Annotated in this window: 48 protein-coding genes (2 of these 48 only partly in view); 22 read left to right on the top strand and 26 right to left on the bottom strand. The window is 63.9% G+C overall.

What is annotated here, in order from left to right:
* Position 1, bottom strand: partial view of an alpha/beta fold hydrolase gene (locus CSQ91_RS25095; RefSeq protein ID WP_099389980.1) — a 1-nt sliver only. The gene continues 845 nt to the left of window position 1, outside the view; just 1 of its 846 coding nucleotides falls inside the window; the start codon is cut by the window's left edge — 1 of its three bases falls inside, at position 1; its stop codon lies beyond the left edge, outside the window.
* 135 nt (positions 2-136) lie between these two features.
* Here CSQ91_RS25095 and CSQ91_RS25090 point away from each other — a divergent pair, with 135 nt between their 5' ends.
* The gene (locus CSQ91_RS25090; RefSeq protein WP_099389926.1) at positions 137-1,753 is read left to right on the top strand and encodes a M28 family peptidase; all 1,617 of its coding nucleotides are present in this window, start codon (positions 137-139) and stop codon (positions 1,751-1,753) included.
* Between the two features lie 91 nt (positions 1,754-1,844).
* On the opposite strand, the gene CSQ91_RS25085 is transcribed toward CSQ91_RS25090, so the two are convergent.
* The 3 genes from CSQ91_RS25085 to CSQ91_RS25075 all read right to left on the bottom strand — a co-directional run bounded on the left by CSQ91_RS25085 (position 1,845) and on the right by CSQ91_RS25075 (position 6,308).
* Positions 1,845-2,261, bottom strand: a complete 417-nt coding sequence (locus CSQ91_RS25085) for an SRPBCC family protein (protein WP_092608892.1) — start codon at positions 2,259-2,261, stop codon at positions 1,845-1,847.
* A gap of 140 nt (positions 2,262-2,401) precedes the next feature.
* Positions 2,402-3,100, bottom strand: coding sequence for a dienelactone hydrolase family protein (locus tag CSQ91_RS25080; RefSeq protein WP_099389925.1), 699 nt, complete (start codon positions 3,098-3,100; stop codon positions 2,402-2,404).
* 88 nt (positions 3,101-3,188) lie between these two features.
* Positions 3,189-6,308 (bottom strand): polymer-forming cytoskeletal protein, encoded by a 3,120-nt coding sequence (locus tag CSQ91_RS25075; RefSeq protein ID WP_143451095.1) that lies wholly within the window; start codon positions 6,306-6,308, stop codon positions 3,189-3,191.
* 154 nt (positions 6,309-6,462) lie between these two features.
* Between CSQ91_RS25075 and CSQ91_RS25070 the strand changes: the two genes are divergently transcribed.
* Positions 6,463-7,467 carry a GlxA family transcriptional regulator gene (locus CSQ91_RS25070; protein WP_099389923.1) on the top strand — a complete coding sequence of 335 codons (1,005 nt, stop codon included), beginning with the start codon at positions 6,463-6,465 and terminating at the stop codon, positions 7,465-7,467.
* Positions 7,468-7,471: 4 nt separating this feature from the next.
* Here the strand turns inward: CSQ91_RS25070 and CSQ91_RS25065 are convergent, their stop codons facing one another.
* Positions 7,472-7,705 carry a hypothetical protein gene (locus tag CSQ91_RS25065; protein WP_034784311.1) on the bottom strand — a complete coding sequence of 78 codons (234 nt, stop codon included), beginning with the start codon at positions 7,703-7,705 and terminating at the stop codon, positions 7,472-7,474.
* A gap of 125 nt (positions 7,706-7,830) precedes the next feature.
* Entirely contained in the window at positions 7,831-8,937 is a 1,107-nt protein-coding gene (locus tag CSQ91_RS25060) for an S-(hydroxymethyl)glutathione dehydrogenase/class III alcohol dehydrogenase (RefSeq protein WP_034784313.1), read from the bottom strand.
* A gap of 257 nt (positions 8,938-9,194) precedes the next feature.
* On the opposite strand from CSQ91_RS25060, the gene CSQ91_RS25055 reads away from it, so the two are divergent.
* The 3 genes from CSQ91_RS25055 to CSQ91_RS25045 all read left to right on the top strand — a co-directional run bounded on the left by CSQ91_RS25055 (position 9,195) and on the right by CSQ91_RS25045 (position 12,057).
* Positions 9,195-10,643 (top strand): PQQ-dependent sugar dehydrogenase, encoded by a 1,449-nt coding sequence (locus tag CSQ91_RS25055; RefSeq protein WP_099389922.1) that lies wholly within the window; start codon positions 9,195-9,197, stop codon positions 10,641-10,643.
* Positions 10,644-10,774: 131 nt separating this feature from the next.
* A complete protein-coding gene (locus tag CSQ91_RS25050; RefSeq protein ID WP_034784316.1) occupies positions 10,775-11,218 on the top strand; it encodes a thioesterase family protein in 444 nt (147 codons plus the stop codon).
* 41 nt (positions 11,219-11,259) lie between these two features.
* Positions 11,260-12,057 (top strand): substrate-binding periplasmic protein, encoded by a 798-nt coding sequence (locus tag CSQ91_RS25045; protein WP_180278512.1) that lies wholly within the window; start codon positions 11,260-11,262, stop codon positions 12,055-12,057.
* Positions 12,058-12,070: 13 nt separating this feature from the next.
* Here CSQ91_RS25045 and CSQ91_RS25040 read toward each other — a convergent pair whose 3' ends face one another.
* Together CSQ91_RS25040 and CSQ91_RS25035 are read right to left on the bottom strand one after the other, a co-directional pair.
* Positions 12,071-12,613: a DUF3016 domain-containing protein gene (locus tag CSQ91_RS25040; protein WP_257217470.1), complete on the bottom strand. Its 543-nt coding sequence runs from the start codon at positions 12,611-12,613 to the stop codon at positions 12,071-12,073.
* A 162-nt stretch (positions 12,614-12,775) separates the two neighbouring features.
* The gene (locus CSQ91_RS25035) at positions 12,776-13,279 is read right to left on the bottom strand and encodes a DUF3016 domain-containing protein (protein ID WP_099389979.1); all 504 of its coding nucleotides are present in this window, start codon (positions 13,277-13,279) and stop codon (positions 12,776-12,778) included.
* Between the two features lie 435 nt (positions 13,280-13,714).
* On the opposite strand from CSQ91_RS25035, the gene CSQ91_RS25030 reads away from it, so the two are divergent.
* The gene (locus CSQ91_RS25030) at positions 13,715-15,220 is read left to right on the top strand and encodes a DUF3369 domain-containing protein (RefSeq protein ID WP_070259910.1); all 1,506 of its coding nucleotides are present in this window, start codon (positions 13,715-13,717) and stop codon (positions 15,218-15,220) included.
* A gap of 207 nt (positions 15,221-15,427) precedes the next feature.
* Here the strand turns inward: CSQ91_RS25030 and CSQ91_RS25025 are convergent, their stop codons facing one another.
* Positions 15,428-17,371, bottom strand: coding sequence for a GAF domain-containing sensor histidine kinase (locus CSQ91_RS25025; RefSeq protein ID WP_034784320.1), 1,944 nt, complete (start codon positions 17,369-17,371; stop codon positions 15,428-15,430).
* 185 nt (positions 17,372-17,556) lie between these two features.
* Here CSQ91_RS25025 and CSQ91_RS25020 point away from each other — a divergent pair, with 185 nt between their 5' ends.
* From CSQ91_RS25020 to CSQ91_RS25000, 5 genes are all read left to right on the top strand, one after another.
* A complete protein-coding gene (locus tag CSQ91_RS25020; protein ID WP_180278511.1) occupies positions 17,557-19,104 on the top strand; it encodes a C13 family peptidase in 1,548 nt (515 codons plus the stop codon).
* Positions 19,105-19,146: 42 nt separating this feature from the next.
* Positions 19,147-19,521 carry a cation efflux protein, CzcI family gene (gene czcI / locus CSQ91_RS25015; protein ID WP_099389918.1) on the top strand — a complete coding sequence of 125 codons (375 nt, stop codon included), beginning with the start codon at positions 19,147-19,149 and terminating at the stop codon, positions 19,519-19,521.
* Positions 19,522-19,612: 91 nt separating this feature from the next.
* Positions 19,613-20,851, top strand: a complete 1,239-nt coding sequence (locus CSQ91_RS25010; protein WP_143451094.1) for a TolC family protein — start codon at positions 19,613-19,615, stop codon at positions 20,849-20,851.
* A 13-nt stretch (positions 20,852-20,864) separates the two neighbouring features.
* Entirely contained in the window at positions 20,865-22,088 is a 1,224-nt protein-coding gene (locus tag CSQ91_RS25005; RefSeq protein ID WP_099389917.1) for an efflux RND transporter periplasmic adaptor subunit, read from the top strand.
* Positions 22,089-22,113: 25 nt separating this feature from the next.
* Positions 22,114-25,284: an efflux RND transporter permease subunit gene (locus CSQ91_RS25000; protein ID WP_099389916.1), complete on the top strand. Its 3,171-nt coding sequence runs from the start codon at positions 22,114-22,116 to the stop codon at positions 25,282-25,284.
* 120 nt (positions 25,285-25,404) lie between these two features.
* Here the strand turns inward: CSQ91_RS25000 and CSQ91_RS24995 are convergent, their stop codons facing one another.
* Positions 25,405-25,917: a hypothetical protein gene (locus CSQ91_RS24995; protein WP_099389915.1), complete on the bottom strand. Its 513-nt coding sequence runs from the start codon at positions 25,915-25,917 to the stop codon at positions 25,405-25,407.
* A gap of 359 nt (positions 25,918-26,276) precedes the next feature.
* Between CSQ91_RS24995 and CSQ91_RS24990 the strand changes: the two genes are divergently transcribed.
* Complete coding sequence (locus CSQ91_RS24990; RefSeq protein WP_052140293.1) at positions 26,277-26,915, top strand: Npun_F0296 family exosortase-dependent surface protein; 639 nt, start codon at positions 26,277-26,279, stop codon at positions 26,913-26,915.
* A gap of 84 nt (positions 26,916-26,999) precedes the next feature.
* Here the strand turns inward: CSQ91_RS24990 and CSQ91_RS28795 are convergent, their stop codons facing one another.
* Positions 27,000-27,236, bottom strand: a complete 237-nt coding sequence (locus tag CSQ91_RS28795; RefSeq protein ID WP_143451093.1) for a hypothetical protein — start codon at positions 27,234-27,236, stop codon at positions 27,000-27,002.
* 212 nt (positions 27,237-27,448) lie between these two features.
* On the opposite strand from CSQ91_RS28795, the gene CSQ91_RS24985 reads away from it, so the two are divergent.
* A complete protein-coding gene (locus CSQ91_RS24985) occupies positions 27,449-27,823 on the top strand; it encodes a hypothetical protein (RefSeq protein ID WP_052140298.1) in 375 nt (124 codons plus the stop codon).
* Here the strand turns inward: CSQ91_RS24985 and CSQ91_RS24980 are convergent, their stop codons facing one another.
* Complete coding sequence (locus tag CSQ91_RS24980; RefSeq protein ID WP_257217469.1) at positions 27,824-30,823, bottom strand: sensor domain-containing diguanylate cyclase; 3,000 nt, start codon at positions 30,821-30,823, stop codon at positions 27,824-27,826.
* A 349-nt stretch (positions 30,824-31,172) separates the two neighbouring features.
* On the opposite strand from CSQ91_RS24980, the gene CSQ91_RS24975 reads away from it, so the two are divergent.
* The 5 genes from CSQ91_RS24975 to CSQ91_RS24955 all read left to right on the top strand — a co-directional run bounded on the left by CSQ91_RS24975 (position 31,173) and on the right by CSQ91_RS24955 (position 36,590).
* Entirely contained in the window at positions 31,173-32,003 is an 831-nt protein-coding gene (locus CSQ91_RS24975) for a helix-turn-helix transcriptional regulator (protein WP_175445129.1), read from the top strand.
* A 107-nt stretch (positions 32,004-32,110) separates the two neighbouring features.
* A complete protein-coding gene (locus tag CSQ91_RS24970) occupies positions 32,111-34,231 on the top strand; it encodes a TonB-dependent siderophore receptor (RefSeq protein WP_218963776.1) in 2,121 nt (706 codons plus the stop codon).
* 7 nt (positions 34,232-34,238) lie between these two features.
* Positions 34,239-34,637, top strand: coding sequence for a cupin domain-containing protein (locus CSQ91_RS24965; protein ID WP_099389914.1), 399 nt, complete (start codon positions 34,239-34,241; stop codon positions 34,635-34,637).
* Positions 34,634-35,860 carry a RhtX/FptX family siderophore transporter gene (locus tag CSQ91_RS24960; RefSeq protein WP_099389913.1) on the top strand — a complete coding sequence of 409 codons (1,227 nt, stop codon included), beginning with the start codon at positions 34,634-34,636 and terminating at the stop codon, positions 35,858-35,860. The genes CSQ91_RS24965 and CSQ91_RS24960 overlap by 4 nt, the downstream gene beginning before the upstream one ends.
* A 46-nt stretch (positions 35,861-35,906) precedes the next feature.
* A complete protein-coding gene (locus CSQ91_RS24955; RefSeq protein WP_099389912.1) occupies positions 35,907-36,590 on the top strand; it encodes a helix-turn-helix domain-containing protein in 684 nt (227 codons plus the stop codon).
* Here CSQ91_RS24955 and CSQ91_RS24950 read toward each other — a convergent pair.
* On the bottom strand, positions 36,574-37,491 hold the full coding sequence (locus tag CSQ91_RS24950) for a sterol desaturase family protein (RefSeq protein WP_070283064.1): 918 nt from the start codon (positions 37,489-37,491) through the stop codon (positions 36,574-36,576). The two genes, CSQ91_RS24955 and CSQ91_RS24950, sit on opposite strands and share 17 nt — an antisense overlap.
* Before the next feature lie 78 nt (positions 37,492-37,569).
* Positions 37,570-38,292, bottom strand: a complete 723-nt coding sequence (queC, locus tag CSQ91_RS24945) for a 7-cyano-7-deazaguanine synthase QueC (protein ID WP_034784336.1) — start codon at positions 38,290-38,292, stop codon at positions 37,570-37,572.
* Between the two features lie 221 nt (positions 38,293-38,513).
* Here queC and CSQ91_RS24940 point away from each other — a divergent pair, with 221 nt between their 5' ends.
* Together CSQ91_RS24940 and CSQ91_RS24935 are read left to right on the top strand one after the other, a co-directional pair.
* Positions 38,514-40,427, top strand: coding sequence for an autotransporter assembly complex protein TamA (locus tag CSQ91_RS24940; RefSeq protein ID WP_099389911.1), 1,914 nt, complete (start codon positions 38,514-38,516; stop codon positions 40,425-40,427).
* Entirely contained in the window at positions 40,427-44,851 is a 4,425-nt protein-coding gene (locus CSQ91_RS24935; protein ID WP_099389910.1) for a translocation/assembly module TamB domain-containing protein, read from the top strand. Before CSQ91_RS24940 ends, CSQ91_RS24935 begins: the two co-directional genes overlap by 1 nt.
* 102 nt (positions 44,852-44,953) lie before the next feature.
* Here the strand turns inward: CSQ91_RS24935 and CSQ91_RS24930 are convergent, their stop codons facing one another.
* Entirely contained in the window at positions 44,954-45,193 is a 240-nt protein-coding gene (locus CSQ91_RS24930) for a hypothetical protein (protein ID WP_034753464.1), read from the bottom strand.
* Between the two features lie 24 nt (positions 45,194-45,217).
* Positions 45,218-45,370: a hypothetical protein gene (locus tag CSQ91_RS29035; protein WP_168208500.1), complete on the bottom strand. Its 153-nt coding sequence runs from the start codon at positions 45,368-45,370 to the stop codon at positions 45,218-45,220.
* A 221-nt stretch (positions 45,371-45,591) separates the two neighbouring features.
* Here CSQ91_RS29035 and CSQ91_RS24925 point away from each other — a divergent pair, with 221 nt between their 5' ends.
* The gene (locus CSQ91_RS24925) at positions 45,592-46,110 is read left to right on the top strand and encodes a hypothetical protein (RefSeq protein WP_099389909.1); all 519 of its coding nucleotides are present in this window, start codon (positions 45,592-45,594) and stop codon (positions 46,108-46,110) included.
* A 9-nt stretch (positions 46,111-46,119) separates the two neighbouring features.
* Here the strand turns inward: CSQ91_RS24925 and CSQ91_RS24920 are convergent, their stop codons facing one another.
* The 8 genes from CSQ91_RS24920 to CSQ91_RS24885 all read right to left on the bottom strand — a co-directional run bounded on the left by CSQ91_RS24920 (position 46,120) and on the right by CSQ91_RS24885 (position 55,816).
* Complete coding sequence (locus tag CSQ91_RS24920; protein ID WP_099389908.1) at positions 46,120-46,929, bottom strand: hypothetical protein; 810 nt, start codon at positions 46,927-46,929, stop codon at positions 46,120-46,122.
* Between the two features lie 61 nt (positions 46,930-46,990).
* Positions 46,991-47,596 carry a nucleotidyltransferase family protein gene (locus tag CSQ91_RS24915; RefSeq protein ID WP_306508873.1) on the bottom strand — a complete coding sequence of 202 codons (606 nt, stop codon included), beginning with the start codon at positions 47,594-47,596 and terminating at the stop codon, positions 46,991-46,993.
* Positions 47,597-47,745: 149 nt separating this feature from the next.
* Positions 47,746-48,771, bottom strand: a complete 1,026-nt coding sequence (locus tag CSQ91_RS24910; protein WP_180278510.1) for a DUF4424 family protein — start codon at positions 48,769-48,771, stop codon at positions 47,746-47,748.
* A complete protein-coding gene (locus tag CSQ91_RS24905; RefSeq protein ID WP_099389906.1) occupies positions 48,771-51,602 on the bottom strand; it encodes an ATP-binding protein in 2,832 nt (943 codons plus the stop codon). Before CSQ91_RS24905 ends, CSQ91_RS24910 begins: the two co-directional genes overlap by 1 nt.
* 8 nt (positions 51,603-51,610) lie before the next feature.
* Positions 51,611-52,339: a hypothetical protein gene (locus CSQ91_RS24900; RefSeq protein ID WP_070282962.1), complete on the bottom strand. Its 729-nt coding sequence runs from the start codon at positions 52,337-52,339 to the stop codon at positions 51,611-51,613.
* Positions 52,332-53,702, bottom strand: coding sequence for a hypothetical protein (locus CSQ91_RS24895; protein WP_092608970.1), 1,371 nt, complete (start codon positions 53,700-53,702; stop codon positions 52,332-52,334). Before CSQ91_RS24895 ends, CSQ91_RS24900 begins: the two co-directional genes overlap by 8 nt.
* Before the next feature lie 224 nt (positions 53,703-53,926).
* Complete coding sequence (locus CSQ91_RS24890; RefSeq protein ID WP_099389905.1) at positions 53,927-54,691, bottom strand: DUF3108 domain-containing protein; 765 nt, start codon at positions 54,689-54,691, stop codon at positions 53,927-53,929.
* The gene (locus tag CSQ91_RS24885) at positions 54,692-55,816 is read right to left on the bottom strand and encodes a DUF3108 domain-containing protein (RefSeq protein ID WP_257217468.1); all 1,125 of its coding nucleotides are present in this window, start codon (positions 55,814-55,816) and stop codon (positions 54,692-54,694) included. It abuts the gene before it with no gap.
* A 149-nt stretch (positions 55,817-55,965) separates the two neighbouring features.
* On the opposite strand from CSQ91_RS24885, the gene CSQ91_RS24880 reads away from it, so the two are divergent.
* On the top strand, positions 55,966-56,670 hold the full coding sequence (locus CSQ91_RS24880) for a PhaM family polyhydroxyalkanoate granule multifunctional regulatory protein (protein ID WP_070279004.1): 705 nt from the start codon (positions 55,966-55,968) through the stop codon (positions 56,668-56,670).
* A 21-nt stretch (positions 56,671-56,691) separates the two neighbouring features.
* Here the strand turns inward: CSQ91_RS24880 and CSQ91_RS24875 are convergent, their stop codons facing one another.
* Together CSQ91_RS24875 and CSQ91_RS24870 are read right to left on the bottom strand one after the other, a co-directional pair.
* The gene (locus CSQ91_RS24875; RefSeq protein ID WP_010394693.1) at positions 56,692-56,907 is read right to left on the bottom strand and encodes a hypothetical protein; all 216 of its coding nucleotides are present in this window, start codon (positions 56,905-56,907) and stop codon (positions 56,692-56,694) included.
* Positions 56,908-56,971: 64 nt separating this feature from the next.
* A protein-coding gene (locus CSQ91_RS24870) for a response regulator (RefSeq protein ID WP_099389904.1) crosses the window boundary here: on the bottom strand, positions 56,972-57,328 show its 3' end. It continues 1,374 nt past the right edge of the window; only the last 357 of its 1,731 coding nucleotides appear in the window; its start codon lies off the right edge, out of view; its stop codon occupies positions 56,972-56,974.

The raw sequence follows: 57,328 nt of genomic DNA, 5'->3' as shown, positions 1-57,328 counted from the left end.
TGGAACGCTCCTTGTCGGTGGACCAGCAGCCATTGTGGCCGCAATCGCCTTGCGCGCGCCGCGCGCTACGCCAGAGCATTGCGGTAGAGTAAGATTGCCGCTGCTTTGTTTTCCCGTATTCACTTTTGGAGTTGCCATGCGTTTTCCCTTCGTCCTCGCCGCCAGCCTGCTCAGCACGGCTACCCTCGCCCAACCGCTCGTTACCGAAGCGCCCCTGCGCGCCCATCTGTCCTTCCTGGCCGACGATTTGCTCGAAGGACGCGGCACGGGCCAGCGCGGCGGCGACCTGGCCGTGCGCTACCTGGAAACGCAGGCGGCCGTGGCCGGCTTGCAACCCTTGCCGGATGGCACGTATCGCCAGGCGCTGACCATCGTCGGCAGCAAGGCTTTGCCATCGAGCAAGGTGACCTTCAGCGCGGGTGGCAAGACCTTGTCTCCCGCCTTCGGCCAGGACATCGTCTTTGGCGCGGCGAATGGCCAGGAAAAAGTGGCGTTCGACGCGCCCGTCGTGTTCGCCGGCTACGGCATCCGCGCGCCAGAGGAACGCTGGGACGACTTCAAGGGTGCTGATTTAAAAGGCAAACTGGTCATCATGATGGTCAACGATCCGCAACCGACCGCCGCCGAACCCAAGCGTTTTGCCGGCAAGTCGCTGACCTGGTACGGCCGCTGGGTCTACAAGTACGAGGAAGCGCTGCGCCAGGGCGCCGCCGGCGTGCTGCTGATCCACACGACGGCATCGGCCTCGTACCCGTGGTCGGTGCCCGCCAACGGCTTCGGCCACGAGCGCTTCAACCTGGCCGGCGCGGGCAATGCGATGGAAGGCTGGCTGCAGGAAGACATGGCGCGCACGCTGTTCCAGGCCGGCGGACAGGACCTGGACGCCTTGCGCGCGCAGGCGGAAACGCGCGCATTCCGCCCCGTGGCCCTGAACGCCACGGTCAAGGTGGCACTGGACAGCCAGATCCGCAGCATCGAGCAATTCAACGTGGCCGGCATCGTGCCGGGCACGGACCCGAAACTCAAGGACGAAGCCGTGATTTACTCGGCCCACTGGGACCACCTGGGCAAGGACGACGAAGGCAGCGCCCGCTCAGGGCAAAGCGACCATATCTACAACGGCGCCATCGACAACGCCTCGGGCGCGGCCGCCCTGCTGGCCATGGCGCAAGTGGCCGTGAAACAACCGGCGCGCCGCACGCAAATCTTCCTGTGGCCGGCCGGCGAAGAAACGGGCATGCTGGGCAGCACGGCCTATACGCGCAAGCCCCTGTGGCCACTGGCCAAGACGGCCGCCGACCTGAACCTCGACAGCATGAACTTCGTCGGCAAGACGCGCGACATCGGCGTGGCCGGCGCCGAGCGCAGCAGCCTGTACGCGAGTGCCGCCAAGGTCGCCAAGCGCATGGGCCTACGCCTGGCGCCCACCATTCCCGATCTGTCCGGCGCCTTTTACCGGGCCGACCATTTTGCGTTTGCCAAGGCCGGCGTACCCGCCTTCAACGTGGGCTCGGCCGTGTTCTCCGGCGACGGCTCGTTCGATTTCGTCAAGGCCCCGAAAGCATCGAGCGAGCGCCTGGTCGCCTTTAAAAAGGATTACCACCAGGTGACGGACGAGTACAACCCGTCATGGGACCTGTCGGGCATGGTGCAGCAGGCGCAGTTCACCCTGAACCTCGGCTATGAAGTGGCGAATGACAAGAATTTGCCTACATGGAACAAGGGCGAGGCGTTTGGAAAAGTAAAACGGTAAGCAGATAGCGGTGAACTAACCCGCAAAGCAAAAAAGGCCGGGGTCAGACCCTCAGGGTCTGCCCCCAGTATTTGCCGTTAGCCCCGGCAAATCAAATTGCCATGATGCGTTTCAGGTCCACGAACGCGGTTTCGTACAAATGTTGAAACGCGCCTGTCATGACTTCTTCCACGCCTTCGGCCGCGTCGAACTCGCTCGACCATTGCGCCACGCAGGAAGCGCCGCCTGGTTCGCCTGTGACGCGCAAAGTAGAACGGTAGTTCTTGACGGGGATCGGACCCGAAACGATGGTGTAGCTGTAGCTCTTGTCCGCTTCGCTGTAGCTTTGCAGGCGTTCGGCGATGATGGCGCCGTCCGTGGTTTTCAGGCGGCGCACGCGGCCGCCGTGCTCGGACAGGCTGGTCTTGATCGAGCTAGACCATTCAGCCAGCGACTGGAAGCCGCCGATAAAATCCCACACGCGTTCGGCGCTTGCCGCCAATGTTACAGAAACAATTACTTGGGCCATCTTTAATTCGGTTCCTCATCCAGGTTTGCCGGGCGCCGTGCCCGGCCGGCCGGAGTTGCCCGGCACAGCCGCTATTTTAACGCCCATGCGGCGTTGCTGCTGGGCGGAAAATAGCAACAGGCCAGCCTGGCGAGGCAGTCTTACAGATTTTCTGCCAGGAAAATCAAGGAATTGCCATGTGCCTGGGCAGCGGCGCGCTGCTGGTAGCTGTCGCGGTGGGTGCAATTGAAACCGTGCTCGGCGCCCGGGTAGATATGGATTTCCACGTCTTGCCGGTCTTCGAAGCGCTCGGCGATCTTTTGCACGGCTTCCGGCGGGATATGGCTGTCCTGGCCGCCGAAATGCATGAGCAGCGGCACCTGGATCCGGTCAGCCAGGTCCAGCTTGTTCTGGATGCCGCCGCCGTAATAGGCGATGGCGACATCGACCAGGCCGGCCGCGGCCGTCTGGAACGACAGGCGGCCGCCGAAGCAGTAGCCGACGGAAGCCAGCTTGCCCGTCACTTCCGGACGCGCGCGCAGGACGGCGATGGTCGCCTTGATATCGCTCAAGGCATGTTCGTTATCGGTAGCCTGCATCAGTTCGACGGCGCGCTTCCAGCCGTCCGCGTCATAGCCCAGCTCGATGTGCGCGCCGGCGCGCCAGAACAGGTCGGGCACCAGCACCACGTAGCCATCGGCCGCATACTGGTCGGCCACGGCGCGGATGTGCTCGTTGACGCCAAAAATTTCCTGCAACAGGATGATGGCGGGGCCCTTGCCCACGTGCGGCACGGCCAGGTAGGCCTGGAAGTTGCCGTCCGGGCCGGCGATATCGATCCACTGCGATGTTGTGCTCATAGAAAACTCCAGTCTGAGGTTGGGGGAATGCCACAGCCAGGCATGTTACTGGTTTTCCCCACTTTCTGCGCCCGCCCTTTGTCCAGGCTTAATACATCTCGCGCAGGTAAATCACGGGACCTGATTTGAAGACGCCAAAGACGATGGTGCCCACGGTGCTGGGCAGGTATGCAATGCCGGGCACGGAAACATCGACGCTGCCGCTCTTGCCGACGCCGGGCGCCGCCAGGGTCAGGCGTCTATTCGGCGGCAAGATACCCTTGTCGAACGTATAAGTAATAGTGGTGCCAACGGGGAATGCAAAATCCTTGCACACCAGGGTTTTCTTGCAATTGGCAAACACCACCAGCGTGTTGTCGAACGCACTGATGCTGTCCAGCAGGCTGGTAACCCACGTCTTGCCATCCCAGTACTGCGCCTGCACCGCCAGGCGTACGGGATAGCGCTCGGAACCGTAATCATGCGGCACCATCAGGCGGCCCGTGAGCACGGTCAGTTGCGCTTCCATGCCATCGGCCGGCGCCGAGCTCACATTGCCGGCCGCCGGATAGGTATACGTCGCGCGCAGCAGCAGCCCCGTCGGCGATGCCAGTGCTGTCGGCTCCTTGGGCACGGCATAGGCGGCGGGGAAGCTGTAGGCGATGGTACGCGTGGCAAGGCCATTGGTAAAACTGGTGACAGGCACGCCCGTCACGGCCGCAGCTGCTTTTGCCCCATCCGTCAGCGTGCTGCCCGATGGCGCCGTGGGCGGATAGCTGTTCTTCCCCGTGGCAGCGTCATAGGGGACCAGCGATACCTGCGTCGTGTTGATGCCGTCATTCCTGGCGTCGAAGTTCTTCGTCTCATTGCCAGCGGCCGTCTGGGCGCGGATGGTCAGATCAAAAGGCTGGCGCGAATACACGGCACGGTCGCCGGCGCACACGAGCGGCGCGCTGCACGGGAAAGGAAACGGCATTTTCACGCCCCCCCCGATGTCCACTTGCTTGATGACCAGTTCCGTCACAAAGTGGTGCGGGTAGAAGAGCACGGTGTCGCTCGGTCCCGGCGACGTCAAGCTGCTGCCCAGATATCCGTTTTGCAGCGCGGCCGTGAAATTGATCTTGCCCACTTCGGGCCAGACCAGCGGCGGCGCCGCGATGACGCCCCCTTTCTTCACGAAATCGAGATCGCCGCTGACCTGCGGATTGACTACGCTTGCGTAGAGCGGCGCCTGCAGATTACGATCGAGCACGACTTTTTGCACAGCGACACCGCTTTCGTTGCCAAAGTTCTTCGTCACGGCATCGAGCGCATTGACGGCCGATAACGTGATGGTCGTCCCCGCCACGAGGGGCGCTGCCGCCAGGCCCGCGCGCTGCGTCGGCGCCAGCTTCGTGAACAGAAATTTCTTCGGCGCCACGACGACCGTACCGCTGCCGTTCATGTCCAAACCTTTGTCGCTGCCGCTGTCCGGCTTGTAGGAAGCTGTCAGGAGCAGCGCTCCCGCATCGGCATACAGCATGTTCGGCTTGGCTACGCCGTCGGCGCCGAACGTCACCGTCACCTTGGTACTCGACCCGCTGCAACTGCTCTGGTCGCTGGCCGCCAGGGCAACATAACTATTTTTGGTACTGTCAAAGATACGCGCAGGCAATGTTCCCTTGTCCGGATTGCTGTACCCGCAACTGAGGTTCAAGTCCTTGGTCTGGCTGGCGAACATGGGCACGCACACGTCGCTGTTGCCGGACGAGGTCTGCAAGGCGCTGATTTCCAGTACGGCCACGTCCTCGGCGTAGCGCGGAACGCCGCTTACCTGGAAGCCGCTGGAAAGAAAGCTGATCTGGCAATTGCTCGTGTTGCCGCCGCTCTTGCACACCAGCGCGCCCGTCGTGGCGGGCGTGCTGACCAGGCTCAGGGTGGCGATGCCCACCGTGGTCTGGCGCACCGTGACATTGGCGTTGACGCCGCTGGTATCGATCTGCGTCGGCACGCCGCCCGGGCTGACGGTAACGCTCACGCCATTCTTGTAGACCGCGCTGCAGCTGGCATCCGCGCAGGCCGTCACCTTCACCGTGGGCACCTGGCAAGTAAGCGCCGTCAGCGGGTGCTCGATCTGGAAATGGTGCAGTCCGCTCAGCGTGCCGGGCCCGCACTTCGGCCCCATCGGTTCATTGAAGGCCCAGCCGCTGTTGTTCGTCACGCAACTGCACGGGTTCGATGGCGTATACGCCTTGCAAGTGATGGTTTGCTGCACCCGGCCCTGCCAGCCCAGGGTGATGTGGTCGACCAGCGCATTGCCCGTGATATACGCGTTGGACGAGTCCAGCGTGACGTTGCCGCCCTCGACGTTGCCCTTCACGCCGTTGCCGGAGGCGATGCTCAGGGAGCTGGACGCTTTCACGTCGCCCGTGACCAGCAGGCCGGACGCCTTCAGGTCGATGGTCGGCGACGTCAGGTTGCCCTTCACCTGGCTGCCCGAACCGACTGTCAGCGAGGTACTGGCCGTGATATCGCCCTGCACCTGGCTGTTCGCTGCCTCGATGCTGACGACGGGCGCCTTGGTGGTGCCATTCAGGTTGCTGCCCGAACCGAGGCTGAACGCATTGACAGCCGTCACGTCGCCCGTGATCGACACGCTGGAACTGGTGGTGATGCTGCTGCCATTGACGGGTCCCGTTATGGTCGAGCTGGAGCCGATGCTGACGTTGCCGCTGGCCTTCACGCTGCCCGTGATCGTGACCTTGGAGTTGCCGCTGATCGAGCCGCCGCTGATGGCGCCATTCAGCGTCGAGCCGGAGGAAATGTCGATATTGCCCGTGGCCGTGATATTGCCCGTCACCTTCACGGGCGTGCCGCCCAGGGAGACGGACGCCGCCGAGATATCGGCCACGAGCACGGTGCCGCCCTGCGACCCCACCTTGAAATTGCCGCCCTTGGCCGTCAGGCTGCCGCCCGTGATCTTCAGGTTGGGCGGATTGACGTTGCCGATGTCGATATTCTTGTTGGCGGTCAGGGCCGCCGTGCCGCTCATGCTCAAGCCCTGGTTGTAGTCGATGCTCACATCGCTGTTGACCGTCACGCCATAGCCGCTGGCGATGACGACGTTGTCTGTGCTGCCCATGATCAGGCTGGCGCAAGTATATTGGTTGCTGGACGCCGGCAGAGTGCAGCCGTTGACGGCGCCGCCATTGAAGTTGAGCGTCACCGCGTGGGCAAGGGATGAGCCCAACAGCAATGTCAGGGCGGCAAAAAGATGGAGTAAGCGCACGATATCCAGGAATCCGATGGGTGGGGAGCCAGCGGGCGCGCGGATTATTTCATGCTAACCTACGCCATCGCCGTTGTTGCATTATGGCAGTATTTATCCCCCTCGCGCATATCGCATGATCAAGCAAAACCCCAAAGAATTCCCCCTGCGCACCGTCGACATCATCGTCTATCCCGGTTTCAAGGCACTCGAAGCCATCGGCGCCATGAAGGTTTTTGACTACGCCAACACCCATTTGCGCCTGCGTAACCTGCCCGGCGGCTACGACGTGCGCATCGCCTCGACGGCCATCGGCCCGGTCGAATCGGACACCCTGATGTCGCTGCACGCCAGCAAGGCGCTCGATGCCAGCCGCTTGCCCGACCTGGCCGTCATCGTCGGCTGCCACCACGTCGAGCAAGTCTTGCAGGACATTCCCGCCCTCGCCGCCTGGGTGGCCGAAGCGGCACCCCGCATCGATACCCTGGCGGCGCTGTGCACGGGCTGCTTCTTCCTGGCCGAGGCGGGCGTGCTGAACGGCAAGAGCGCGGCCACGCACTGGAGCGCCGTGGACAGTTTGCGCCAGCGCTATCCATTGATACAGGTCAATGCCGATGCGATTTTCGTGCGGGAAGGGAAATTCTGGACGTCGGCCGGCGTGACGGCCGGCATCGACCTGGCGCTGGCCCTGGTGGAAGACGATTTCAGCCGCGATATCGCGCTGGAAGTGGCGCGCGACCTGGTGGTGTATTTGAAGCGGCCCGGCGGCCAGTCGCAGTTTTCCGTGCACCTGTCGAGCCAGATGACGACGCATCCGACCATCCGCCAGTTGCAGGGCTGGATCATGGAACATCTTGCCGAAGAGCTCACCGTGCCGCTGCTGGCGGCGAGGCTGGCCATGAGCGAGCGCAATTTTACGCGCGTGTTCCAGCGCGAAACGGGCACCAGTCCCACGGAATTCATCGACACGGCCCGCTTCGAAGTGGCGCGCCGTTTGCTGGAGGACAATGTGTCCTCCTTAAAACAGGTGGCCGTGCAGGCGGGCTTGCATAGCGAGGAGAGGCTGCGCCGCCTGTTTCAAAAGAAACTTGCCATCACGCCGCGCGACTACCGCGAGCGCTTTTCCAGCACGGCGCGCTAGGCCTTCAGCGCGGCTTGCCGTGGCGCACGTGGCGCGTGGCCAGCTGGCGGCTCTGACGGGCCAGCGGCGTAAACAATAGTGCGCACAGCAGATACGTGGCCAGCAGCGCCAGCCAGATGGCGGGCGTGGCGAGGCTGGCGGCATTGCTCCACCATAGGGCCAGCAGGGAAGACAGGGCCGCGCCGAGGAAGACGGGCAACATGCGGCGCAAGGTCGCGAGGTAGGCAGTGGCAAACATGGACGGCTCCCAAAGCAAGGCGGATGTCTTCACACTAGCAGGGGCAGGCAGCGAAGTACAGCCTGCCGCCCTGCCCCGTCCGTCAAGTGTTGCGCAATGAGTACATTCAGCTCAATCCAGCGCGCTTAATACAGCACCACGGAACGGATCGATTCGCCGCTTTTCATCAGGTCGAAGCCCTGGTTGATATCCTCGAGCTTCAGGCGGTGCGTGATCAGGTCGTCAATATTGAGCTTGCCTTCCATATACCAGTCGACGATCTTCGGCACGTCCGTGCGCCCCCGCGCACCGCCGAAGGCCGAACCGCGCCATTCGCGCCCCGTCACCAGTTGGAATGGCCGCGTGGAAATTTCCTGGCCGGCCGCCGCCACGCCGATGATGAAAGACTTGCCCCAGCCCTTGTGCGTGCACTCGAGCGCCTGGCGCATCAGGGTCGTGTTGCCCACGCATTCAAACGAGTAATCGGCGCCGCCATCCGTCAGTTGCACGATGGCGTCGACGACGTTTTCCACCTCATTCGGATTGATGAAATGCGTCATGCCGAACTTGCGCGCGATGGCCTGGCGCGCCGGGTTGATGTCGATACCGATGATCTTGTCGGCGCCGACCATCTTCGCCGCCTGGATCACGTTCAGGCCGATGCCGCCCAGGCCGAACACGGCCACGTTGGCGCCCGCCTCGACCTTCGCCGAGAACAGCACGGCGCCCACGCCCGTCGTCACGCCGCAGCCGATGTAGCACACCTTGTCGAACGGCGCGTCGGAGCGGATTTTTGCGAGAGCGATTTCCGGCACGACGATGTAGTTCGAGAAGGTCGATGTGCCCATATAGTGGAACAGCGGCTGGCCATTCAGCGAGAAGCGGCTGGTGGCGTCCGGCATCAGGCCGCGGCCCTGCGTGGAACGGATGGCCTGGCACAGGTTCGTCTTTTGCGACAGGCAGAACTTGCACTGGCGGCATTCCGGCGTGTACAGGGGAATGACGTGGTCATCCTTTTTCAGGGTGGTCACGCCCGGGCCCACGTCGACGACGACGCCGGCGCCTTCATGGCCGAGGATGGCGGGGAAGATGCCTTCCGGGTCGGCGCCGGACAGGGTGTAGTAATCGGTGTGGCAAATGCCCGTGGCTTTCAGCTCGACCAGCACTTCGCCGGCGCGCGGGCCGGCCAGGTCGACTTCTTCGATGGTCAGCGGGGCGCCCGCCTTCCAGGCAATCGCGGCTTTGGTTTTCATGTGTGTCATTCCTGCTCGGTTTCAGATGCGCCATTATCGGGCGGCTGCGGGCGCGGCGGTGCCGCTGGACCCGCGCTTGTCTGAAAACGCGGCGCATTTGTCCGATGCCGCCGCACGGTGCAGCAGCGCACGGAAGTGCGGCCGCCACGCGGGGTATGCTTGCGCAAGCTCAATCATGCCGACGCCAAAACGCGCATTCTTGCAGCAAACCTAGCGCCATACCGTGCAGCCGTTCATCGTTCCCGCAGGAGACTGACATGCGCCACTTCCTATCCCGGTTTTCCCCTGCCTGGCCAGCCTTGCTGCTGGCCTGCTGCCTGAGCCTGCTGACATCGTGTGGCGGGGGCAGCGGCCACCATCCGCCTGCCGCCGGCACCGGCAGCCTGAATGTCAGCATCGGCGGCTTGCCTGCCGGCGTGGCGGGCGCCGTCACGGTGGGCGGTCCCGCGTCATACAGCAAGGCGCTGACGGCGAGCACCACGCTCACCGGCCTGGCGCCCGGCGCCTACACGCTCAGCGCCGCCAGCGTGGCGCAAGGCACGGGGACGCTGGCGCCCACGCCCGTCACGCAGCAGGTGCAAGTCAATGCGGGGGAGACGGCCAGCGCCAGCGTCCTGTATGCGGCCGCCACGCCGCTGGCCCTGGGGCTGCAGGAAGTGGCCAGCGGCTTGAGCGCGCCCATCTTCCTCACGGCGCCGCCCGGCGACAGCCGTTTGTTCATCATCGAACGGGCCGGCCGCATCCGTGTGATGCAAAATGGCAACCTTCTGGCCACGCCCTTCCTCGACATCAGTACGCTCACCACCACGAACGGCGAACGGGGCTTGCTGTCGCTGGCCTTCCATCCACAATACGCCAGCAATGGCTATTTCTTCCTGTATTACACCAACCTGGCCGGCGATATCGTCATCGAGCGGCGGCAAGTGTCGGCTGGCAACGCCAACGTGGCCGATCCCCTGTCCGCGCTGACCATCCTGACGATTGCCCATCCCACGTTCAGCAACCACTATGGCGGCTTGCTCAGCTTTGGGCCGGACGGCTATCTGTATGCGGGCACGGGCGATGGCGGCAGCGCGGGCGACCCGCCCGGCAATGCGCAAAACACCAACGTGCTCTTGGGAAAACTGCTGCGCCTGGACGTCAACGCCAGCAGCGTCGCCCAACCGTATGCCATTCCGCCGGGCAACCCATTTGCGGCGGCAGGCGGGCGCCCTGAAATCTGGGCCTACGGCTTGCGCAACCCGTGGCGCTACGCTTTCGATGTGCCGGCCCAGTTGCTGTACCTCGCCGACGTGGGCCAAGGCAACTGGGAAGAGGTCGATGTCCGTCCCGTGGGCCAGGCGGGCAACAACTATGGCTGGAACATCATGGAAGGCGCGCACTGCTACAACAGTGCCAGCTGCAACCAGGCGGGACTGGTCCTGCCCGCCATCGAATACGGCCACGATGCGGCCGGCGGCTGCTCGATCACGGGCGGCTATGTGTACCGGGGGGCGGCTCTGCCGGAACTGGCGGGGCAGTACCTGTATTCGGACTACTGCAGCGGCTGGCTGAAGAGTTTCAGCTACAGCAATGGCACGGCATCGGCCGTGACAGACTGGGGCATTGCGAACGTGGGTAACATCCTGTCGTTTGGCCAGGATGGTCAAAACGAGCTGTACATGCTGAGCGGCACGGGCAAGGTGTACAAGATCGTCCGTAAATAGGCGTACGCAAACCTGCGTGCCAGTGAAGCGGACGGCACGCACGCGGCTGAGGGCATTTTTCGACGGGACGCGGGGAACCGGCTAGAATTGACATTTCCGCCGCGCCCTGCGCATCAGACCAAGAGAACACCATGGCCCGTTTGAAACTTGAATTTCCTGAAGACCAGTACTGCTATTCCTCGCAACTGACGGTACGCACGACGGACATCAATGCCGGCAACCATCTCGGCAACGATTCCATGATTTCCATGATTTCCGAGGCGCGCGCCCGCTTCCTGTTCGAATATGGCGTGCGCGACATCGAAGCGGACGGCACCGGCATCATCGTCACCGACCTGGCCACCACCTACCGCGCCGAAGCCCATGCGCGCGACCAGCTGCTGTTCGAAGTGGGCGTCATGGATTTCAACAAGTATGGCGGCGACATCACCTTCCGCATCACGCGCCCGCGCGACAACACCCTGATCGCCATGGCCAAGTCCGGTTTTGTGTTCTTCAACTATAAGCTCAGCCAGGTCGTGCCCATGGCGGAAGATTTCGGCAGCAAGTTCCCGCAGGTAAACTGGATCGACTGAGGCGCGGTACATTCTGGCCATCATCCTGTATGCTTATCAGGATGACATGCAAAATCAACCTGCGCCACGCCGGCGCCTGCCTGCTGGCCGCCTGCGCGATGGCGGCACCCGGCATCGGCCATGCCGCGCCGCAAACCGTCATCCTGTATGGCGACGACGATTATGCACCGTACAGCTATGTGGAAAACGGCGTTTTCAAGGGCATGTATATCGACATCCTGCGCCTGGCAGCCAGTGCGATGCCCGATTACCGGCTGGAACTGCAGCCACGCCCCTGGAAACGGGGGCTAGCCGCGCTGGAAAAGGGCCAGGTTTTCGGCCTGTTTCCACCCGGACGCAAAACGGAACGGCCGTACGTGCAACCGTATTCGGCCATGCTGTACCGCGAATCAGTGGTCCTGTTTTGCCATGATGCCGTCATGCGCACGCCGCGCACGCGGTTTCCCGCCGACTTTGCCGGCCTCACCATCGGCGTCAATACAGGTTTTTTGCTCTCGGAAAAACTGATGGCGCCGGCCCGCGAGGGGCTGCTGCGCCTGGAAGCGGCCAAGGGTAATGAAGCCAACCTGAAAAAACTGGCCTTGCGGCGCATCGATTGCTACGCCAGCGACCGTGGCGCTGCACGCCATACGGCGCGCCAGCTGCAAGGCGAACTGGGCAGCTACGGCTTTCAATTGCACGAAGTACTGGAACTGTCGTCCGAAGCCACCTATATCGCCTACAGCGCGCGCAACACCCCGGCCTACAAGGCCAACTTCGTTGCGCAGATGAATGCCGCCCTGCTGGCCCTGCGGCAGAACGGCCAGCTGGCGCGCATCGAACAGGCTTATTTGCGTTGATTAGCCGCGTTGATTACTTGCCCTGCACTTCGAGCGCTGGCAAGATCACGACGGGCTTGCTGCGCCCCCGGGGCTTGATATCAAAGGTATTCCTGAACCAGTCGTCGATCATCTGTTTCTCGTAGCGCAGTGCATCGGTACTGGAATAACGGCCCAGACGCTGCAAATAAGACATATCGGACAAATAGGCGTTGCCGCTGGCGATGACCTTGCCGTTTTGCGCGAGCGTATAGCGCAGGCGCAGGCGCGGCCAGTCGGTGCGGCCATCCATCACGCGGATGGTGGAGGCGCCGCGGCGTGTGAGATCTTCACGGCCTGCCAGGTCGACGTCGGTCACCTCAATCTTGAGTTCCTGTCCCGGCCGCAAACTCTTGCCGAGAAACTGGAAGTGATCGGCCAATCCATCCAGGGCCACCTGGCGGTCGCTCGGGCTGAACGGCACGTCGGTATATTTGTCAGGCTGCTCAAAGCTCACCTGCACTCCTGCCCAGGCGCCGCTGCTGGCAAGCAAAGCCATTGCAGCGACCCACGTTTTCATGCCCTTGGAAATACGCATATCCATCCCTTTCAGAAAGTCCGACTGCCAGGTAGCACCATGCTGCCGCGCATCGCGGCAGCTGGAGCGACTATAGCCTGAAGTGAAAATTTCTGTAGCGCAATGTCTGTGCGTGCCCGGGAGGGCAGCCGGAATCGCCGGCCGCCCTCCCGACTGGCATGCTTACTTGCGTGCCGGACGCTTCACTTGCGTGCCGAACGTGCTCGAGAACCAGTCATCGATCATCTGTTTCTCGTAACGCAGCTTGTCGCCGCTGGAATAGCGGTTGATGCGCGTCAGATAGGACATATCGGACAGGGCTGCATCGGCATTGGCGATGACCTTGCCATCTTGCTCCAGCACATAGTGCAGGCGCATGCGCGGCCAATCGGCCCCGCCGGTCATCACGCGGAAATCCTGGGTGGAGCGCATGGCGGGATTTTCACGGCCAGCCATGTCCATATCCGTCACATCGATCTTCAGGGTTTGCCCAGGCTTGAGCGACTCTCCCAGTTTCTCGAAATGCGCCGTCAAGTCCTTGAGCACTTTCTCACGCTCCGTCTGATCGAAAGACAGGTCCGTGAATTGTTCCGGCTTGGTGAAATGCACTTCCGTGCCCGCCCAGGCGGCGGTGCTCGCCAGCAAGGCAAGACCAGCAATGAAGGTACGCGTCGTTTTCGTTTTCATGATGAATCCTTTCAGGAATGTGGATGGCGCTCCGGCCATTCTTTACGTTTTAATATAGCGCGATGTGTTTCATTCTAAAGAGAAACTAATACATTGTTACTTTTCTTGCGCCGTGTAACGAACATGGCGCAGACACAGACTTTTTTTCCAGATTCATTGGCAATATTAATTAAAACAAAGTATTGTCTTGAAAATATAGTTGCCTAAGCGATAAAGTATACATAGTGTCGCCAGCGTGGATTTAAAGTGCTTTTTTGATATGCATGTTGCATGAATTTAGTCAATTATTCTTGCTTGTTGTTAATACTTGGCTGTCAGTCTACAATCGATAAAATGCGCCCGAAAAACGCGCAACGCCAGTAGTGGCGCACAGGCAAGCCTGGCGCGGGCGTCTCAGCATTGCGTCAGTTATGCCTTTTAGCGGAACTCGCCCTTATGTCATTTTTGTCTTCAGCCTCACCCAAGTTACCTCCCTGGAAAGTCCTGCTCGTCGATGATGAACCCGACATCCACGACATCACCAAACTGACGCTGAGCCGTTTTCGCCTGGAAGGCCGCGCCCTGAGTTTCGTGCATGCATACAGCGGCGCCGAGGCCAAGCAGGTGCTGGCGCGCGAAGAAGACATCGCGCTGGTGTTTCTCGACGTGGTAATGGAACGCGAAGACAGCGGCCTGGAAGTGGCGCGCTGGATGCGCGAAGACCTCGGCAACCAGTTTACGCGCATCGTGCTGCGCACGGGACAGCCGGGACAGGCGCCGGAAGAACGGGTGATCGTCAACTACGACATCAACGACTACAAGGAAAAGACGGAACTGGACCGCACCAAGCTGTTCACCACCACCTTTGCCGCCCTGCGCGCCTACCGCGACATCATGAAGGTGGAAGAAGCGCGCCAGGCCCAGCTCCATTACCGCGAGGGGCTTGAGCGCGTCATCGCCGCCTCGGCGCACATTTTCAAGCAGCGCAACCTGCGCGACTTCGCCAGCGGCCTGCTGCAGCAAGTCGTCGCCCTGCTGCGCCTGGAAACGAGCATGCTGCTGCGCCTGCGCGGCGCCAGCGCCATCTCGGGCGAACAGGATTATGAAATCCTCGCGCAGATCGGCGACACGGACGACGGCATCCTCAGCCCGTCCCTGCTGTCACAGCTGGACGATGCCAAGAGCAACAAGATCTCGCGCCTGCACGGCGACACCTATGTGGGCTACTTTCCCAACAGCAGCGGCAAGGCCTCGCTGCTGGTGTTGAAAGGCGTGGAAGAAATTTCCGACCTCGACGCGCAATTGCTGGAAGTCTTCTGTTCCGGCGTGGCGATCGCCTTCGACAACATCCTGCTGACGCAGGAAATCACCGATACCCAGGCCGAGCTGATCCTGCGCCTGGGCGACGTGGTCGAATCGCGCTCGCACGAAGGCGGCAACCACGTGCGCCGCATGGCTGAAGTGTGCCAGCTGCTGGCGCAGGCCTCCGGCATGTCGGAAGAGGAAACCATGGTGCTGCGCCACGCGGCGCCCATGCACGACATCGGCAAGATTTCCACGCCCGACGCCGTGCTGCTCAAACCGGGCAAGCTCGACGCGGCCGAATGGGAAATCATGAAGCAGCATCCGACGGTGGGCATGTCCATCCTCGACGGCTCGCAGCGCCCGCTGTTGAAGGCGGCCGCCGTGATCGCCCACCAGCACCATGAAAAATACGACGGCAGCGGCTACCCGCAGGGCCTGGTCGGCGAGCACATCCACAAATACGCGCGCATCGCCGCCGTGGCCGACGTCTTCGACGCCCTCATGCACAAGCGCTGCTACAAGGATGCCTGGCCCCTGGAGCGCGTGGTGGGCTACCTGCGCGAAGTAAGCGGCAGCCACCTCGATCCGCAGTATGTGGAATTGCTGATTGCAAATCTGGATGAGGCGCTTGCGCTGAATCAACGTTTTCCTGACTAGTAGGCCCCACGAGCGGTACGCACGCCGGCAAAACACGCTTCGGCCCGCGCCCCCAACACGGGCATTCCGGGCCAAGCGGACCTGAAAAATGTCGAGGGCAAGGCGCAGCGACGCAGACAGTACGCATGTACGGCAAGGAGCTGCAACGCCGCCATCGGCATTTTCTCAGGCCCGCGTCTCCGGCCCGCTGTTTTCAAGTTTCAAATTTCAAGCACTCTTTGGCTCCAGCGGAAAGCGTATCTTGTAATGCAATCCCATCCCCGGCGCACTGACCACCTTCACCGTGCCGCCCAGCGGCCCCGTCACCAGGTTGTAGAGGATATGCGCGCCCAGGCCGCTGCCGCCCGAGCCCCGCTTGGTCGTGAAGAAGGGGTCGAACAGCTGGCCCAGGGTGGCGCTGTCCATGCCCATGCCGTCGTCGCTGTAGTCGAGTTCCAGCATCTCGCCGGCCGTCCGCACGCTGATCTTGATCTTGCCTGGTTCGCCTTCGGCAAAGCCATGCACGAGTGAATTGACCACCATGTTCGTGACGATCTGCGAAACGGCGCCCGGATAGCTGCGCAGCTGCACCTCGGGCGCGCAATCGATGTCCACCTTGATCGGCTTGCCCTTGAGCTTGGGCTGCAGCGACAGCAGGATTTCATCGAGGTATTTGCGCAAGTTAAAGCTGCGCAATTCGTCCGACGACTGGTCCACGGCCACCTGCTTGAAGCTGCGCACCAGCGCCGCGGCACGCTGCGTGTTCGTCGTCATGATGCGCAGGGTCTGGTCGATGATGTCGAAAAATTGCCGCAAGCCATCTTCATCGAGCTGGCCCCCTTCCAGGTCTTCGCGCGTGAGCTTCAATTCCTGCACCAGGTGGCTGGTAGCCGTCACGCATATGCCCAGCGGCGTATTGATTTCATGCGCCACGCCCGCCACCAGCCGGCCCAGCGAAGCCAGTTTTTCCTGGCGCACCAGTTCCGACTGCGCTTCCTGCAAGGCGCTCAGGGCGCTGTTCAGGGCCGCGTTCTGCTCTTCCAGCGCTTCCTTGGCCTGGCGCATGGCGTTGTCGGCCTGGATGCGCGCCATCGCCACGGCCACATGGCTGGCCATGAAGGCCAGAACGTCCAGTTCCGCCTGGCCATATACGACGGACGTGTCATAGCTTTGCACGATGATCACGCCATATTTCCGGTCGCCCAGCAGCATGGGCGCGCCCATCCAGCTGGCGATGCCGACATTGCCCAGCGGCTCGTCCATCTCGCCGCTGGCCACCAGCGCCGCATAGCTGCTGGCATCCAGCAGACAGGCTTGCCGGCGCGCCAGCACATACGAGCTCATGCCGATGCCGTAATGAAAGCGTTTCACGGGCGCCTGCGCATCCTTCTCGTCGACGAAATACGGGATCGTGATGTCCTTGTTGTCCGGGTGGTACAGGGCGATGAGGAAATTCTTTGCCGTCACCAGCTCGCTGATGATGGCGTGCAGGCGCGCGTACAGGGTCGTCGCATCGGAAGCCTGCGCCGACAGGTTGGCGATTTCATACAGCGCATGCTGCAGGTTTTCCGCGCGGCGCCGCTCGGCCACCTCGTGCGCCAGCAGGGCCGTGCGCTCCTGCACCGCCTTTTCCAGCCGGTCCATGCTTTGCATGCCTTGCAGGGCGCTCGATACGTGCGTGGCGATCAGCGCGAACAGGGCCTGGTCTTCCAGGCTGAAACGGTGCTGCGCGTCATAGCTCTGGATGACGATGGCGCCCAGCACCTGGTGCTGCTGGTCCAGCAGCGGACAACCGATCCAGTGCTCGGCCGCCGTGCCGCCGCCCCAGGCGCCGCCGCCGATGGCGCGCATGGCGTCGTCGTCGGCCGTCATCACCAGCTGCTTGCGGTTGACGATGACCCACGCCGTGGGCGACTGCGCGGCGCTGGCCAGGCGCACGCCCTCGTCCGGATCGGGCGCGGCGTCGAATTCGTCGACAAAATAGGGAAAGCGCACGAGGCCGTCGTCACGGTCGCTGAGCGCCACGTAAAAGTTCGCCGCATACATGATGCGCCCCAAGGCTGCATGCACCGCCTGCAGGAATTCACTGATATCGCTGCAGGTGCTCGAGCGCTGCCCGATTTCCAGCAACACGGTCTGGACGGCTTCCAGGCGGCTGAGACGGCTTTCCATGGGTGACTATGTACCTTGTGCAAGTATATGTTCTGAAAATCAATATTATCAGTTCAGCCCAGCCTTGGCACGGCATAAAACGGAGAATCTTGCCTTGAAGCAGAGCAACACACGCCACGCGCGCATTTGCCACGATGGCAATACAGTGGCAGACTAGGCCCCTTCCTACAGACCAGACCGTCCTCATGACTGCCACGCTACGCGCCTCGCTTCGCCCCTACACCCTCGCCGGCCTGCTGGCCTTTGCCGCGCTGGGCATGCCGCCGCTGTGCGCCGCGCCAGCCAAGGCGCCGACGGCGGAAACGGCCGATGGCGGACGCTATTTCGGCCCCCTCGTCGCGGGCAAGATGCATGGCCAGGGCCGGCTCGAATACGCGAGCGGCGCGTTTTACGAAGGGGGCTTCGCGCGCGGCGTGTTTTCCGGCCAGGGCAGGCTGCGCCAGGCTTCCGGCGTCGAATACACGGGCGCCTTCCGCCAGGGTGCCTTCGACGGCATCGGCCGCTACACCTCGCCCAAGGGCGAGATTTATGCGGGCAGCTTCGTCAAGGGCAGCTTCGAGGGCCAAGGCCGCTTCCAGGGCGCCGATGGCGCCACCTTTGAAGGCCATTTCAAGCACTGGCGCCCGCATGGCGCCGGCAAGCTGACCGACACGGACGGCACCGTCTTCGAAGGCGAATTCGTCCAGGGCCAGGTGCAGGGCAAGGCCAGGGTCACCACCAGCGACGGCATCCATTACGAAGGCGAACTGAAAGACTGGAAATTCGAAGGCGAAGGCGTGCTGCGCACGGCCGAGGGCGACGAATACCGGGGCGGCTTCAAGAATGGCCAGTTCGACGGCAAGGGCGTGCTGCGCTATGCAGTGGCGCAGGCGGATGGACGGCGCGAAGACAGCGGCAACTGGACGGAAGGCCAGCTGGACGATCCGGCCCTGGACAAGCTCACGCGCGACAATATCGAGCTGGCCCTGTACGGCCAGCAATCCTTGCTGGAACGCAGCCTGGCCCGTGTACTGCCGCGCGATGCGGCGAAAAAGATCAATCTGTACCTGCTGGGCGTGGCCGGCGATGGCGCGCAGGAAGTGTTTCACCGCGAAACGGCCTTCGTGCAGCGCCAGTTCGACCGCGACTATGGCACCGTAGGCCGCTCCTTGATGCTGGTCAACAGCCGCAACACGGTGGCGCAGCAGCCGATGGCCACGCGCACCAGCATCGCCGCCAGCCTCGATGCCCTGGGCGCGAAGATGGACAAGAATAACGATATCCTGTTCCTGTTCCTCACCAGCCACGGCTCGCCCGAGCACGAGCTGGCGCTGGCGCAAAACGGCATGGACCTGCACAGCCTGCCCGCGCAAGAGCTGGCATCCATGCTCAAGCACAGCGGCATCCGCTGGAAGGTCATCGTGATCTCGGCCTGCTATGCGGGCGGCTTCATTGCGCCACTAAAGGATGACAACACCCTCATCATCACGGCCGCGCGCAGCGACCGCACCTCGTTCGGCTGCGATGACCAGAACGATTTTACCTACTTCAGCGAAGCATATTTCAAGGAAGCGCTGCCCAGGAGCGCCGGCTTTGCCGAAGCCTTCGACAAGGCCAAGGTGCTGGTGCAGGCCCGTGAAGCGGCCGACTTCCGCGAAGGCGGCATGGAGACGGAAGAGCATTCCGAGCCGCAGCTGTTCCAGGGCAAGGCCATCGCCGCGCAGCTGAAGGCGTGGCGTGCCCAGCCGCGCTAAGCGCAGCGCAGCCTTGCTACTTTCTGTACAATAGTCGTCACCATGCGCCGATTCTTCCTCATTTTGCTGCTGTTCGTGCTTCCGCTCCAGATGTCCTGGGCTGCGGCGAGCGCGTATTGCCTGCACGAGGAAGGCAAGGCGGCGCAGCACCTGGGCCACCACAGCCACCAGCACAAGGCAGAGGCCGATGCGGACAAGCAGCCCTTTGGCGACAAAAAAGTGGCGGACCAGCAGAAAAAAGGCCAGCCGCACAGCGACTGCAACGTCTGCCACGGCATCGGCCATGCATGGCTGCCGGCCGGCTCCAGCCTGCCCATCGGCGACACGGCTTCCGTGAATGCGGACACTTCCCCCTTCTATTACGCTTCCCACATCCCGGACGCTCCCAAGCGCCCTGACTGGTCGTCGGCCACCTAGGCCGACGGGACGTTTCAATCACTTTTCGCAGTAAGCCAGGCGCCAGCCTGCGCGTCCCGTCGAATTCTTTTCCATGCTTTTGGAGAATTCGATGTACCGATCCATCTATCTGTTATTACTCTCCGCCAGCCTGTTGGCTGGCAACTTTGTCCATGCGCAAGCTCCACAGGAGCCTGCCGGCCCCCTGACCTTGCCTGCTGCGCTGCTGCTGGCCGAGGGCGGCAACGCCACTTTGTCCGCTGCCCGCCATGAACTGGCGGCGCAAGGGGGGGCCCTGCAACAGGCGCGCGCCCTGCCCAATCCGGAACTGCAAACCGTGCTGGAAGACACGCGGCGCGCCTCGCGCAGCACCACCGTGCAGCTCAACCAGCTCATCGAACTGGGCGGCAAACGGGGGGCGCGCGCCGCCGTCGCCCAGCGTGGCGAAGACCTGGCGCAAGCGGGCTTGTCACTGCAGCAGGCGGAAACCCGCGCCGCCGTGACTTCCGCCTTTGTCGACGTGCTGGCGGCGCAGGAAGGCTTGCGCCTGGCCGACAGCGCGCAGGCGCTGGCCGCGCGCGCCAGCGACATCACGGCGCGCCGGGTGACGGCCGGCAAGGCTTCGCCCGTCGAGGAAACCCGCGCCAGGGTCGCCGAAGCGAGCGTGCGGCTGGAGCTGAACCTGGCCCGCAGCACCCTGGCCAGCGCCCGCAAGCGCCTGGCCTCCCTGTGGGGCAACGCCACGCCACGTTTTACCCTCGCGGAGGGACGCCTGGAAACCGTGCCCGAGCTGCCCCCGGCCAGCGAACTGGCGGCGCGCCTGGCTCAGGCCCCGGCCGTGCGCCAGGCGCAAAGCGCGCTGGCCCAGCGGCAAGCCATGCTGGATGTGGAACAGCGGCGCGCCACGCCCGACGTCACGGTCAGTATCGGCATGAAGCGTTCGGAAGAGCTGGGCCGCAACCAGGCCATCATCGGCCTGGCCTTGCCGCTGCCCCTGTTCGACCGCAATGCGGGCAACAAGCTCGATGCCCTGCGCCGCAGCGACAAGGCCAGCGACGAGCTGGCCGCCGCCCGCATCGCCGTGCAAACGGACGTGGCCGCCGCCACCGAACGCCTGGCCACGGCCCGGCTCGACGTGGAAAGCTTGCGCCAGGACATCTTGCCTGGCGCCCAGAGCGCCTACGACGCGGCCAGCAAGGGCTTCGAGTTCGGCAAGTTCGCCTTCCTCGACGTGCTCGATGCCCAGCGCACCTTGCTGCAAGCCAAAAACCAATACCTGCGCGCGCTGACGGAAGCGCAGCACGCCGCCGCCGACATCGAGCGCCTGCTGGGCACACCAGCTCCCCTGTAAGGAATCCCCGACCATGAATATCACACTGAACAAAAAGCAGGCGATCGCCATCGCTTCCATCGCCGCCGCCGGCATCGTCCTGGCAATCCTCATCCTCGGCACAGGCAAGTCCAGCGCTCCTCCTGCTCTTGCCGCCAAGGCCGAAGCACATACTGAAAAGAAAGATGAACACGGCCACGAAGAAGTGGAAGGCAAGCTGGAATTGACGGCTGCGCAAAGCAAGGCAGCCGGCGTCGTCATCGCCACGGCCGCGCCTGGCCGCATCAAGACGACGGTCGCCCTGCCCGGCGAAATCCGCTTCAATGAAGACCGCACGGCCCACGTCGTGCCGCGCCTGGCTGGCGTGGTGGAAGCCGTGCACGCGGACCTGGGCCAGCTGGTCAAGAAGGGACAAGTGCTGGCCGTCATCGCCAGCACGGAACTGTCGGAACAACGCAGCGCACTGCTGTCGGCGCAGCGGCGGCTGGCGCTGGCCCGTTCCACCTATGAGCGCGAAGAAAAGCTGTGGCGCGAAAAAATCTCGGCCGAACAGGATTACCTGCAGGCGCAGCAAGCGTGGCGCGAAGCGGAAATCGCCGTGCAGAACGCCCAGCAAAAGCTCAGCGCGCTGGGCGCCAGTGGTTCCGGGTCCGGGACCGGGGCCAGCAAGGGTCCGCTGAACCGCTACGACATCCGCGCGCCGTTCGACGGCATGGTGCTGGAAAAACATATCACCCTGGGCGAAGCCGTCAAGGAAGACGCGAACATCTTCGTCATTTCCGACCTGTCGACCGTGTGGGCGGAAATCGCCGTGCCGGCGAAAGACCTGGCCACCGTGCGCATGGGAGGCAAGGCGGAAGTGAAGGCGTCCGCCTTCGATGCCAGCGCGCAAGGCACGATCACCTATGTGGGCGCGCTGCTGGGCGAGCAGACACGCACGGCCAAGGCACGCATCAGCTTGCTGAACCCGGACATGGCCTGGCGCCCGGGCCTCTTCGTCACGGTGGAAGTGGTCTCCGGCGAAGCGGACGCGCCCGTCACCGTGCACAGCACGGCGATCCAGACGGTGGAAGACAAGCCCGTCGTCTTCGTGCAGGTGAAAGATGGCTACCAGGCCACGCCCGTGGTGCTGGGCCGCAGCGATGGCACATTGACGCACATCAAGCAGGGGCTGGCCGCCGGCACGCCCTACGCGGCGCAAGGCAGTTTTGTCCTGAAGTCCGAGCTGGGCAAGGACTCCGCCGGTCACGAACACTGATCACGCCAAGGCTAAGGAAACCATCATGTTTGAACGCTTGATCCGCTTCGCCATCGACCAGCGCTGGCTGGTGATGCTGGCCGTGGCCGCCATGGCTGGCCTGGGCATCTACAGCTATCAAAAGCTGCCCATCGACGCCGTGCCCGACATCACCAATGTGCAGGTGCAAATCAATACCCAGTCCGCCGGCTATTCGCCGCTGGAAACCGAGCAGCGCGTGACGTTCCCCATCGAGACGGCCATGGCCGGCTTGCCCAACCTGGAACAGACGCGTTCGCTGTCGCGCTATGGCCTGTCGCAGGTCACCGTGATCTTCAAGGATGGCACGGACATTTATTTTGCGCGCCAGATGATCAACGAGCGCTTGCAGGAAGCCAAGGAAAGTCTGCCGGCCGGCATCACGCCGAAGATGGGGCCCGTCTCCACGGGCCTCGGCGAAATCTACCTGTGGACGGTGGAAACGCAGGACGGCGCGAAAAAGCCCGATGGCACGCCTTACACGCCGACGGACTTGCGCGAAATCCAGGACTGGATCATCAAGCCGCAGTTGCGCAATGTCACGGGTGTCACGGAAATCAATGCCATCGGCGGTTACGCCAAGCAATACCAGGTGGCGCCGTATCCGGAAAAACTGGCCGCCTACGGCATCAGCCTGCAAGACGTGGTGACGGCGCTCGAGCGCAACAACAGCAACGTGGGCGCCGGCTACATCGAAAGGCAGGGCGAGCAACTGCTGATACGCGCGCCGGGCCAGGTGGCATCAAAAAGCGACCTTGCCAACATCGTCGTCGCCAATGTGCAGGGCGTGGCGATCCGCATCCGCGACGTGGCCGACGTGGTGCTGGGACGCGAGCTGCGCACGGGCGCGGCCACGGAAAACGGCCGCGAAGTGGTGCTCGGCACCGTCTTCATGCTGATCGGCCAGAACAGCCGCGCCGTCTCGCAAGCCGTCGACAAGAAGATGCTGGAGATCAACCGCAGCCTGCCGAAAGGCGTGCACGCCGTCACCGTGTATGACCGCACGGTGCTCGTCGACAAGGCCATCAATACGGTGAAGAAAAACCTGCTGGAAGGGGCCGTGCTGGTGATCGCCATCCTGTTCCTGTTCCTGGGAAATATCCGCGCGGCCGTCATCACGGCCATGGTGATTCCGCTGGCCATGCTATTCACGTTTACGGGCATGGTGCAATACCATGTGAGCGCCAATCTGATGAGCCTGGGCGCGCTGGACTTCGGCATCATCATCGATGGTGCCGTGGTGATCGTGGAAAACTGCGTGCGCCGCCTGGCCCATGCGCAGCAGAAACTGGGACGGCCGTTGACCTTGCAGGAACGTTTTCACGAAGTATTTGCGGCATCGCAAGAAGCGCGCCGCCCCTTGCTGTATGGCCAGCTGATCATCATGGTCGTATACCTGCCCATCTTCGCCCTCACGGGCGTGGAAGGCCGCATGTTTACGCCGATGGCCCTGACGGTCGTCATCGCCCTGCTGGGCGCCATGCTGCTGTCGATCACCTTCATCCCGGCCGCCGTGGCGCTGTTTATCGGCGACAAGGTGGCGGAAAAGGAAAACGCCATCATGCGTGCCGCCAAGCGCTGGTATGCGCCGCTGCTGGACAAGGTGATGCGCAACACGCCCGTCGTGCTGACGGGCGCGGCCGTGGCCGTAGTGCTGTCGGGCTTGCTGGCCACGCGCATGGGCAGCGAATTCGTGCCCAGCCTGAACGAGGGCGACATCGCCATCCAGGCCCTGCGCATCCCCGGCACCAGCCTGACGCAATCGCTGGCCATGCAGCAGCAGCTGGAACGCAAGCTGATGGCAAACCACAAGGAAATCGCGCGCGTGTTCGCCCGCACGGGTACAGCCGAGATCGCGTCCGACCCCATGCCGCCGAATATTTCCGACGGCTACATCATGCTCAAGCCCCGCGACCAGTGGCCGCAACCCGGGAAATCGCGCGAGCAATTACTGGCGGAAATCGAAGCGACGGCCACCAGCTTGCCGGGCAACAACTACGAGTTTTCGCAGCCGATCCAGCTGCGCTTCAATGAACTGATTTCCGGCGTGCGCAGCGACGTGGCCGTGAAACTGTTCGGCGACGACATGCTTGTCCTCGACGGCACGGCGGCGAAGATCGCTGGCGTGCTGGGCAAGATTCCGGGCGCCACGGAAGTGAAGGTCGAGCAGACGACGGGGCTGCCCATGCTGACGGTGCAGATCGACCGCGAGCAGACGGCCCGCTATGGCCTCAACATTGCCGACGTGCAGTCGGCGATTGCCACGGCCATCGGCGGGCAGGAGGCGGGCACCCTGTTCCAGGGCGACCGCCGCTTCGACATCGTCGTGCGCTTGCCCGACAGCCTGCGCAGCGACCTGGAGCAACTCAAACGCCTGCCCATCGCCCTGCCCCTGGGCGCGGCGGCGGAAGGCCGTGCGCGCTTCATCCCGCTCGGCGAAGTGGCCAGCCTGCAAGTGGCGCCGGGGCCGAACCAGATCAGCCGCGAAGACGGCAAGCGCCGCATCGTCATCAGCGCCAACGTGCGCGGGCGCGACATCGGCTCGTTCGTGGCCGACGCCACGCAGCAGCTGCAAGCGCAGGTGGCCATTCCCCCCGGCTACTGGACCAGCTGGGGCGGCCAGTTCGAGCAATTGCAGTCGGCCACGAAACGCCTGGAGCTGGTGGTGCCGGTGGCGCTGGCCCTCGTCTTCGTCTTGCTGTTTGCCATGTTCGGCAACGTGAAGGATGGCTTACTCGTGTTCAGCGGCATCCCGTTCGCCTTGACGGGTGGCATCGTCGCCCTGTGGCTGCGCGACATTCCCATGTCGATCTCGGCCGCAGTCGGCTTCATCGCCCTGTCCGGCGTGGCCGTGCTGAACGGCCTCGTGATGATCGCCTATATCCGCCAGCTGCGCGAACAGGGCATGCCCTTGCAGGAGGCGATACGTGTAGGGGCGATCACGCGCTTGCGGCCCGTGCTGATGACGGCGCTGGTGGCGTCGCTGGGTTTCGTGCCGATGGCCATCGCCACGGGCACGGGCGCTGAAGTGCAGCGTCCGCTGGCCACCGTGGTGATCGGCGGCATTTTATCTTCGACGGCATTGACCCTGCTGGTGCTGCCGCTGCTGTACCGGCTGGCGTACCGCAGGGAAGACGAGGTGGAAATGCAGGCCGCGCCCGAAGGCGCGGCGGTGTAGTCCTGGAACCAGGCGTAGCAAAATCGTAGCGAGCGGCTTCGATTTGTGGCCGAGAAGCGCAGCTGTACTTAAGTACAGCGAGCATCGGAGGCCGCAAAGCGTGCCGCGCAGTAGATTTTGCTAGCCTGGCCGGCGGTAGCCGCCTTCGATCCAATTCGCCGCTGATGTGGCGTTGAACTTGAAGGCGGCCGAGGTGCGCACCTTGGCGATCTGCTCGCCGTCGGCGTCGTAGGCGCTCAGTTCCGCGTACGGGTGCTCTTCGTCGGGCACGATGTCGAACATCACCTTGATCTGCCCCTCGTCGGTGGCGACGAACAGGTTCTTGTGCAATTGCGCATGCAGCTGCTGCTCGTGGCGGCGCAGCACTTCCGACGCCGTCTTGACCAGCGTGTTGAACGCGTTGACGTCGAGCGGCTTCGGGTTTTTCTTGTCGCGGCCCATGGTCCATGGGCCCACCAGGGCCGGCTCCGGTTCGCCATCCTTGATCATGGCCACGGCCCAGCCCTCATCTTCCTCGTTCTTGATCACGCGCGCCGTCCAGCCATTGCCTACCCACAGGCGCGGCTCCTGGACCGGGGCGTCATTGTCTTGCTCGGCTGCTTCGTCGGAAAAGTCGGGAAAATCGGTACTCATGGCGGTGCTCGTGATGGAAGGTCGGGGCTAGCATGATAGTCGAAAACGCCCACCCGTGCCGCCTTGCCGCAAGGTAAGGCGCGGCCCGCCATAGTCGATCCCGGCAAGAAGACAAGCTATCAATGTAGTAGCTTTATTCTAGTAATCGAGCTTTGATATTTCTCAAGTAAACCTATTATTATTTTGCAATCTGAATTGTGTTTTTTGTATTTAAATATTGCATGTAGTAATGCTTGGCTCCAAGAAATTCTTTTCTCACGCGACGTCCCTCGTCCCCGCACGCCGCATTGCCCCGCCACGCCAGGCATCTCTATCGTCCATTACCGCTGCATATAACTATACTTATCAGAGGGACTCACATGAAAATCTTGACTACGCTGGCCTTGGCCACGCTGACGGTCGCCGCAGGTACCGCAAGCGCCGTCCCCACCTTCACTGCCGGCGGCACGGCACTGGCAGGGGAAGGCCTTGTCACCTCGGTCGCAGGCGCCACGACGATCAATTTCAACGATGGTTTACTACCCGGCAACTACACGGGCGCCGTGTTTACCAGCAACCACCCCAGCTACGCCGCGCAACCTCCAAATGACTTGACGGCCTTCTATTCCGTCGGCGTCTCGGATGGCCAGATCACGCCAGGCACGGCCACCTTCAGCGGCGGGCTCAGCTATTTTGGCTTTTACATGGGATCGCCCGACACGTACAACAGCATCGTCTTCACCATGGGCGACAGCAGCACAGTCGTCCTGACCGGTTCGCAAATGGCCGCCCTGGGCGGCGTCAGCCCGAATGGCGACCAGTCCGTCGGCCTGTATATCAACGCCTGGGCCGGCCAAGGGGCGAGCTTCACCTCGGTCGCCTTCCATTCGCCAAACACGAACGCCTTTGAAAGCGACAACCACGCCTACATCGCCGCCGTGCCGGAACCGGGAACATACGCCATGCTGCTGGCCGGTCTGGGCCTGCTGGGTTTCATGCTGCGCCGCAAAGCGTCATAACACGGCCATGCGCAAGCCAAAGCCCGCAACGCGGGCTTTTTTCACAACCAGCCATCGCATGGACGGCAACGCTTTATAGCCGCCTCAACACATGGACATGGCAGGCCGGTTGGGCCAGGTCAGCGGAGGACCGGGCGGCACCCAGCGCGGGTCGATGGCCGGCAGCGGTGCATGGTAGTTGAATGGGGTGATGATGATCGGCGGTATCGCCGATGGCGCGCCGACGGGCTCGGCGCAGGACTGCGTGGCGCTACGCTGGCGCGTGATTCGATGGTCAGGGGGGGATAGCGATTGATCCCCGGTATCTGCAAACAAAAGCATGTTGCCCTCCTTGCGAGACTGAGGTATTCAGTATAGGACGGCTTGCGCACATTACAAGAAAAGAAATCTTGTTCCAGATCAGCGTTTTTCGCCCCGCCAGCGCCTTCCATACCGTGAAAATGACGGCCTGTCGCACGCCGCTGGCGGCAAGCCGGGCGCGCCCCTACAGTGTGATCATGCAACACCCCATCACCCACACACTGAGGCTCACCATGAAAAAATTGCTCACCTTCGTCCTCATCGTCATGCTCGCCTGCCTGTTCCTCGACAAGATCGGCGGCAGCGACATGCACATGCAGTTCAACGGCGACGATGTCGACGGTCCGCTGGAATGGCTGTTCGGCCTGGTGTTTGCCGGCGGCGGCTTGCTGATCGCCGCCATTGCGGTGGTGTGCGCCGCCGTCATCACCGGCGTCGTCCTGGCCGGCGTGGGCGTGGTGCTGATCGCGGTGGTGGCGCTCTGCGTGGTACTGGCGCTGGCATTGAGCACGCCCGTGCTGCTGCCGCTGCTCATTCCCGTCGCCATCGTCTGGCTGATCGTCAGCCGCAACCGCAAGCAGGCGCAAGCGCGTCAGCACAGCCTGTAATCATTGCGCCATGAACTTGCTGAGCACGCCGTCGCTGCCGCCGTCATTCTGCTCGATGCGGTTGCGCCCACCCCGCTTGGCCCGGTACAGCGCCTCGTCGGCGCGCGCCAGCACGGCGTCGCAATCGGCATCGGTGCCGGCCATGGCGGCCATGCCGATACTCACCGTGACGGTGATCACAATGCCGCCATCGATGGTCAGCGAACTTTCCGCCACGCGCCGGCGCAGCCGTTCGGCAAACACGGCCGCTGCCGACAGGTCGGTGCCGGGCAGCAGGATGGCGAATTCTTCGCCGCCCACGCGGCCCGGCACGTCGACCTTGCGCAGCGCCTGGCACATCAGCGCGCCCAGGTGGCGCAGCACGGCATCACCCACGGCGTGGCCATACTCGTCGTTGACGCGCTTGAAGTGATCGATGTCGAGCATCAGCACGCTGGCGCAGCTGGCCAGCTCGCGCTGCAAGCGGGCATGCTCGTTTTCCAGTGACGCCATGAAGTGGCGCCGGTTCGGCAAACCGGTCAGGAAATCCGTGGTAGCCAGTTGCAGCAGTTCCGCGTTCATGCGCTTGCGCTCGGTGATATCGAGCGAGGACACCATGACGAAATCGAGGCTGTCCGCATGGCCGGGCATCACCAGCAAGCTCAATTCATTTTGCCGCGCCGCACCGTCGAGACGCACGAAGCTGCTCTCGCACTCGTACAGGTGGGCGCCGCCAGCCAGCGCCAGCAGCGCGTCGCCGAAACGGGGCAAGGCGCTGTCGTCGAAATTCTGCGCCAGGCCCAGCGCACCGCGGCGCTGGTCGTCCTCGTTGGCGCGCACCTGCGCCAGCGCGGCGCCGTTCGCATCGATGATGCGCACCAGCCCCGCCAGTTGCCGCAGCGCGTCCGGATTGGCCTGGAAGTGGGCGCCCAGGTCGCGCACGCCCGCTTGTTCAAAGGCGTCGAGCGCGGCGCGCACGGCCGACCAGTCCTGTTCCCACAGGGCCACGGGCGCATGGTCGTACAGGCTGCGGAAACGCGCTTCGCCGGCGCGCAGCGCCAGCGCCACTTGCGCCTGTTCGATGGCCATGCCGGCCAGGTGCGCCGCCTCGCTCAGCCGCGCCAGATGCGCCGCGCCCGGCAGCGTCGGCTGGCGGTGATACGCCATCAGCACACCGAGCAGCTTGCCCGAGCCACCACGCACGGGCTCGGCCCAGCACGATTGCAGCTGGGCCCGCCACGCCAGTTCCATCGTTTCCTGCGCATCGGCATGCAGGTCGCCGACGATCACGCGCTGGCCGTCGCGCACGGCTTGCGCGGCGATGCCATGCACGCCCTGCAGGGTATCGAGGTCATGGCCATGGCTGGCCAGGTTGAAAAACGCAGGCAAACTCGGCGCCGCGCCCAGCACCAGGCGGTGGCGGCTTTCATCGAGCAGCAAGATGCTGCACAGCATGGCGGGATGGTCCGCTTGCACGCTCAGCACCACGCTTTCCAGCACCCGTTCCAGCGGCGCGCCCGTGGCCAGCATTTCCAGCACTTGCCGCCGCGTATGCTCGCGCCGTTCCATCTGGCTGCGCTCGCTGATATCGCGGAAGGTCCACAGGCGCGCCTGTTCATTGCCCAGTTGCATGCTGCGCACATATTGCTCGACCACCCGTCCATCGCGCAGGTGCAGCACGTCGCGCCGCTCGCGGTGGCCATGCGGCGCGTGGGCGCGTGCTCCGAGGAACGGCGCCGCCTGCTCCAGCTGGCTTTCCACATGGCGCACCAGCGCCGCGCCATCGGCTTGCCAGTCGAGCGCGTCGGGCACTTGCCACAGGTCGCGGAAGCGCCGGTTCGACGTGAAGATGCGGCCATCGGTATTGTCGACCAGAATGCCGTCGATGGTCGAATCGAGGATGCTGCGCAGCATGGCCTGGCTGCGCTGCGCCGCCTCGGCCATGGCCAGCACGCTCGCCTGCCCCTGCTCCAGCTGGCCGGTCAGTTCGCTCGAGCGCGCCAGCGCCGCCTGGGCGCGGGCGCGGCCCGCCGCCAGCAGCCAGGTGGCCAGCGCCAGCCCGATGCTGGCCAGCAAGCCGGTCCAGGCCACCAGGCGGGGCCGCGCCAGCAGTTCGCCATCAAAGCCCGGCATGGCGCGCATGCGCAAGGTCCAGGCATGGCCGGCGATGGTGATCGCCTGCTGCGACACCAGGCTGTCCGAAGCGGCAGACGACAAGGCGCCCGGCAAGCTGTCATACATCAGGGCCGCCTCGGCCAGTTGCGCGCCATCATAGATTTCCAGATCCAGCTGGCGCGCGCCCTCGCCGCCCACGCCCGCCATCAGATCACCCATGCGGAACGGCGCAAACACCCAGGCGCGCAAGGCGGCGCGCCGCTGCTCCACGCTGGCGTGCGGCAAGCCATTGTCATACACGGGCAATACGATCAGGAAGCCATGCGCCCGGGCGCTGCCGCCATCCTGCACCAGGTGGATCTTGCCCGTCATCGCGGCTTGCCCCGTGTCGCGCGCCTGCTCCAGCGCGGCCCGGCGCACGGATTCGGACCCGATGTCATAGCCGAAGGCCAGCAGGTTGCTCTCGCTCAAAGGTTCCAGATAAGTGATGGGCGCATGCCAATCGCGCTGGCCGTGCGGACGCACGGCATAGCCGGGATAGCCGTCCGCGCGCACGCTGGCCTCATGCCGTGCCAGGGCGGCGCCGGACAGCAGCGGCAGATAGCCGATGCCGTGAATACCGGGAAAGTGGCGGTCCACTTGCTGCACCGCCAGATAGGCATGGAATTCGCGGCGCGTGACTTCCTGCGAACTGGCATACAGGCCCTGCACCCCGTGCAGCACCTGGATGTAGGTCTGCATGCGGCCGACGATATTGCCCACCAGTTCGCGCACGCGGAAATCGAAATCGGCCTGCACCTGCTGTTCGCTGGCGTCGTCGGCATTGCGCCAGGCGCCATACGTCAATCCCAGGCACAGCGCCAGCACCAGCGAGGCCAACGCGCGCGGTCCCAGCCAGTGCGACACTGAACGAGCAAACCACGACGTAGACGCGCGTGTAGACATGGCAGGCGAAAAAGCAGGACGGACATCAAACCGCTACACGGCCAGCAACATGGCTGGCGGCGGGCCGCACGACTACCATCGGTAGTCGATGAGAATGATAGTACGTTACAGCGGGCGCCCTTGCAATGCTGAATATTGTATTAAAAAGACCACGAATTGCGAAGCTGCAACTGAGTTTTCCCAGCACAAAGTCGACGCCATCGCAACTGATAATGATTCTCATTTATAATTATCATCCCGCTTTTCCTCCACACCCTCGACGATGCCCTCCCAGCCGCCTTCCTCCCATGACACTTCCTGGCAACTACCGTTGGCCACGCCAACGCTGGAACTCAGCGCGGGCACCCTGTCCTTTCCGGCGCCGGCGCACAGCATCGAACACAATGAGGCAGGACTGAAACTGGTGCTGGTCCTGGGCGGCCAGCTGGATTATCAACTGCAAAGCGGTGGCGCCGTGAGTGTCGAAGGCCCTGCCTTCCATATCAGCCTGAGCGACACGCCGTTTTCCGTCAGCCACCACTATGCGGCACGGCAACCGCTGCAGTACCTGAGCGTACGCATGCCGATGCAGGCCTTGCACGACACCTTCGGCGCCGAGCTGGGTTCGCTGGCGCGGCGCATCGCTCCGGCCGCGCGGCAGACCATGGCCACGGCGAACGGATACGCCGGCAAGGCCGTGCAGGCGCTGGGCCGGCAAATCATGCTGTGCCCGCTGGCCGGTCCGCTGCGTCAGCTGTATTTATCCGGCAAGGCGCTGGAACTGACAGCTGCCGTGATGGACGGCCTGACCGGAACCGGCGCCGCGGCCGAGACGGCGCCCGGCACGCGCCAGCTGCGCTGCCTGCAGCAGGCGCGCGACATCTTGCTGCAGCGCCTGCACGCACCGCCGACCTTGCCGGAACTGGCGCGCCTGGCCGGCACCAACGCCAGCACCCTGAGCCAGGGCTTTCGCCAGCAGTTCGGCACCAGCGTCTTCGCCTACGTGCGCGAGCAGCGGCTGGAACTGGCGTACCGCATGCTGGCGGCCGGCAACATCAGCGTGGCCGACGCGGCGCATGCCTGCGGCTACACGGATTCGCATTTCAGCAAGGTGTTCCGGCAGCGCTACGGCGTTTCCCCCAGCGACCTGCGCTGCGCCTGACGCAATACGCGCAATCGCCAGGAAAACAGCGGCAATCCTTAACGCCCTGACGCCCTCCGTCCTTACCATATTGAGATTGATTCTCAATACGAAAGGTCCGGTTTTTCATGGCAATGTTTCCCCTCCCACCACGCGGCGTGCGCTGGCCCCGGCATACCCTGCACGTCCTGGCCGCCCTCGGCTGCAGCCCCCTGGCGCAGGCGGCCGACGCGCCGGCACCCGAGGCCAGCCTGCCCGTCATCGCCGTCACGGCCACTCGCGAAGCGGGCGCCAGCATGGGCAAGACGGGTGCCTCGCTGAAGGACACGCCGCAGTCGCTGAGCATCATCAGCCAGGAGCGCATGCAGGAACAAAACCTGCAGACGCTCGACGACGTGCTGCAGCAGGCGACGGGCACCACGGTGCAGCCGTTCCAGCTGCTGACCACGGCCTACTATGCGCGCGGCTTCAAGATCGATTCCTTCGAACAGGACGGCGTGCCCGTGCTGATGGGTAACATGGCCAGTCCGCAGCAAGACATGGCGATGCTGGAACGCGTGGAAATCCTGCGCGGCGCGAATGGCTTGCTGCATGGCAGCGGCAACCCTGCCGCCACCGTCAACCTGGTGGCCAAGCGGCCGCAAAAGAACTTCGCCGCGCAAGGTGCGCTGTCGGCCGGCAGCTGGGACCGGCGCCGTGGCGAAGCCGACATCGGCGGGCCCCTGAACGCCGCGGCCACGCTGCGCGCGCGCGTCGTCGCCACGCACGAGGAACGGGGCTTTTTCTATGACGTGGCGCAGCAGAACAGCAGCAATCTGTATGGCGTCGCCGAGCTGGACCTGGCGCCGGGCAGCACGCTCAGCGCGGGTGTACAGAAACAGCGCATCCGTTCCATCATCAACATGGCAGGCGTGCCCCGCTATGCGGACGGCGGCGATATCGGCTTGCCCCGTTCCACCTATCTCGATGCGGCCTGGGACCAGTTCGACTGGGATACCCAGCGCGTCTTCGCCAGCCTGGAGCAGCATTTTGCCAATGGCTGGCAAGCCAAGGTGCAGGCCAATCACCTGTCCGGGGATTCCTTCCTGAAATACGCGGGTGCATATGGCGCCGCGCGCCGCGACCAGCGCCCATCCTCGAGCGTGATGGGCGCCGCCTACCGCTTCGACAATGGCCAGAACAGTGTGGACGCCTACGCCAGCGGTCCCTTCCGCCTGGGCGGACGCCAGCATGAACTGTTGTTGGGCGCCAACGTCCAGCACACGTCCAGCGAGCAGTTCTCCGCCAGCTTCCTGGCGCCGCCCAAGGGCACCCATGACGTCTTCCACTGGAACCCCTACGCGCTGGCGGAACCGGACACCAGCGCGTATGCCTCGCGCGGCCCGAGCAAGGTCAGCCAGTGGGGCGCCTATGCCATGGGGCGCTTCCAGGTGAGCGACGCACTGACGGCCATCGCAGGCACGCGCCTGAGCCGCTGGAAACAGGAAACGCGCACGGCGCGCGTGGAACCGGATACCCAGCTGACACCGTACGGCGGCCTGGTCTACGCCCTGTCGCCGCAATGGTCCGGCTATGGCAGCTACACGCAAGTGTTCCAGCCGCAAAGCCAGGCCACCGTCGACGGCAAGACGCTGGACCCGGTAACGGGCAACAACCTGGAAGCGGGGATCAAGGGCGCGCTGGCGAATGGCAAGCTCGACGTTTCCCTGGCCGTGTACCAGATCCGCCAGAACAAGCGGGCCCAGGAAGATCCGAATTTCCCTTGCGCGGGCAACGTCTGCTACTACATCGCCGGCGGCGAAGTGCAAAGCCGCGGCCTGGAAGCGGAAGCGAACGGCCAGCTGACGCCCGACCTGCACCTGTCGGCCGGCTACAGCTACAACACGACGCGCTACCTGAAGGATGCCGTATCGCAGGGCCAGCCGTTTGCCAGCTTCGCGCCCGCCCACATCCTGCGCGCGTGGGCCAACGCCACCCTGCCATGGGCCGGACGCCGTTTGAGCGCCGGGCTGGGCGTGCAGGCGCAAAGCCGCTACAGCGTCACCTCGGGCGGCGTGACGCTGCGCCAGGGCGGCTATGCGCTGGCCAATGCCCGCCTGGGCTGGCGCATCGACCGCCACTTCACGGCCGCGCTCAATGTCAACAACCTGTTCGACAAACACTATTACCAGAGCCTGTCCGGCACGGCCTGGAACAACCGCTATGGCGAGCCGCGCAGCGTGATGCTGTCCCTGCGCGCCCAGTATTGAGGCCCCCATGAACGACAACACCTTGACCATTTTCCCGCTCGATGGCCACCTGCTCGCGCTGCACCCCGATGCGCTGGCCCAGGCCATTCCCTACCATGCGCGCGGCAAGAGCCGCGCCGACTGGATCATCGGCGTCAAGCACGTCAGCGACGCCCAGTCCGTGCACGGCGACCATTGGGAGCGCCACCCGAGTGGCGACGAAACCCTGTGCCTGCTCGAAGGCAGCATCGAACTGGTGCTGCAAACGGACGATGGCGCGGAACGCCGCGTCGTCTTGCAGGCGGGGCAAGCCTGCATCGTGCCGCGCGGCACCTGGCACCGGCTGCAGGTGCACGTTCCCGGACGCCTGCTGTTCATCACGCCCAGCATCGGCAGCGAACACCGCAAAGTGGGCGGTGCCGCATGAGGCCGGCACTGCGGCGGGCGCACCTGTGGCTGATGGTGGCGGCCCTGTACTTCACGCAAGGCGTGCCGCTGGGGCTGGCCATGGAAGCGCTGCCGGCCATGCTGCGCCGCGACGGCGCGCCACTCGACGCCCTGGCTTTTTTGCCGCTGGTGGGCTTGCCTTGGGTCCTGAAATTTCTCTGGGCGGCGCAAGTCGACAACCGCTGGAATGCCCGCGTGGGCCGGCGCCGCAGCTGGCTGCTGCCGATGCAGGCGCTGGCCACCGCCTGCCTGCTGGGCGCCGCCCTGCTGGGACTGTCGGCCGCCACGGCGCCGCTGATCGTCACCCTGGCAGCGATGGGTTCGCTGGCCAGCGCCACGCAGGATATCGCCACCGACGGCCTGCTGGCCGAGCGCTTCGAGGGCGCCGCGTTGGGCCGCGCCAATGCCTTGCAGGTGGGCGGCACCATGGTGGGCTTTTTCACGGGAGGCTCCGGAGTATTGATGCTGTCGGGCATGTTCGATCAACGCGTGGCGCTGCTGGCGCTGGCGGTGATCGGTGCCGCCAGCCTGGCGCTCGTCGTGCTGTGGCGCGAGAGCCCACTCGCGGCCGCGCTGCCCGCATCGGTCCCGGCGCCACGCAAGGCCAGCTTGCGCGGCTTCATCCGCCGGCCCGGTGCGCCGGCGCTGCTGGGCATCGCCTTTTTGTCGTCCATGACAGCCGTGGCCGGCTATGGCCTGTCGAAGCTGCTGCTGGTCGACGCCGGCTGGCCGCTGGAAGATGTCGGCAAGGTGGGCATGGCCGGCGGCATGATCACCGTGCTGCTGGGCTGCGGCGGCGGCGCCTGGCTGATCGGCCGCCATGGCCCGCAGCGCGTCTTCCTGCTGGGCATAGGCGCCTCTGCGGCCGCTGCCGGCCTGTGGCTGTGGCTTGCAGCGATGGCGGCGCCCCTGCCGCCCATCCTGGTCTGGCTGGCGACGGCGCTGGGCTGCTTCGGCGCCGGCTGTGCATCGGTCTCCATGCTGACCATGGCGATGCAGTTTGCCCGCCAGAGCGGACAGGCGGGCACGGACATGACGGCCGTGCAAAGCATGCGCGACGGCGGTGAAATCCTCACCTCGTCCACCCTGACGGGCGTGGCGGCCACGGCCGGCTACGGCGGCAGTTTCACGCTCGGTATCGTCTGCGCCCTGCTGGCCATGCTGCTGGCGCGCCAGTTGGCGCAGCAACGCCAGCGGGCCTGAGCGCTCTGCTGTACAGTGCTGGCGATTGCAGACACGGGAGCATCGCTTGCACGACGACCGCTGGCAGGGAACCCTATGGCTGGCATCCGACTTTGCCATTTTGCATGGCGCAGCGGGCGCCACGGACAGCCACGCCCATTATGCGCACCAGTTGATGCTGAGCACGGACGCGCCCTTCACGGCCAAGCTCGACGGCATCGTCCACACGGCGCGGCACTTGCTGATCGACAGCCTGCGCCCGCACGCCATCCTGGCCGCGCCGGCGCCCATGCTGACCATCTATGCGGAGCCGCAGCGCCTGGGCGGCGCGACTCTGCTGGCAGCAGCCGCCAGCGCCGGCGTACCCAGTCTGGACAATCTGGCCGCCGCGCTGCAGGCGCAGCCACGCGAACGCTTGCCCGATCCCCGCTTGCGGCGGGCGCTGGACAAGGTCGATGCGCTGCTGTCGGGCAAGGTCAGCGCGGCCGCCGTGGCCGAGGCGGCGCATTTGTCGCTGAGCCAGCTGGAACGCCTGTTCAGCGCCCAGCTGGGCCTGCCCGTGCGACGCCTGGTGCTGTGGCGCCGCCTGCGCCTGGCCATCCGTTTCATCCTGCTCGGCAGTACCCTGACGGAGGCGGCCCACGGCGCCGGCTTTGCCGATGCCGCGCATTTTTCGCGCACCATGCGCAGCCTGTTTGGCGTGCGCGCCGACCGCAGCTTGCGCCAGCTCGACGTCAAGCTGCTCGACTAAGTTTTCGATGCAGCGCCTGCTTCAAGCCGGCCGGCAACTCGGGCGCCCGCACGCCCTCTTCCACGCGGAACGGTTCCAGCAGTTGCGCCCCGTATGCGGCCGGATAATCGGGACGGCTGCCGATGCCCAGGTCCTCGCCCCGCATGCGGTAGCCCGGTGCATCGAAACGCGTGCCCAGCAAGCGGTCCCAGCAGGTAAAAAACAGGCCGAAGTTCACGTCGCCGGCCGTGCCGTATTTCATGTGATGAAAACGGTGCAATGGCGCCCAGGCAAATATCTGGCGCAGCGGGCCCATGCGCATGTCGACATTCGCATGCTGCAGCAACAGCTGGATCGCCACGGCAAACGCCAGCACGGCCATGACACGCTCCGGTATGCCCAGCAGCAGCAAGGGCAGCATGCCGCCCGCCGCTTCCAGCAGCAGGTGCAGCGGGTGCTTCATCCAGCCATTGAAGCCATACAGGCGCTGCACGCTGTGGTGCACGGCATGCAGTTTCCACAGAAAATAATAGCGGTGGCTCAGGTAATGCACGAGCGTGATGCCGCAATCGGCGATGACGATCGCCATCAACAGTTGCGCCCAGAACGGCAGCTGGACTGGCCAGAATGCGCCCAGCGCCAGGTGCCCGGCCAGCAAGGGAAAGGCAGCCAGGCCCAGCAGATACAGCGCTTCATTGACGAGCGCATGCAGGCTGTCGCGCCAGCCGTCGCCGTGATCGTGGTTCCACGCGCCGTCATACGGCAGATAGCGTTCGGCAAGAAAGGAAGTGAGCAGGGCCAGCAGCAGCAAGGGCGGCAAGACCCAGAGAGAGTAATGACACACCGCAATCAGGTAACTGGCGGCGCCGATGAAGCCGGCCCAGAACGCGGGGCCGTACAGCGCGGCAAAGAGGGATTTCATGGCAAGGTACTCCTGTGGCAAAAACCACAGCATGGCCTTGTCCCCCGCCCCGCTGCTTGAAGAAACGGCGCAACCTGCTTATTTGGCCTGCTTTGCAGCCTTTCTCGCCGCGTATTGCTGGTAGCCATTCGCGCGCAGGGCGCAGGCGGGGCAGGTGCCGCAGCCATAGCCCCAGTCGTGCAGCTCGCCCCGCTCGCCCAGGTAGCACGTATGCGTGCCGCTGCGGATCAGGTCGACCAGGGGCTGGCCGCCCAGGTCTTCCGCCAGGTCCCAGCTTTGCGCCTTGTCCAGCCACATCAGCGGCGTTTCCAGCTTCAATCGCGTATTCATGCCCAGGTTCAGGGCCACTTGCAGGGCCTTCATTGTGTCGTCACGGCAATCCGGGTAGCCGGAAAAATCCGTCTCGCACATGCCGCCGACGAGCACCGTCAAGCCGCGGCGGTACGCCACGGTGGCGGCCACGGTCATGAACAGCAAGTTGCGTCCAGGAACAAAAGTGTTCGGCAAGCCGTTTTCCTGCATGACGATCTCGACGTTCTGCGTCATGGCCGTATCGGAAATGGCGGAAATCAGGGACAGATCGATCATGTGATCCTGGCCCAGGCGGCTATCCCATTCGGGCGACTGCTGGCGCATCTGCTCCAGTACGCCAGGACGCACGGTCAGTTCGATCGCGTGGCGCTGTCCATAGTCAAAGCCGATGGTTTCCACGCGGCTATAGTGTTTCAAGGCCCAGGCCAGGCAGGTGGTGGAATCTTGTCCACCGCTGAAGAGCACCAGTGCGGAGTCCGTTGCTAGCATAATTTCTTTCTTTCAGTTTTATTCTGTCCAATAGTGCGCAGGGAAACAGGATTCCCCATGCAAAAAATACTTATTCGTCCGCCATCAGTTTACCTATTCCGGTAACATGCAGTCAGCATTTACTCATCTGGAGCACCATGTTTTCTGCACGACCCATACGGCATACGGCTGCCGGCAAGGCGATACGACCACGGATTTTGGCACAAGTAGTGACAAAAGTAATGGGTCAACTGACACTGGCGGCCGCCGGCAGTGTCATCCTGGCATGCCCGGCCGTCCAGGCGCGCGCGCAGGAGGAAACGCAAGAGCGTCCGCAAGACGCGGCCGCCGGCACCCCTGCCACGGAAGCGGCGCCCGCCCCGCTGCAGTACGAGGTCAAGGTCAACGCACCGGGCGACCTCGATGAGTTGCTCGAAAAAAACCTGGATCTGGAACGCTTCCGCGGCAACCCGCGCATGGACCGCGAGCAATTGCAGCGCCTCGTGCGCGATACGCCAGAGCAAGCCAAAAACCTCGTCGCCACGGCCGGCTATTACACGCCCGTCGTCACGGTGCGCGTCGATACGACGGGCGCCAAACCCGTCGTCATCGTCGACCTTGACCCGGGCCAGCCGGTGACCATCGACAAGGTCGAGCTGGAATTGCGCGGCTTCGACCCCACGCCGCCGCTGGCCGCCAGCGAACCCTACGATACGGAAGCCCTGAAGCGCAGCTGGTCCTTGAAAACGGGCAGCGTGTTTCGCCAATCCGACTGGGAATCGGCCAAGCGCGCCCTGCTGCGCGAAGTGGTGCAGACGCGCTACCCGCGCGCCCAGCTGGTCGATACGCAAGCCGTGGTCGACCCGGAAACGCACAAGGTCTCCCTGCTGGTGGTGCTCGACAGCGGCCCCGAGCTGCGCTTCGGCGAGTTGCGCATCGAGGGCTTGAAGCGCTACGATGCCAGCATCATCCGCAACCTCGACAAGATACGTCCCGGCGAATACTACAGCGAATCGGCGCTGCAATCGTTCCAGGCGCGCCTGCAGGACACGGGCTATTTTGCCAGCGTGGAAGTGAGCGCCGACATGAGCAGCATCCTCAACGAGCAGATCGAGGCAGGTCAGGAAAGCCAGCAAGCCGAGGTCGAAGGTGCCAGCGCCGCCGCCGAAGCCAAGCCGGCCAACCGCGGCCCCGCGCCGCTGCTGCCGCTGGTGGTGCGCGTGACGGAAAACAAGCAGCAGAACGTCAGCGCCGGTCTCGGTTTCAGTACGAACACGGGGAATCGCGCCCAGCTCAACTATGACAACCTGAACGTGTGGGGCACGCGCTTCAAGAGCGCGATCACCATGGAAACGAAGAAACAGGCGGCCCACGCCAATTTTTACTTTCCAACGACCGAACGCGGCTACAACGACAGCGCGGGCGCCTCGTTCGAGCGCAGCGACATTTCCAACGAAATCACGGCCGTCACCACCATCTCGGCCAAGCGCAACTGGGGTGGTACCAACCTCGAACGCAGCCTGACGTTCGAGTTCCTCAGCGAAGACAAGACCGTCGTCGGCCTGGAACAGACGCGCAGCAAGAGCTTGCCGCTGACCTATGCCATCACCAAGCGCAGCCTCGACAGCCTGCTGTTCCCCACCAAGGGCTATGTCATCAACGCCCAGGTGGGCGGTGCCCTGCTGCCCGTGCTGACGGACGAGCGCTTCGTGCGCGTGGCCGGCAAGGCCGTGTATTACCGTCCGCTCGGTGAAAAAGGCGAACTGATCGTGCGCGGCGAAATGGGCGCGCTGGGCTCGAAGGAAAAACGCGGCGTGCCGGCCGTCTACCTGTTCCGCGCGGGCGGCGACCAGTCGGTGCGCGGCTATGCCTACCAGGAACTGGGCGTCAAGGAAGGCGACGCCACCATCGGTGGTCGCTACATGCTCACCGGCAGCGCCGAATACCAGTACTGGTTCAAGCCGAAGTGGGCCATCGCCGCCTTCTATGACGCCGGCAACGCGGCCGATACCGTGAAAGCGGCCATGACGCCGAAATCGGGCTATGGCCTGGGCGGACGCTACAAGAGCCCCGTCGGCCCCATCAATGTCGACGTGGCGTATGGCCACGCCGTCCACGCCTACCGTTTGCACTTCTCTCTGGGATTCACTTTCTGATGTCCGATATTACTACCGAGTCCCACGACGCCGCGCCGCCACCGCCGGCGAAAAAACCGCGCCGCTGGGTGCGCTATGTGCTGATCGCCGTCGCCAGCCTGGCCGTGCTGCTGGGCGGCGCCTTCTGGTTCCTGGGCCGCGAATCGACCTTGCAGATGCTGGTGCAAAAAGTGGCCAGCGCCAGCGGCGGCGAAATCGAAGTGTCGGGCGTGTCCGGCTCGCTGTACAACCGCATGCACCTGGGCCACGTCAGCTACCGCAGCAAGACGCAGCACATCACGGCCGACAACATCGATATCAACTGGTCGCCATTCCAGTTCTTCTCGGAAGGCATCGCCATCAGCGAACTGCACGTGGCCAGCCTGTCCGTGGAAAGCACGGCGCCGTCCGAAGAACCATCGACCATGCCTGCCAGCCTGGCTTCGCCCTTCAAGATCGGCATCAGCGACGCGCGCCTGGACAAGGTGACCCTGGTGAGCGCGGGCGGCAACACGGTGTTTGAAAAGATCCATTTCAGCCTGTCGGGCGACAAGACGCAATGGCAGCTGGAAGACGCTTCGGCCCTGACGCCCTTCGGCCAGGCCACGGCCAGCGCGACGATTGCCGCCACGCAACCGTTCAAACTGTCAGGCAAGGCCGGCTTGACGCAGCTCACCCCCGCCGCCGGTGAAAAACCCGCCGCCCTGGCTCTGCAACTGGGCGGCGACCTGAATGTCCTGAACGTGACAGCCAAGGGCAGCGCGGGCGCGGCCACGGCCGACGCCCAGCTGGCGCTGGCGCCGTTCGACCCCGTCATCATCCTGCGCTCGGCCAGCATCCGTGGCCGCAACATCAATCCGGGCAAGTTCGACGCGACCCTGCCGCAGGCGGACCTGAGCCTGGAACTCGACGCCGCCATCGATACGCGGCCCAACGCGCAAACCGTGTCGGGCAAGCTGGCCATCCTCAACCACGCCACGCCCGGCCCCATCGATCAGCAAAAGCTGCCGCTGCGCCAGTTCGAGGCGCGCCTGGGCGGCACCCTGACGGCCACCACGCTCGAGTCGGCCATCATCGATTTCGGCAACGCGGGCAAATTCACGGGTAGCGGCAAGCTCAACCGCGACGCCGTCGACGGCCCCATCGGCAACGCGCAGCTGACCTTGCACACCGACAAGATCGACTTGCAACACATTTACAGCAGCATCAACAGCACGCAGATCGTCGGCGACATCGTGCTCGACAGCGATGGCAAGACGCAGACCCTGCGCGCCAAGCTGGGCGAAGCCAAGCTGCGCCTGGACGTGGAAGCCACCCTGGCCGACTCGCTCGTGCAATTGCGCAAGGCAACCTTGCAAGCAGGCAAAAGCAGCGTGAATGCGACGGGCCAGATCAGCCTGAAGGACGATCAGCCGTTCAAGGCCGTGGCCAATGCCAACCGCCTCAATCCCGCCGACTTCGGCGCCTTCCCCGTGGCCGACCTGAACCTCGACGTGCGCGCCAATGGTCACGTGGCGCCCCAGTGGCTGGCGAATGCGGACTTCACCGTACGCCCCAGCAAGCTGCTCGACCAGCCCCTGTCGGGCAAGGGCAAGCTGACGGCCGATGCAGCCCACTTCAGCGGCATCGACGTGCAATTGGCACTGGGCAAGAACAACGTGACGGCCAAGGGCAACTTTGGCGGCGCCGGCGAAAAGCTCAACTGGAATGTCGATGCACGGCAACTTTCCGCCCTGCAGGGCGACTTGCTGGGCACCGTGCTGGCCAGCGGCGTGGTGCAAGGCACCCTGCAGCAGCCGCGCACGAGCTTTGTTGCCGATGCAAAAGGATTGGGTCTCACCAGCGGCAAGCGCCCTGCGCCGGACAGCGCCATCCACGCCAGCGGCGACGTGGGCTTGACGGGGCCGAAAAAGGAAGCGGAACTGAAAATGACGGGTTCCTTGCAAAAGATCAACCCAGCCGCGTTTGGCGCATCACTGCCCAACGGCAACGTCAATGCGGATTTCAACGGCAACGGCCGCCTGAGCGGCGACTGGCAAGTGGCCCTCAACCTGGCCCTGCGCGAATCGACCCTGCAAAACGCCCCGCTGGCCGGCTACGCCAAGCTGTCGGCCAACGCGAAACGCATCGACAGCGTGGATACGGAACTGCGCCTGGGGCCGAACAGCCTGCTGGCCAAGGGCGCGCTGGGCGGCGCCACCGACAAGCTGACGTGGAAACTCGATGCGCCGCAACTGTCGACCCTGGGTCCGCGCTTTGCCGGCGTGCTGCAGGCAGCCGGCTCCGTCAGCGGCAAGATGGACGCGCCCGCCGCGCAACTGACGCTCGACGGCCGTGACCTGACCTTCTTTGGCGACCAGCAACTGAAATCCATCAAGGGCAGCGCCAGCGTGGGCGCCGGCCAGGGCGCGCTCGACCCCATGGTCAGCAGCCTGGACATCACGGGCTACAGCACGCCCACCTTCAAGCTGGCCAGCGCCCGCCTGGGCACGACGGGCACGCGCGGCAGCCATACGGTGAGTTTGGCGGCGCGCAACGACGATTTCGACGCCACCGTGCAAGTCCGCGGCAGCCAGAGCGGCGCCGGCTGGACGGGCACCATCGACAGCCTGCAAAACAAGGGCCGCTATGCGCTGGTGCTGCAAGCGCCCGTGCCAGTGAAAGTGGCGGGCCCGGCCGGCAGCGGCGTGGCGGGCCTCGGTCAGCCCGAGCAGATCAGCGTGGGCAACACCGTCATCAAATTGCCAGCAGGCAGCATCACCATGCAAAACCTGGTCAAGAACGGCCCGCGCTGGACCAGTTCCGGCCAGGCGGCCGGCGTGGCGCTGACCTACCTGGCGCAAGTGATCCCCGCGCTGCAGGCCAATGCGCGCAGCGACCTGACCCTGGGCGCGCAGTGGTCGCTCGACATGCAGGTGCCGACGGCCAAGCAGAAAGATCCGTCCCTGGCCGGCATGCTGCATATCTACCGCGAAAAAGGCGACGTGACGGTAGGCGTGGAACAGCCGCTGGCGCTGGGCTTGCGCACCCTGGATGCCCGCGTGGATGTCGCCAACCAGCAATTGCGCCTGGCCGTGAAACTCGACGGCGCGCGCGCGGGCCAGAGCGACATCAATGCCACCGTGCAAATGCTGGGCGGGCGCATCAGCAACGACAGCGCCCTCTCGCTGACGGGCACGACCAGCATCGATTCGCTGGCGTGGCTGGCGCCACTGACGGGCCAGCCGGGCCTGGAACTGGGCGGTGCCTTGAAAATCGCGCTGGCCGGCAGCGGTACCATCGGCGCGCCGCAATTGAATGGCGACATCAACGGCAGCAAGCTGCTGGTGAACTGGGCCGACCAGGGCTTGAAGTTGCGCAATGGTGTACTGCAAGCCAAGTTGGCCGGCGATCAATTGCAATTGCAGCGCCTGAGCTTTGACGGCGGCGATGGCAAGGTGCAGGCAGATGGCTGGGTACGCTTTGCGAATGGCGAAGCGAGCCTGGAACTGAAACTGATGGCCGACCGCCTGCAGGCGCTGTCGCGCCCCGACCGTACCTTGATCCTGTCGGGCAACAGCACCCTGGTGCGCAATGACAAGCGCTTCAGCTTTGAGGGCAAGTTCAAGGCCAACCGCGCGCTGATCGAGCTGGCGCCGCAAGACACGCCGACGCAAAGCAGCGACGTGGTGGTGCTGGGCAAGGAAGTCAAGGGCGGCAAGGAAGCGCCTTCGCTCCCCCTGAATATCGACCTCGAGTTCGACCTGGGCAATGCCTTCCACCTGCGCGGCATGGGCATCGATGCGGACCTGGCGGGCAATGTGCGCGCCAGGGTCATCAACCGCGCCGCGCCGCGCGTGACGGGCAGCATCCGGGTCGTCAATGGCCTGTATGCGGCGTATGGGCAGAAACTGGCCATCGAACGGGGCTTGATCGCCTTCACGGGCGCCTACGACAACCCGTCCCTGAACATCCTCGCCGTGCGCAAGCGCCCCGAGGGCGAAGCCTTGTCGGAAACGAATGTGGAAGCGGGCGTGGAAGTGCGCGGCACGGCCCAGGCGCCGACGGCCAAGCTGGTCTCCACGCCCAGCGTGTCGGACAGCGACAAGCTGGCCTGGCTGATCCTGGGCCACGGCGCGGAAACGGCGGCCGGCGATGAAATGGCCCTCTTGACGACGGCTGCGGGCGCCCTCTTCGGCGGCTCCGGCGGCGGCTTGCAGGGCAAGCTGGCCAGTTCGCTGGGACTCGATGAAGTGGGCCTGTCGCAGGCGCAAGGGCTGGAAAGCACGGTCGTCACCGTCGGCAAGCGCCTGTCCTCGCGCGCCTACCTGACGTTCGAGCAAGGCACGAGTACGGCGACGAGCCTGGTCAAGCTGCGCTACAAGCTGAACCGCCGCATCACCCTGCAATTCCAGACGGGCACGAACAATGCCCTGGACGTTTTATATACGTGGGCATTCGACTAGATCGAGCGTAGGTCGGATTGGCGGCGTAGCCGCGTAATCCGACGCCACCAGAAACAACAAAGGGCGCCTCGGCGCCCTTTTCTTTGCTCTACCGCAAGCGGCTTACTCGGCCACGTCGAGCCCGCGCTCGATCATGCCTTCGACATACGCGCGCAGGTATTGTTCCAGCGCGGGGCCGGACAGCACGTTGGCCGTCAGCGCGCCGTGCGGCGAGCCTTTCAGCACGCCGTCGTGATACACGCGCGCAATCCAGGCCACATCCGCGCCCTGGGTGTAATCGAGTTCATAGTCGAACGATTCTCCGCTGACTTTGCGTGTGTAGACTTCCTTGACAATTGCCATCTAAAACAGCCTTTCTTGACGAGATTAACTGGGATGCGGGTGCGGCACGGGATCGTCCTGCGGCACCGGATGCACGGGCCCCGGATGGTGCCCGGGCGCTTCCTGCGGCTCCGGCGCCGGCATGGGTTCATCGACGGGCGCCGGGTCGGGCGCGCGGTGGGCATGGATGACGGACATGGCTGGCCTCCCGGTGGACAAAAGAAGACCATACCACGAGATGCCCGCCGCCTGTCCATATTTGCCTGCCGGCCTGGCGTCCGCGGCCACGGCATGGCGTGACAGGGCATAGTGCTTGCATGCCATGTAAATGTCAACATGCAACTTTACCGTTTGACAAGCATCGCCGCCCGTCCCCATCTGGCTTACAATCGCTGTTTTACCCGTACCCGATTGCATACATGGAAACCACCACCCTCGCCCTGCTGTTACTGGTCCCGCTGCTGGTCTGGCGCATTTATTCGCGCCTGAAAAAACTGGTGGCGCGCCAGAAATCGCAGCTGTGGCGGCACTGGACCGTGGCGGTCGCGTTTCCCGCGCTGCTGCTGTTCCTGGCGACGACGACGAAATTCGACATCCTGCCCCTGTCCAGCCTGGGCGCCGCTGCCCTGGCCGGCGGCTGGCTGGGCGTGCTGGGCTTGAAGCTGACGCGCTTCGAACACGTCGGCAAGGACTTTTTCTTTACCCAGCACCGCTATTTGGGCCTGACCATCACGATGCTGTTCATCGCCCGCTTGCTGTACCGCGGCATGCAAATCTACCTGAACTCGCGCCTCGACGTGCCCGTGCCGCCGCCTCCGTTTGGCCAGAGCGCGCTGACCATGGCCGCCTACGGCCTCGTCATCGGCTACTACGCCGTGTATGCGTGGGGCCTCGTGCGCTGGCGCCAGCGCAACCAGCCGCTGCAGGCGCCCGAGTAAGTCATCCCGTCAATAGTACTGGCACAGGCCGGTACACGTCGTCACCGACAGCGCCTGGCGGATCGTCGCCAGCGCCGGCGCCAGGGCCGGATCAAGGTCCTTGTCCGCATCCGCCAGGCTGTTCAGCAAACGTTCGCGCAAGGGCGGCGGCATCAGGCCCGCGTTCGCCGTGGCGTGCTGCGCGGCCGCTTCCAGCATCATTTTCTTTTGCGCCACGTTCCAGAACGCCACCTGCACGAACTGCACCACGCCGGAGTAAGCCGTGCTCGATCCCTTGCTGAAGGCGCGCGCGCGCATGCGCTCGGCCCCGCTCACCTCCTGCCCCGGCTGGTGACTGAATTCCTGCTCCATTAGACGGATCAAGTGCGCATGGCAATGCAGGCCAAAGGCGAACATGGTGCTCATTTCATCGCCATAATTGGCCAGGTTCTGCGTCACTTGCTCCTTGCGCGCCTGCTGCAATTCGGCGCCCGACAGCGGCAGCGGCAGCGCGAGGCCAAATTGGTAATAGGCCTTGCCCACGTTGGTGGCACGCTCGCACAGGGCCACGCTCTGGTTCATGTCCTGCAGCGCCGCGACGGGCGCCTGGAACAGGCGCGGCGCATCGGTCATCCGGGCAAACAACGCGGCCACGTCAGGGTCGCCCAGGCGCGGCAAGCCGCCTTGTGGCGTCGCCTTGGCCATCATCGCTTCCAGGCGCGCGCTGGCTTGCTGGAAATCGCTGTAGCTGTCGGCCCAGGCGGCGGGCGCCACGAGGGCGGAGGAAAGGCAGAACAGGCGGCCGATGCGGCGCAGCGGCGGGGAAATCGATAGGGACATCAGATCAGAAGAATACTATTGGATAATTGGTAATTATAGGCAATCTGTATCCATAGTGCATTTAATTGCGTTTTACACCATCATTTGCTTGGGAGATGATGGTGACGCGCGGCCAACGCGCCGCATAGTCCTTGCTGGCCAGGCGCTGCGCATAGCCGTCCTCGCTGATGCGCGCGGGGTTGCGCCGCACCACCATGCTGAACAGGTCATCGAGGCCATGCGGCGCGACGATGCGGATCTCGCCGTCAGGCTGCAGATAGATGCCAACCGAGGTGGCAAACTCGGGCCAGGTAGCGATGGCATCGTCGAGCGACAGCAGGGGCGGCACGGCGTAGCCAAACTCGTCTTCGAACCACAGGTGTACCCTGGCCTGGTTGCACACCTCCCACGGCACGCCGGGCAGCAAGGTGGCCAGGCGCTGGCGCAGCTGCGTTTCGCTTTCCGGGCTTGAATCATGCGCATCGAAATACGCCACGTCGACATCGCTCAATGCCGATGGATGCGCATAGCCGTGCAAGGCGTCCCACACGAGGTTGCGCACGGCGCCGGCGCCGATGCAGCAGTCCGGCAAGCCCAGCTGCGCCACGGCGTGCAGGACTTGCATGCACCATGGCGTGCTCCTGACGATGGCGCGCAGCCGCGCTGCCAGTGCCGGCTGCGTACTCACGCGCGGGTCCAGGATCGCTTCCAGGCGCGCGCCGGCTTGCTGGAAGCGGCATCACTGTCGGCCCGGGCGGCGGGCACGGCAAGCAGCGCACCCGGGAACAGCATACGCAGTGGGTGCTGAAGAGCAGCAGTTTCCAAAGCGCGGTCTTTCTATTTCGTCAGCAAGTAATTGCTACGCAACGCAGGCGCCTCGCCCGTATTCCCGCTGCCATTCTCGACATTGCCGAAATATACGTTCAGATCCTGCTGCGGGCGGAAGTTGCGCAGCTTGACTTGCAAGGTGGTGGGATTGATCTTGGTGAACGTGCCGGGAAAGCACAGGCTGATCAACTCATCCGGCTTGCCCTTGACCAGGTTCAAGGTAAAGTCTTCGATGCCATTTTTCCAGGTGTTGCCCGTCTTCAAGATGTACGAGACCCATTTGGCATTGACGAAGCCGCTCTCGCCTTGCTGCGCCGCCAGGCGGTTCCACGTCTTGTAGAAAGCCTTGTCGCCACAATACTTTTGCTCAAACTCCTTGCCGTCGCCCAAGTAGGAGGCACCGGGGCCGGCGGCCACGAAAGGCGCATATTGATGGCGCACGCGCACCGTTTTACCGGCAGGGAATTTCTGTCGCCACTGGTAAACCACCGTCACGGACCAGGCCGGCACCCATTCTTCGTCTTCGGACAGCTTGGCCAGCAAGCCTTCGGCGATCATGGCTTTTTGCTGCGCGGCGCTCAAGGGCGCCACCTTTTTTTCGAACGGGCTGAACGACGGAAAATAAGCGACTTGCGCGTCCGACAGGCCAAGCTGGGCCAGGCGCGCCGTCACGTCACGGCTGTCGAGTTTGGCGACCAGCACGGTCTGGTAATCCTTGCGCTTGCCGTCGACCTCGATCGAGAACTGCTGCGGCTGGCCGTAATACGTGGGCGACTGGTGGTAGCCGGCCTCGTAGGCAGGCAGCGGAAAGATGATGGTCTCTTCCACATCGCTTTTCGATTCGTTGAGAAACTCGTACTCGACCTTGATCAAGTCCGGGCTGACCGTCAGCACCTCCTTTTTCATGGCCACTGCGTCGCTCTTGCCGACGATAATGCCGCCGGTACCGACCGAGCCGATGCCGTCGTTGGCCATTGCCGGCGCCGAACACGCCAGCGCCAGCGCGGCAGATGCCAGCGAGATGCGCACCAGCATCACGCCGCCTTGCCCGAGACGGGATCGACGCGGCGCTGCAGCACGAAAATCGGTTGCGCCCATTGGGTATCCTTTTTCTTCTTGCTGGTGATCAAGGTCAGCTCCGACGGATCGTAGACATCCGTGTTGTGCGTCAACGGCGTCGTCATCAGGTATTGCGCTTCCGTGTTTTTCAGGAACTCGCCGACCAGTTGAATGTTGCGGATATCGAGGTGGGCAAACGGTTCGTCGATGAAGACGAAGCCGCCGGAACCGTCTTCCGATTTCAGCAAGCCGATCAACAGCACCAGCGACTTCATGACCTGCTGGCCGCCCGACGCTTCGCCGTCATTCATGCCGATCACGCCCTTGCCATCGAACTTGAAGCGCACATGCAAGCCCGCCTGCGACAGCTGCACATCGTCGTTTTCCAGGCGCACGGGGTCGGCATGCACTTCGATGCCGGCCAGTTCGCCCAGCTCCTTGATGTTCTTGCTGTACGTCTTGATGGTGTAGCGCAAGCGCTCCATGTAGGCGCCGCGGGCATTGCCCGTCGCTTCGATGGCCCGGTTGTTCTGGTAGCGGCGCTCGTCCGTTTCCGACTGGCGGCCATGCAGCTGGTCCGACAGGCGGTGGTGCTGGTCGATGACGGTGGCGTCGAGTTCCCAGTCATCGCGCGCCAGGCTGTTTTGCAGGCTGGCCACGCGCAGATCGACCTGGTGCGCATTCTGGTGCTCGGCCACAAGGGCAGCGCGGCGTGCGGGACGGCGCCAGCTTTTCGGCAAGTGGCGCCATGCATGGCGCAGGGCCAGCAAGGCGCGAGCGTGCTCGGCGCGCTGTTCGATCTGCTTCTTGTAGCCGAGGCGCGAACCGGCTTCCGCTTCCGACAAGGCCAGGCGCGCGTTTTGCCACACGGTATCGGCACGCGTGCGCGCCACGGTGGCGTTCTTCGTCAGGTTCTGCAGCTCGCCCAGGCGCCCGCCCACTTCCAGGCGCTCTTCCTTGAGCGGCTTGGAGTTGCGCAGCGCTTCGGCGAATTCTTCCTGGCGCGCACTGAGTTCCTTGGCCGCGTCGACGCCGGCGATGCGCGCTTTCAAGGCGCCCACTTCGGCCGCCAGTTTCGAGATCGCCAACGTCAAGGTGTCTTCCTGGCCTTCCAGGCCCGGCAAGGAGCGCAGCAGCGCTTCCAGGCGGCCGCTGCGGCCAGCCTGGCCGAAGCGGTAGCGCGACGCTTCCACGAACAGCGAGCGGCCGCCGCGGCGTTCGCGGTGGTACGCCTCGGGCGTGATCCACTCTTCGTGGTTGCCCAGCTTGAAACCCGCTTCGACGGAATCGACGCGGGAAATGCGCGACAGCTGCTCGATCAGCCAGCTGGGCACGGGCGCGGAAAATTTCACCACCGCCAGCAAGCTTTCGTCTTTTGCGACGGGCGCCGTGACCAGGTCCGGCACGATGAAGTGGCGATAGCGTTCCTTCTCGGCCAGGCGGTAGGCGGCAGCCGCATCCTTGGCCTTGTCCAGCAGAACCACCGAGGCATAACCGCCCAGCACGCCTTCGACGGCGCCCTGCCAGCGGCTGTCCGTCACTTCGACGATGTCCGACAGCATGGCGTGGCTGATCCCCGCGTCGCGCAGCGCACGGCGCATGCCGCGCACGTTGTCCGGCTCCGGCATGGCCGTCTTGCCTTGCAGCGCGGCAATCGTCGCCTGCTCGGCCGCGATACGGGCCGCCAGGGCGTCGCGCTGCTGGCGCTGGCGCAGCAATTCCGCTTCCTTCTGTTCCAGCTGGGCCGCCACTTCGGCGATGTCGCTGCCCGAGTCGGCCGCCAGCTTGTGCAGACGGTCCTTCTGTTCCAGCAGGCTGTCCAGCGGTTTCAGTTTCGCATTGATCAGGGACAAACGGCTCTGCAGACCGATCGATTCCTGCTCCAGCAGGGTCTCGTTCATCTGTGCGTCGGACAGGGCCTTCGCTTGCGCGGCCAGCGCATTGCGCTTGTCCGTCAGTTGCTGGTCCGCCTGCGCCATCGGTTTGCGCGCATCGCGCAATTGCCGGCTGGCGATGGCCGCCTTTTCGCGTGCCTCGTGGTACTGCAAGCTGGGCAGCACTTCTTCCAGCAGGTTGCGGCGCTCTTTATGCAGCCCTTCCCACTGGTGATAATTGGCCACGCGCAGGCGCAAGCCTTCCAGGTTGGTTTTCGACGCCTCGAGTTCCGTCTCGAAGCGTTTCAGCTCCACTTCCGTATCGCGCTGGTGGCGCTTGGCTTCGTCGTAGGCGTCCAGCACTTCCTTGTCGCCAAACACCTGGAACACCAGGTCGAGCAGCTGGCGCGGCGCGTATTCGCACAATTTGTCCGTCTCGCCCTGCTCCAGCGCCAGCACTTTCGACATGGCGGGCGACAGGCCCGCATTGGCCAGGCGCTTGCGGTAGTTTTCCACGCCCAGCCAGTCGTTGGCATCCGTGATGTCCTCGATCTGCACATTACCCGGACGCATCAGATACTGGCGCTTCCAGTCGCCGCCGTTCTTCTGGATCTGGCAAAACAGGGTCACTTCATCGTCGCTGAAGAAGCCGGAACTGCGGAACGGGCGGTTCGACAACTGCTTGCCCACGTTCTTGTTGTCGACCACGGCACGCAGCCAGGCCGTCTGCTGGCCCGAGTGGCGCGCATAGTGTTTATACGTGCGGCCCATCGAGCAGTCGAGGCCGAACAGGGTGCGCAAGGCGTCGAGCAAGGTGGTCTTGCCGGAGCCGTTCTGCCCCGCGATGGTGATGATCTTCGCGTCGAGCGGAATATTCTTGATGCGCTGCCAGTAATCCCAGTGCACCAGTTCAAGTGATTTGATATGAAACATGGGCGCTTTCAGTGAGGGAGGTCGGACGCGGGCTCGTCGCCGATGTCGGCGGACAGGTCGTCTGCCAGGTCGGCGTCGAGCAGTGAATCGCCGCTGACGGCCACCAGGCGTGCCGGCGCCCGCTTGAACACGTCGGCCAGGGCGCCATTGATGATGCGCTCTTTCAAGACGTCCGTGTCCATCATCAGGTCCAGCAGCGGACCTTCCAGGATGAAATCGCCGCGCCGCTCGATAAAGCCCAGCTTGGCCAGGGTGCCCAGATTCATGTCCATGCGCGTCTTCTTGCCCAGCTTGTCACCGAAGTCGGACAGCAGCGCCTTGTAGGAAATGCCGATCGACGCGTCTTCCGCGCGCGGCAACGGCTTTTCCGTGCCGAACATATCGTTCTGGTCGTCGTCCGCGTGCTGGTGCGTTTCCTGGCGTTCGCGCTTGGGCAGGATGATCTGCGCCCACAGCACCACCAGCAAGGCCACGCCATCGCGCGCCAGGCCGAAATTATTGTTTTGCCACACGTCGCGCGCGCCGAAGATCTTCGGCTCGATAGTGCGCGTCAGGGCCAGGGTGACATGGTCGGCATACACGTTGTCGAGCAGTTTCAGGCCGCAGGCCAGCAGGCGCGCATCGATCTCGGCGCGGAACAGCTCGTCGGACAGCACGCGCTTGACGAGCTTGTCGTCGCGGCGCAGGGTTTGATGCGTGAGCAGGCGCGCAATCAGGATTTGGGAATCGTCATTCATCGGCGGTGCCGCTATCTAAATCAAGTGAAACATTCAGTGAAAGCGAGGCGATCGACATGGCCGCCACGTGGGGGTCGGTCAGTTGGACCATCTCGTCGGTCGGTGTAAAGGTAATCGGCAAACGGGCCAGTTCGGCCGTGGATCCCTGCAAGCTCGCTTCGGAGACGTCGCCCAGCAGCGGCAGCATGGAGGCGCGGTACGAGGCCACGGCAAAGCTGGCCGGCAGCAGCGAATCCTGCACGGGCACCGATTTCGGCCCCTCTTCGCCGATGCTGGGGAAATTGCCCAGGCTGGCGAAGTTCGACAGGCGTTCGAGCAAGTCATCGAGTTCAAGCTGCATGGCGGGTCCGTCGCTGATGGTGGTGGGCGCGTCCTCGCCGCTGGGCAGGCCCGTGTTGATGACGCCTGCCGCCCGTTCGGACAGCAGCTCCGTTTCCGCCACGTCGATCATCTCGGCCGGCGTGGAGAACAGCGGTACGACGGGCTGGTCGATGGCGCCTTCGGCCAGGCTGGCCAGGTCATCATGCAGCAAGAGCCAGCGCTTGATGTCCGTGGTCGACAGGCCCGACTGGCCCAGGTGGACGCGCTGACGCTCGATCTGGTTCAGGGCGCGCGAAAACATGCCTTGCATGTTCAACAATTTACTTTGTGCGCGGCCAATCGCCTGCGCCGCCTTGTGCGTGGCGCTGTCCGCGTTTTCATCGGAAGTAATCGCCACGAGAATCTCGGAACCCTTCTCGACCCAGTCGCACGCCATGTTCCACTTCGCCTGCGCCGTGCGCAAGCGGAACTCGGAACCGGAAGCGATGGCGTCGGAGAATTCTTCCGTCAAGTCCACCAGGCGCCCCAGCAAATGCTGGAGTTGCTCGACCGACACGCCGCCGACGGCTTGCGCGCCCGCCACCTGCGACAGCAGGAAACCCATTTCCGCTTCATCTTCCGTCTGGCCCAGGCCCAGCAGGCTGTCGATGGCGGACAGCACATTGCGCGCCATCGGCGTCACGCGGTACACGCCCTGCTGCGCATCCCAGGCCAGCAACTGGTTCGAGCGCAGGCGCAGCAAGACCGTTTCCAGGCTTTCCGGCAACAGATACGCCAGTTTCGTATTGATATCGGCACGCGTATAGGCGGACGTGGCCGCATCGGACGCGAGTTCGCGCAACACCAGCAGACGCACCAGCACGCCATCGAAACCGCCATGGAACAGGGCCGTAAACACTTGCAGCAGGGGCTGCGCCCGCTTCAAGTGAAATACCTGCTCGATCTCGTCGGCCGAAATATTGGGCTGGAAATGCGCCTGCAAGGAATCGTGATGCTCTTGCTCTGTCTGATTTGCATCCGTAGCCACGGCTGCACTTGCCATTATATCAATCATTCTTTTCCGGATGAGTGTTCAGCGGGCGGCGCTGCGGGCTAACGCGGCGCTGCGGGGCGGGGGCGTCAGTATATCAGTTCTGACATGCAATTTAGCGCATGGGAGGGGGCGGTGCGGACACGGCGCAACACGGCCGGTGCGCCGTGCCGGGCCAGGAGGATGAAATGGCGGGCCAAACACGGCATGCCTGGCCCCAAACCATTAGTGAACACTTACTTCTTGACGATCTTTTGCAGGGTTTGCTCGACGTAGTCGCCGTCTTCATCGGCGAACGTCACCTTCACCGGATACCATTCCAGCGACGGCGCCAGCCACAGGTCCACTTGCTGGCCCTTCTTGTCCGGCGGCGGCGCCTTGACCAGGTGCACGGCCTCCACCAGACCCTGGCCGGTGGCGACGGTCTCCTGCTTGACGACCTTGAAGGTCCACGGTTCGGCGTCGTGGCGGCCGGCAACGAAGAAGCTCCATTCCGAACCGGGCGTGAATTTTTCGGGCGCGGCGCGCGCCACGCTGACCAGTTGCCAGACGGTGCTGTTGCGGTCCTGCTCGCCGCCTTTCAGCGGATAGCTGTCATCGCCCTCGCTGAAGACGATGGTCTTGCTGTCGCGCTTGAAGGTGGTGGTAGCCGCCTCCTTGCGGAAACGCTTTTCCACGAACTGCGCCGGCGCCAGGCCGTAATCGTCGACCGTGCCTTCGCTGCGCTGTTCCAGGATCTTGCCGAACAGGGCGGCCTTGGTTTCGGCCAGCAGCGAATACTTGCCGTCGCCGGCGCGCCAGTTGCTGACCGATTCGCCCGACAGTGCAATGCCGCGCTGCTTGGCCTTGATCGAATACACGAGGTCGGCCGATGGCGCCAGCTTGTACGGGCGCTTGATGACGGGATGGTCCACGGGCTCGTCCGCCGCCATGGCGGGCGTCAGGGTGGCGGCCAGCAGGCTGGCAGCCAGGATGCGTTTCAAGGTAGTCAAAGTGGTCATTTATTTTCCTGTTGATTCATTTACGGAGATCTTGGTCACGGTTTGCGTGGTCAGCGCCCCGTTCGCTTCGGTATTGCGTATTTGTACCGGATACCATTGCATCGATGGCGCCAGCCAGATATCGAGCTGCGACGAATACGTGCCGGGCTTCGGCGGCCGGCGCAAATGCCAGGTCACCAGCCGCCCCATCTTGGTCTCCAGCTCTTCCTCGCCCACCAGGTGGAAGCGGAACACGGTCGCTTCCTTTTCCTCGCCGACGAGAATGTCGATATTGCCCACCAGCTGGTTGACGTCGGCACGGCCGATGGCGGCCAGCTGGAACGGCACCGTGGCCTTGTCTTGCACCCCTTCCTGCCATGGCGCCGTGGCCGTCGTGGCCGAAAACGTGATGGCCTTGGCATCGCGGTTGAAATGCGTGGCCGTTTGCGCGCGGCCCTTGCGTTTCTCCGTGGCCGTGACGGGCACGATGCCGCTGCCATCGATCACGCCTTCGCTGGTCAGCACCAGCAGGTTGATGCGCGTGATCAGCATGCTCAAGCCCACCTCCAGCTTCAGCTGATACGCGTCGCCCCGGTTTTCCCACGCCATCGCGGCCACGCCCTGCCACTTGGTGCCGTCCGCATCGCGCCGGTCCACGTGCAGGTCGAACTGGGCCGACGCGGGCGCATTCGTCTTGTAGTGCCGTGCCTGCTCGACGGGCGGTGGCGGCGGCGCGCTGGCCGGCACGGGTGCCGCTGCCACGGCCGGTGCGGGCGCCGTGATGGCCGGCGCAGCCACCGCGGCCGGCGCGGTCGTGGCCGGGCCTTCCGGCACGTCGCTGACAGGCGCCGTCAACTGCGGCGTTTCGCTCGACGCCAGCTCCGTCAGCGGCGGCGGTGGCGGTGGCGGCGGCCTGGGCTTGGGCACGGGCAGCAGTTCGGGCGGCGGCGGCGGCGCCACCGGCAGGGGCTGGATCGGCTCGGCGATCAAGGCCATGCTGACCACCTGTGCATGATCCTGCCCCAGCGGCACCATGCTGGCATGCGAGGTCAGCCATTCCAGCGCCACGTAATGCAGTGCGCCGATGACCGCAACAAAGATGACGGTACGGCGGCGCGGTGACGAAAAGAAGGAAGCAGGCATCATGAGGCGTAGTGTAACGCTTCCGCCCCGCTTCCCGCTTCTTGCCCGTGCTCAACTCTTAATGTTTTATGTAAGAAAATGTTGGCGGCATTACGTCAGTTGCAAGCCGATATCTGCTACGCTAAGCCTATCCATCTACCAGGAGATTTCGCATGGCAAACCCGCAAATGCCCCAAATTCCGGGCGCAGCAGTTGTGACCGATACGCTCGACTTCGTCAAAAACCTGTGGGGCAGCATGAGCGTGCCCGGCATGGGCGTGCCTGGCATCACGGCGCCTACCATGTCGGTGGAAGAGCTGGACAAGAAAATCAACGACTTGAAAGCCGTCGAAGCGTGGCTGAACCTCAATACCAGCATGCTGCGCGGCAGTATCCAGGCGCTGGAAGTGCAGCGCGGCACCATCGCCACATTGAAATCGATGGGTGCATCACTGGCGGCGGCCATCACGCAACCGGGCGCCAGCGAGAAAACCGTGTTTGAATCGGTACCCTACGCTTCCGCGTTTTTCCAGCAAGCCGCGCCTGCGGCGCCTGAACCGAAACCGGCGCCCGCACCTGCGCCCGCACCGGAACCCGCTGCGGCGGAACCCGGCGATGCCGGCAGCCAGTTGGCCAATCCAAGTGCTTGGTGGAATTTGTTACAAGATCAGTTCAAGCAAGCCGTATCGACGGCCATGTCGCCCGATGCGGCCAGTACGGCAGCGGCCAGCTTTGGCAGCGTGAGCAAAGCCAAGCCAGCGGCCAGCAAGCCGGCCAAACCTGCAGAGGCAGGCACGGCAGCCAAGGCCAAGGCCCCGCTGCGCAAGGCGCCCGCGAAACGCGCGGCACCCAAGGCTAAAGCGCCAGGCAAGGCCTGATGCTGCAAGCCGGCGATATGATCAGGCGATACGATGAATGCGGATCGCCTCGATCATGTTGTCGGCCTGGCGTTTTACGTCACCGATCGTGATCAGGCCTTCGTCGGCCAGCGCCTTGGCGTGCTCGTACGAAGACTGGAATGTTTCCAGCGTGTCTCCCTTGGCGGCGACCGGGCGTACCCAGGCAATACTGCCGACTTTCATTTTTTTGTACACTTCATTGACCACATCACGCATAGTTTCTTCCTTATTGTTGTAAAGCAACTCAAGCACGGGCGAACCCACGCTGGCCCCTAGTTTATCATCCGGCACGCTCGCGCATGGATTTTCCGCCTTTTTCCGGCGCCGTCGGCGCTTTTTCTACGACCACGACGGTCTCTTCCGGCCCGGGCGGCGGCGTCAGCTGCACCAGTTGCTCCATCAATTGCGCGAAGCGTTGCTGCCCTGGTGCAATTTTGTCTACATACAACAACACTTCCATGGCCTCGGCCGCCAAGTCGGCCTGAAACCCGCGCTGCTGCAGGAAGGACACGATGATTTGCGCGGAATTGAACAGGATGCGCAAATTGTTCGGCAGCTTTTCGCGCGCCGCGCGCATCCAGGCGACCGCTTCGTTGAGCTTGTCCGTCTTCCACAGCAGCACGCCCTTGTTCATCAA

The organism is Janthinobacterium sp. BJB301 (assembly GCF_002735685.1).
GTDB classification, from domain to species: Bacteria; Pseudomonadota; Gammaproteobacteria; order Burkholderiales; family Burkholderiaceae_D; genus Janthinobacterium; species Janthinobacterium lividum.
This window is presented reverse-complemented; position numbering and strand designations above follow the sequence as displayed.

What these genes read in the sequence shown, in the direction of transcription:
- CSQ91_RS25090 (WP_099389926.1), top strand. Translation starts at nt 137, where the DNA reads ATGCGTTTTCCCTTCGTCCTCGCCGCCAGCCTGCTCAGCACGGCTACC.
- CSQ91_RS25085 (WP_092608892.1), bottom strand. Translation starts at nt 2,261, where the DNA reads ATGGCCCAAGTAATTGTTTCTGTAACATTGGCGGCAAGCGCCGAACGC.
- CSQ91_RS25080 (WP_099389925.1), bottom strand. Translation starts at nt 3,100, where the DNA reads ATGAGCACAACATCGCAGTGGATCGATATCGCCGGCCCGGACGGCAAC.
- CSQ91_RS25070 (WP_099389923.1), top strand. Translation starts at nt 6,463, where the DNA reads ATGATCAAGCAAAACCCCAAAGAATTCCCCCTGCGCACCGTCGACATC.
- CSQ91_RS25065 (WP_034784311.1), bottom strand. Translation starts at nt 7,705, where the DNA reads ATGTTTGCCACTGCCTACCTCGCGACCTTGCGCCGCATGTTGCCCGTC.
- CSQ91_RS25060 (WP_034784313.1), bottom strand. Translation starts at nt 8,937, where the DNA reads ATGAAAACCAAAGCCGCGATTGCCTGGAAGGCGGGCGCCCCGCTGACC.
- CSQ91_RS25055 (WP_099389922.1), top strand. Translation starts at nt 9,195, where the DNA reads ATGCGCCACTTCCTATCCCGGTTTTCCCCTGCCTGGCCAGCCTTGCTG.
- CSQ91_RS25050 (WP_034784316.1), top strand. Translation starts at nt 10,775, where the DNA reads ATGGCCCGTTTGAAACTTGAATTTCCTGAAGACCAGTACTGCTATTCC.
- CSQ91_RS25045 (WP_180278512.1), top strand. Translation starts at nt 11,260, where the DNA reads ATGACATGCAAAATCAACCTGCGCCACGCCGGCGCCTGCCTGCTGGCC.
- CSQ91_RS25040 (WP_257217470.1), bottom strand. Translation starts at nt 12,613, where the DNA reads ATGCGTATTTCCAAGGGCATGAAAACGTGGGTCGCTGCAATGGCTTTG.
- CSQ91_RS25035 (WP_099389979.1), bottom strand. Translation starts at nt 13,279, where the DNA reads ATGAAAACGAAAACGACGCGTACCTTCATTGCTGGTCTTGCCTTGCTG.
- CSQ91_RS25030 (WP_070259910.1), top strand. Translation starts at nt 13,715, where the DNA reads ATGTCATTTTTGTCTTCAGCCTCACCCAAGTTACCTCCCTGGAAAGTC.
- CSQ91_RS25025 (WP_034784320.1), bottom strand. Translation starts at nt 17,371, where the DNA reads ATGGAAAGCCGTCTCAGCCGCCTGGAAGCCGTCCAGACCGTGTTGCTG.
- CSQ91_RS25020 (WP_180278511.1), top strand. Translation starts at nt 17,557, where the DNA reads ATGACTGCCACGCTACGCGCCTCGCTTCGCCCCTACACCCTCGCCGGC.
- czcI (WP_099389918.1), top strand. Translation starts at nt 19,147, where the DNA reads ATGCGCCGATTCTTCCTCATTTTGCTGCTGTTCGTGCTTCCGCTCCAG.
- CSQ91_RS25010 (WP_143451094.1), top strand. Translation starts at nt 19,613, where the DNA reads ATGTACCGATCCATCTATCTGTTATTACTCTCCGCCAGCCTGTTGGCT.
- CSQ91_RS25005 (WP_099389917.1), top strand. Translation starts at nt 20,865, where the DNA reads ATGAATATCACACTGAACAAAAAGCAGGCGATCGCCATCGCTTCCATC.
- CSQ91_RS25000 (WP_099389916.1), top strand. Translation starts at nt 22,114, where the DNA reads ATGTTTGAACGCTTGATCCGCTTCGCCATCGACCAGCGCTGGCTGGTG.
- CSQ91_RS24995 (WP_099389915.1), bottom strand. Translation starts at nt 25,917, where the DNA reads ATGAGTACCGATTTTCCCGACTTTTCCGACGAAGCAGCCGAGCAAGAC.
- CSQ91_RS24990 (WP_052140293.1), top strand. Translation starts at nt 26,277, where the DNA reads ATGAAAATCTTGACTACGCTGGCCTTGGCCACGCTGACGGTCGCCGCA.
- CSQ91_RS28795 (WP_143451093.1), bottom strand. Translation starts at nt 27,236, where the DNA reads ATGCTTTTGTTTGCAGATACCGGGGATCAATCGCTATCCCCCCCTGAC.
- CSQ91_RS24985 (WP_052140298.1), top strand. Translation starts at nt 27,449, where the DNA reads ATGAAAAAATTGCTCACCTTCGTCCTCATCGTCATGCTCGCCTGCCTG.
- CSQ91_RS24970 (WP_218963776.1), top strand. Translation starts at nt 32,111, where the DNA reads ATGGCAATGTTTCCCCTCCCACCACGCGGCGTGCGCTGGCCCCGGCAT.
- CSQ91_RS24965 (WP_099389914.1), top strand. Translation starts at nt 34,239, where the DNA reads ATGAACGACAACACCTTGACCATTTTCCCGCTCGATGGCCACCTGCTC.
- CSQ91_RS24960 (WP_099389913.1), top strand. Translation starts at nt 34,634, where the DNA reads ATGAGGCCGGCACTGCGGCGGGCGCACCTGTGGCTGATGGTGGCGGCC.
- CSQ91_RS24950 (WP_070283064.1), bottom strand. Translation starts at nt 37,491, where the DNA reads ATGAAATCCCTCTTTGCCGCGCTGTACGGCCCCGCGTTCTGGGCCGGC.
- queC (WP_034784336.1), bottom strand. Translation starts at nt 38,292, where the DNA reads ATGCTAGCAACGGACTCCGCACTGGTGCTCTTCAGCGGTGGACAAGAT.
- CSQ91_RS24940 (WP_099389911.1), top strand. Translation starts at nt 38,514, where the DNA reads ATGGGTCAACTGACACTGGCGGCCGCCGGCAGTGTCATCCTGGCATGC.
- CSQ91_RS24935 (WP_099389910.1), top strand. Translation starts at nt 40,427, where the DNA reads ATGTCCGATATTACTACCGAGTCCCACGACGCCGCGCCGCCACCGCCG.
- CSQ91_RS24930 (WP_034753464.1), bottom strand. Translation starts at nt 45,193, where the DNA reads ATGGCAATTGTCAAGGAAGTCTACACACGCAAAGTCAGCGGAGAATCG.
- CSQ91_RS29035 (WP_168208500.1), bottom strand. Translation starts at nt 45,370, where the DNA reads ATGTCCGTCATCCATGCCCACCGCGCGCCCGACCCGGCGCCCGTCGAT.
- CSQ91_RS24925 (WP_099389909.1), top strand. Translation starts at nt 45,592, where the DNA reads ATGGAAACCACCACCCTCGCCCTGCTGTTACTGGTCCCGCTGCTGGTC.
- CSQ91_RS24920 (WP_099389908.1), bottom strand. Translation starts at nt 46,929, where the DNA reads ATGTCCCTATCGATTTCCCCGCCGCTGCGCCGCATCGGCCGCCTGTTC.
- CSQ91_RS24910 (WP_180278510.1), bottom strand. Translation starts at nt 48,771, where the DNA reads ATGCTGGTGCGCATCTCGCTGGCATCTGCCGCGCTGGCGCTGGCGTGT.
- CSQ91_RS24905 (WP_099389906.1), bottom strand. Translation starts at nt 51,602, where the DNA reads ATGTTTCATATCAAATCACTTGAACTGGTGCACTGGGATTACTGGCAG.
- CSQ91_RS24900 (WP_070282962.1), bottom strand. Translation starts at nt 52,339, where the DNA reads ATGAATGACGATTCCCAAATCCTGATTGCGCGCCTGCTCACGCATCAA.
- CSQ91_RS24895 (WP_092608970.1), bottom strand. Translation starts at nt 53,702, where the DNA reads ATGGCAAGTGCAGCCGTGGCTACGGATGCAAATCAGACAGAGCAAGAG.
- CSQ91_RS24890 (WP_099389905.1), bottom strand. Translation starts at nt 54,691, where the DNA reads ATGACCACTTTGACTACCTTGAAACGCATCCTGGCTGCCAGCCTGCTG.
- CSQ91_RS24885 (WP_257217468.1), bottom strand. Translation starts at nt 55,816, where the DNA reads ATGATGCCTGCTTCCTTCTTTTCGTCACCGCGCCGCCGTACCGTCATC.
- CSQ91_RS24880 (WP_070279004.1), top strand. Translation starts at nt 55,966, where the DNA reads ATGGCAAACCCGCAAATGCCCCAAATTCCGGGCGCAGCAGTTGTGACC.
- CSQ91_RS24875 (WP_010394693.1), bottom strand. Translation starts at nt 56,907, where the DNA reads ATGCGTGATGTGGTCAATGAAGTGTACAAAAAAATGAAAGTCGGCAGT.